Source organism: Ramlibacter sp. (assembly GCF_036383835.1).
In the GTDB taxonomy this organism is placed as follows: domain Bacteria; phylum Pseudomonadota; class Gammaproteobacteria; order Burkholderiales; family Burkholderiaceae_C; genus Ramlibacter.
Map to the genome: position 1 here is coordinate 1 of NZ_DASVNN010000131.1, position 57,671 is coordinate 57,671.

Annotated in this window: 48 protein-coding genes (1 of these 48 running past the window's edge); 28 read left to right on the top strand and 20 right to left on the bottom strand. The window is 68.0% G+C overall.

What is annotated here, in order from left to right; genetic code table 11:
- The 11 genes from VF522_RS20525 to VF522_RS20575 all read left to right on the top strand — a co-directional run.
- The coding region (locus tag VF522_RS20525; protein WP_330910173.1) for a tripartite tricarboxylate transporter substrate binding protein at positions 1-797 on the top strand (797 nt) is incomplete at its 5' end.
- A gap of 124 nt (positions 798-921) precedes the next feature.
- Positions 922-1,131, top strand: coding sequence for a hypothetical protein (locus VF522_RS20530; RefSeq protein WP_330910174.1), 210 nt, complete (start codon positions 922-924; stop codon positions 1,129-1,131).
- 228 nt (positions 1,132-1,359) lie between these two features.
- Entirely contained in the window at positions 1,360-2,238 is an 879-nt protein-coding gene (locus VF522_RS20535) for an amidohydrolase family protein (protein ID WP_330910175.1), read from the top strand.
- Between the two features lie 21 nt (positions 2,239-2,259).
- Entirely contained in the window at positions 2,260-3,630 is a 1,371-nt protein-coding gene (locus tag VF522_RS20540) for an NAD-dependent succinate-semialdehyde dehydrogenase (RefSeq protein ID WP_330910176.1), read from the top strand.
- A 14-nt stretch (positions 3,631-3,644) separates the two neighbouring features.
- Positions 3,645-4,067, top strand: a complete 423-nt coding sequence (locus VF522_RS20545; RefSeq protein ID WP_330910177.1) for a cupin domain-containing protein — start codon at positions 3,645-3,647, stop codon at positions 4,065-4,067.
- A 14-nt stretch (positions 4,068-4,081) separates the two neighbouring features.
- Positions 4,082-5,152: an isocitrate/isopropylmalate dehydrogenase family protein gene (locus tag VF522_RS20550; protein WP_330910178.1), complete on the top strand. Its 1,071-nt coding sequence runs from the start codon at positions 4,082-4,084 to the stop codon at positions 5,150-5,152.
- Between the two features lie 11 nt (positions 5,153-5,163).
- A complete protein-coding gene (locus VF522_RS20555; RefSeq protein WP_330910179.1) occupies positions 5,164-6,138 on the top strand; it encodes a tripartite tricarboxylate transporter substrate binding protein in 975 nt (324 codons plus the stop codon).
- A 22-nt stretch (positions 6,139-6,160) separates the two neighbouring features.
- Entirely contained in the window at positions 6,161-7,156 is a 996-nt protein-coding gene (locus VF522_RS20560; RefSeq protein WP_330910180.1) for a tripartite tricarboxylate transporter substrate binding protein, read from the top strand.
- A gap of 1 nt (position 7,157) precedes the next feature.
- Positions 7,158-7,457: an antibiotic biosynthesis monooxygenase gene (locus tag VF522_RS20565; RefSeq protein ID WP_330910181.1), complete on the top strand. Its 300-nt coding sequence runs from the start codon at positions 7,158-7,160 to the stop codon at positions 7,455-7,457.
- 5 nt (positions 7,458-7,462) lie between these two features.
- Positions 7,463-8,374 carry a GntR family transcriptional regulator gene (locus tag VF522_RS20570; protein ID WP_330910182.1) on the top strand — a complete coding sequence of 304 codons (912 nt, stop codon included), beginning with the start codon at positions 7,463-7,465 and terminating at the stop codon, positions 8,372-8,374.
- Positions 8,375-8,506: 132 nt separating this feature from the next.
- A complete protein-coding gene (locus VF522_RS20575; protein WP_330910183.1) occupies positions 8,507-9,334 on the top strand; it encodes a 5'-3' exonuclease in 828 nt (275 codons plus the stop codon).
- A 9-nt stretch (positions 9,335-9,343) separates the two neighbouring features.
- On the opposite strand, the gene VF522_RS20580 is transcribed toward VF522_RS20575, so the two are convergent.
- Genes VF522_RS20580 through VF522_RS20590 form a run of 3 tightly spaced genes read right to left on the bottom strand, consistent with a single transcriptional unit; the run spans position 9,344 to position 12,073 of the window.
- Entirely contained in the window at positions 9,344-10,330 is a 987-nt protein-coding gene (locus VF522_RS20580) for a tripartite tricarboxylate transporter substrate binding protein (RefSeq protein ID WP_330910184.1), read from the bottom strand.
- 34 nt (positions 10,331-10,364) lie between these two features.
- Positions 10,365-11,396 (bottom strand): hydroxyacid dehydrogenase, encoded by a 1,032-nt coding sequence (locus tag VF522_RS20585; RefSeq protein WP_330910185.1) that lies wholly within the window; start codon positions 11,394-11,396, stop codon positions 10,365-10,367.
- On the bottom strand, positions 11,396-12,073 hold the full coding sequence (locus VF522_RS20590; protein ID WP_330910186.1) for an RraA family protein: 678 nt from the start codon (positions 12,071-12,073) through the stop codon (positions 11,396-11,398). The genes VF522_RS20585 and VF522_RS20590 overlap by 1 nt, the downstream gene beginning before the upstream one ends.
- A 149-nt stretch (positions 12,074-12,222) precedes the next feature.
- Here VF522_RS20590 and VF522_RS20595 point away from each other — a divergent pair, with 149 nt between their 5' ends.
- Positions 12,223-12,900, top strand: a complete 678-nt coding sequence (locus VF522_RS20595) for a GntR family transcriptional regulator (protein WP_330910187.1) — start codon at positions 12,223-12,225, stop codon at positions 12,898-12,900.
- Positions 12,897-15,941, top strand: coding sequence for a D-2-hydroxyglutarate dehydrogenase YdiJ (ydiJ, locus tag VF522_RS20600; RefSeq protein WP_330910188.1), 3,045 nt, complete (start codon positions 12,897-12,899; stop codon positions 15,939-15,941). The genes VF522_RS20595 and ydiJ overlap by 4 nt, the downstream gene beginning before the upstream one ends.
- Here the strand turns inward: ydiJ and VF522_RS20605 are convergent.
- Positions 15,847-16,815: a LysR family transcriptional regulator gene (locus tag VF522_RS20605; RefSeq protein ID WP_330910243.1), complete on the bottom strand. Its 969-nt coding sequence runs from the start codon at positions 16,813-16,815 to the stop codon at positions 15,847-15,849. The genes ydiJ and VF522_RS20605 overlap by 95 nt on opposite strands.
- A gap of 132 nt (positions 16,816-16,947) precedes the next feature.
- On the opposite strand from VF522_RS20605, the gene VF522_RS20610 reads away from it, so the two are divergent.
- The 7 genes from VF522_RS20610 to VF522_RS20640 are packed head-to-tail and all read left to right on the top strand — an operon-like array spanning position 16,948 to position 22,699.
- Positions 16,948-17,766 (top strand): ABC transporter substrate-binding protein, encoded by an 819-nt coding sequence (locus VF522_RS20610; RefSeq protein ID WP_330910189.1) that lies wholly within the window; start codon positions 16,948-16,950, stop codon positions 17,764-17,766.
- 28 nt (positions 17,767-17,794) lie between these two features.
- Positions 17,795-18,481, top strand: a complete 687-nt coding sequence (locus tag VF522_RS20615; protein ID WP_330910190.1) for an amino acid ABC transporter permease — start codon at positions 17,795-17,797, stop codon at positions 18,479-18,481.
- A gap of 12 nt (positions 18,482-18,493) precedes the next feature.
- Positions 18,494-19,234, top strand: coding sequence for an amino acid ABC transporter permease (locus VF522_RS20620; protein WP_330910244.1), 741 nt, complete (start codon positions 18,494-18,496; stop codon positions 19,232-19,234).
- A gap of 53 nt (positions 19,235-19,287) precedes the next feature.
- The gene (locus tag VF522_RS20625; RefSeq protein WP_330910245.1) at positions 19,288-20,016 is read left to right on the top strand and encodes an amino acid ABC transporter ATP-binding protein; all 729 of its coding nucleotides are present in this window, start codon (positions 19,288-19,290) and stop codon (positions 20,014-20,016) included.
- 26 nt (positions 20,017-20,042) lie between these two features.
- Positions 20,043-21,017 carry a tripartite tricarboxylate transporter substrate binding protein gene (locus VF522_RS20630; protein WP_330910191.1) on the top strand — a complete coding sequence of 325 codons (975 nt, stop codon included), beginning with the start codon at positions 20,043-20,045 and terminating at the stop codon, positions 21,015-21,017.
- Positions 21,018-21,019: 2 nt separating this feature from the next.
- Complete coding sequence (locus VF522_RS20635) at positions 21,020-22,312, top strand: aminotransferase class V-fold PLP-dependent enzyme (protein WP_330910192.1); 1,293 nt, start codon at positions 21,020-21,022, stop codon at positions 22,310-22,312.
- 48 nt (positions 22,313-22,360) lie between these two features.
- Complete coding sequence (locus VF522_RS20640) at positions 22,361-22,699, top strand: DUF2845 domain-containing protein (protein WP_330910193.1); 339 nt, start codon at positions 22,361-22,363, stop codon at positions 22,697-22,699.
- On the opposite strand, the gene VF522_RS20645 is transcribed toward VF522_RS20640, so the two are convergent.
- From VF522_RS20645 to VF522_RS20660, 4 genes are read right to left on the bottom strand one after another with little or no spacing between them, the layout of a single operon-like run.
- The gene (locus tag VF522_RS20645) at positions 22,696-23,529 is read right to left on the bottom strand and encodes a tetratricopeptide repeat protein (RefSeq protein WP_330910194.1); all 834 of its coding nucleotides are present in this window, start codon (positions 23,527-23,529) and stop codon (positions 22,696-22,698) included. The genes VF522_RS20640 and VF522_RS20645 overlap by 4 nt on opposite strands.
- Before the next feature lie 4 nt (positions 23,530-23,533).
- Positions 23,534-24,451: a Ku protein gene (locus VF522_RS20650; RefSeq protein WP_330910195.1), complete on the bottom strand. Its 918-nt coding sequence runs from the start codon at positions 24,449-24,451 to the stop codon at positions 23,534-23,536.
- A 15-nt stretch (positions 24,452-24,466) separates the two neighbouring features.
- The gene (locus tag VF522_RS20655; protein WP_330910196.1) at positions 24,467-24,787 is read right to left on the bottom strand and encodes a hypothetical protein; all 321 of its coding nucleotides are present in this window, start codon (positions 24,785-24,787) and stop codon (positions 24,467-24,469) included.
- A gap of 30 nt (positions 24,788-24,817) precedes the next feature.
- Entirely contained in the window at positions 24,818-25,201 is a 384-nt protein-coding gene (locus VF522_RS20660; RefSeq protein ID WP_330910246.1) for a VOC family protein, read from the bottom strand.
- A gap of 137 nt (positions 25,202-25,338) precedes the next feature.
- Here VF522_RS20660 and VF522_RS20665 point away from each other — a divergent pair, with 137 nt between their 5' ends.
- Positions 25,339-26,016 carry a hypothetical protein gene (locus VF522_RS20665; RefSeq protein WP_330910197.1) on the top strand — a complete coding sequence of 226 codons (678 nt, stop codon included), beginning with the start codon at positions 25,339-25,341 and terminating at the stop codon, positions 26,014-26,016.
- Positions 25,983-26,231, top strand: a complete 249-nt coding sequence (locus tag VF522_RS20670) for a hypothetical protein (RefSeq protein WP_330910198.1) — start codon at positions 25,983-25,985, stop codon at positions 26,229-26,231. The genes VF522_RS20665 and VF522_RS20670 overlap by 34 nt, the downstream gene beginning before the upstream one ends.
- A gap of 18 nt (positions 26,232-26,249) precedes the next feature.
- Here VF522_RS20670 and VF522_RS20675 read toward each other — a convergent pair whose 3' ends face one another.
- Positions 26,250-27,917 (bottom strand): hypothetical protein, encoded by a 1,668-nt coding sequence (locus tag VF522_RS20675; protein ID WP_330910199.1) that lies wholly within the window; start codon positions 27,915-27,917, stop codon positions 26,250-26,252.
- Between the two features lie 59 nt (positions 27,918-27,976).
- Positions 27,977-29,689, bottom strand: coding sequence for a hypothetical protein (locus VF522_RS20680; protein ID WP_330910200.1), 1,713 nt, complete (start codon positions 29,687-29,689; stop codon positions 27,977-27,979).
- Positions 29,690-29,872: 183 nt separating this feature from the next.
- On the opposite strand from VF522_RS20680, the gene VF522_RS20685 reads away from it, so the two are divergent.
- The 5 genes from VF522_RS20685 (at position 29,873) to VF522_RS20705 (ending at position 46,592) form a co-directional block, all read left to right on the top strand.
- Positions 29,873-31,126 (top strand): glycosyltransferase, encoded by a 1,254-nt coding sequence (locus VF522_RS20685; protein WP_330910201.1) that lies wholly within the window; start codon positions 29,873-29,875, stop codon positions 31,124-31,126.
- Positions 31,127-31,308: 182 nt separating this feature from the next.
- On the top strand, positions 31,309-33,432 hold the full coding sequence (locus VF522_RS20690; protein ID WP_330910202.1) for a peptidase domain-containing ABC transporter: 2,124 nt from the start codon (positions 31,309-31,311) through the stop codon (positions 33,430-33,432).
- Positions 33,429-34,784: an HlyD family type I secretion periplasmic adaptor subunit gene (locus tag VF522_RS20695; RefSeq protein WP_330910203.1), complete on the top strand. Its 1,356-nt coding sequence runs from the start codon at positions 33,429-33,431 to the stop codon at positions 34,782-34,784. The genes VF522_RS20690 and VF522_RS20695 overlap by 4 nt, the downstream gene beginning before the upstream one ends.
- Positions 34,785-35,248: 464 nt before the next feature.
- Positions 35,249-45,865, top strand: a complete 10,617-nt coding sequence (locus VF522_RS20700) for a calcium-binding protein (protein ID WP_330910204.1) — start codon at positions 35,249-35,251, stop codon at positions 45,863-45,865.
- A gap of 4 nt (positions 45,866-45,869) precedes the next feature.
- Positions 45,870-46,592 carry a GNAT family N-acetyltransferase gene (locus VF522_RS20705; RefSeq protein ID WP_330910205.1) on the top strand — a complete coding sequence of 241 codons (723 nt, stop codon included), beginning with the start codon at positions 45,870-45,872 and terminating at the stop codon, positions 46,590-46,592.
- A gap of 43 nt (positions 46,593-46,635) precedes the next feature.
- On the opposite strand, the gene VF522_RS20710 is transcribed toward VF522_RS20705, so the two are convergent.
- The 7 genes from VF522_RS20710 to VF522_RS20740 are packed head-to-tail and all read right to left on the bottom strand — an operon-like array spanning position 46,636 to position 54,107.
- Positions 46,636-47,985: a class II 3-deoxy-7-phosphoheptulonate synthase gene (locus tag VF522_RS20710; RefSeq protein ID WP_330910206.1), complete on the bottom strand. Its 1,350-nt coding sequence runs from the start codon at positions 47,983-47,985 to the stop codon at positions 46,636-46,638.
- A 30-nt stretch (positions 47,986-48,015) separates the two neighbouring features.
- Positions 48,016-49,293: a fumarylacetoacetase gene (gene fahA, locus VF522_RS20715; protein ID WP_330910207.1), complete on the bottom strand. Its 1,278-nt coding sequence runs from the start codon at positions 49,291-49,293 to the stop codon at positions 48,016-48,018.
- Entirely contained in the window at positions 49,290-49,829 is a 540-nt protein-coding gene (locus tag VF522_RS20720; protein WP_330910247.1) for a VOC family protein, read from the bottom strand. Before VF522_RS20720 ends, fahA begins: the two co-directional genes overlap by 4 nt.
- 2 nt (positions 49,830-49,831) lie before the next feature.
- The gene (hppD, locus tag VF522_RS20725) at positions 49,832-50,920 is read right to left on the bottom strand and encodes a 4-hydroxyphenylpyruvate dioxygenase (protein WP_330910208.1); all 1,089 of its coding nucleotides are present in this window, start codon (positions 50,918-50,920) and stop codon (positions 49,832-49,834) included.
- Between the two features lie 35 nt (positions 50,921-50,955).
- A complete protein-coding gene (locus tag VF522_RS20730; RefSeq protein WP_330910209.1) occupies positions 50,956-51,930 on the bottom strand; it encodes a tripartite tricarboxylate transporter substrate binding protein in 975 nt (324 codons plus the stop codon).
- Positions 51,931-51,955: 25 nt separating this feature from the next.
- Entirely contained in the window at positions 51,956-53,107 is a 1,152-nt protein-coding gene (locus tag VF522_RS20735; protein ID WP_330910210.1) for a CaiB/BaiF CoA-transferase family protein, read from the bottom strand.
- Positions 53,108-53,162: 55 nt separating this feature from the next.
- A complete protein-coding gene (locus VF522_RS20740) occupies positions 53,163-54,107 on the bottom strand; it encodes a hydroxymethylglutaryl-CoA lyase (RefSeq protein WP_330910211.1) in 945 nt (314 codons plus the stop codon).
- An 87-nt stretch (positions 54,108-54,194) separates the two neighbouring features.
- On the opposite strand from VF522_RS20740, the gene VF522_RS20745 reads away from it, so the two are divergent.
- Positions 54,195-55,094 carry a LysR family transcriptional regulator gene (locus VF522_RS20745; protein ID WP_330910212.1) on the top strand — a complete coding sequence of 300 codons (900 nt, stop codon included), beginning with the start codon at positions 54,195-54,197 and terminating at the stop codon, positions 55,092-55,094.
- Position 55,095: 1 nt separating this feature from the next.
- Here VF522_RS20745 and VF522_RS20750 read toward each other — a convergent pair whose 3' ends face one another.
- From VF522_RS20750 to VF522_RS20760, 3 genes are all read right to left on the bottom strand, one after another.
- Positions 55,096-56,058 (bottom strand): tripartite tricarboxylate transporter substrate binding protein, encoded by a 963-nt coding sequence (locus VF522_RS20750; protein ID WP_330910213.1) that lies wholly within the window; start codon positions 56,056-56,058, stop codon positions 55,096-55,098.
- 15 nt (positions 56,059-56,073) lie between these two features.
- On the bottom strand, positions 56,074-57,171 hold the full coding sequence (locus VF522_RS20755; RefSeq protein ID WP_330910214.1) for an alkene reductase: 1,098 nt from the start codon (positions 57,169-57,171) through the stop codon (positions 56,074-56,076).
- A 138-nt stretch (positions 57,172-57,309) separates the two neighbouring features.
- Positions 57,310-57,671, bottom strand: partial view of a tripartite tricarboxylate transporter substrate binding protein gene (locus VF522_RS20760; protein ID WP_330910215.1) — the final stretch only. 610 nt of this gene lie beyond the right edge of the window; the window shows 362 of its 972 coding nt (coding positions 611-972); the start codon falls outside the window, past its right edge; its stop codon occupies positions 57,310-57,312.

Here is a 57,671-nt window from a genome sequence, read left to right on the forward strand (position 1 = left end):
GCCAGACCTTCGTGGTGGAGAACCGCCCGGGTGCGACCGGCGCGATCGGCGCGACCCAGGTCAAGCGTTCGGCGGCCGACGGCTACACGCTGATGGTGTCCTCGCTGGGCACCTACGTGATCGCGCCGCACCTGCAGAAGAACCTCGGCTACGACGCGACGCGCGACTTCGACTACATCACCATCCCGGTGCAGGCGCCCAACGTGCTGGTGGCGGGCCCGCACAAAAAAGCGCGCACGGTGGCGGAGGTGATCGCGGAGCTGAAGGCCAACCCGCGCAAGGTCTCGTTCGCGAGCTCGGGCAACGGCGCCTCGGACCATCTCTCGGCCGAGATCTTCTGGCAGCAGAGCGGCACCGAAGGCCTGCACGTGCCGTACAAGGGCGGCGCGCCGGCCATCAACGACCTGCTGGGCGGCCAGGTGGACTATTCCTTCCAGAACGTCAACGCGGTGCTGCAGCACATCCGCGCCGGCAAGCTGCACGCGATCGCGGTGACGGGTGCCAGGCGTTCACCGGTGTTACCCAATGTGCCCACCCTGGCCGAGGCCGGCGTGCAGGGCGCGGAGGTCTATTCGTGGCAGGGCCTCGCGGCGCCCAAGGGCCTGCCGCAGGCGGTCAAGGACAAGCTCGCCGCCGCTGCCGTCGCCGCAGTGCGCGATCCCGCGGTCGCCAGGCAGTTCACGGACCAGGGCATGGAGATCGTGGGCAATACGCCGGCGGAGTTCGCGGCATTCCAGGCGAGCGAGTACCTGCGCTGGAAGACCCTGATCGAGACGCGGAAGATCACCGCGGACTGAGGAGCCTCCTGCCCGTCCGGATGGACGCGGATGTCAGCGCGCTTCACGTTGGAGACGCCTGAAAGACGTCCGCGTCCTACCGCGCCGTCCGTGGGGCCACGCACTACACTGCACTCGTGGCGCCATGCATGACGAGGACCCCATGACGCAGACGGGCAAAGGCAAACCACCCAAGGAAGACTGGGGCGAATCCATCATGCCCGGCGAGCGCTCGGGCGAGGGTTCCGCCGAACTCTTCCGGCACATCCAGAAGGATGAGCGCCGCAAGGCGGGCATCACACCCAAACCTCCCGAGCCCGACACGCCGCCGCCCGATGAAGGCGACAAGCGCTGATCGCGCTCCGTAGCGCAGCGCGCTCCTGATCTCGCGCGCGGCGAACATGCCGCCGCATTCCCTTTCCGATTCCTTTCCGCACGCGCAGCGATGCTGGCCATCGCGTGCGTGACGGGCCACGCTTTACCGGTGTTTCGGAGTCAGGGAAAACCAGAAAAACGGACTGAAGCGTAGGGATATAGCGATTCCTTGGTATTTCTAGATGGTACAGTGGCATCTCAAAATACCATGCGTACCGAGACTCCATCCCTTCCGGCCCACGCCTGCGACTGCCACGCGCACGTGTTCGAGCCGGCGCGCTTCGCTTACGCGACGCAGCGAGCGTATACGCCTCCTGCCGCCGATGCGCGCCAGCTGAAGGAACTGCACCGCGGCCTGGGCGTCGAGCGCGTGGTCCTCGTGCAGCCCAGCGTCTACGGCACCGACAACGCCTGCCTGCTCGATGCACTGAAGGCCTACGGCGCCGACCAGGCGCGGGGTGTCGCCGTCGTGGACCTGGCGGCCATCGCCGACGATGCGCTGCGGGCGCTGCACGAAGGCGGCGTGCGCGGCGCGCGCCTGAACCTGCACGTCAGCGGCGGCGGCCTGGACGCGGCGCGCCAGCAGGTCGAGCGCGCGCGCCGCCTGCGCGCGCTGCCTGGCTGGTCGCTGCAAGTGCACGCCGGCCTCGATCTCGTCGTGGCATTGCTCGACGACTTGCGCGGCCTCGAAGTGCCGGTGGTGCTCGATCACTACGCCGGCGGCCTGCTGCCCGACCCGGCCAGCGAGGACCTGCTGGCCCACCTGCTGGCGGAACTGCGCCGCGGCCACCTGTACGTGAAGCTGTCCGCTCCCTACCGGCTCTGGTCCGGCGCGGGAATGGACCACGCCGCGCGGCTGGCGCGCGAATTCCACGCCGCCGCACCGGACCGCATCCTGTGGGGCTCGGACTGGCCCCACACCGGCGGCTCCGGACATCGCGGCGGCGCCCAGGACGCGATCGAGCCGTTCCGCAGCATCTGCAACGACCAGGTCCTGCGCGAGCTGCTGGCCTGCCTTCCCGACGAGGACGCGTGCCACCGACTGCTGGTGCGCAATCCCGCCGCCCTCTACGGCTTCGACGCCTGACCCTTCCGCACGAGGAATCCCATGATCACTTCCATCAATCCCGCGACCGGTGAAACGATCGCGACCTTCGAGCCGCACGACGAAGCGCGCATCGAAGCGGCGCTGGCCGGCGCGGCGCATGCGCAAAAGTCCTGGCGGCGCACCTCGCTGGCCGAGCGTTCCGCGCTGCTGAAGCGCGTCGCCCAGCAACTGCGCGAGCGCAAGCCGCACTTCGCGCGCCTCATCACGCTGGAGATGGGCAAGCCCATCGTCGAAGCCGAGGCGGAGATCGAGAAGAGCGCCTGGAACTGCGACTTCTACGCAGACAAGGCGCCCGAATACCTGGGCGACGAGATCGTTCCCAGCGGCGCCACCGAGAGCCGCGTCGTGTACGACCCGCTGGGCGTGGTGCTGGCGATCATGCCGTGGAACTATCCGGTGTGGCAGGTGCTGCGCTTCGCGGCTCCCGCACTCGCCGCCGGCAACGGCATCGTCCTGAAGCACGCCAACAACGTGCCGCAATGCGCGCTGGAACTGGAGAAGCTGTTCCGCGCCGCCGGCACGCCCGAGGGCCTGTTCGCGACCGTGCTGGTGGACGCCTCGCGCGTGAAGGGCCTGATCGAGGATCCGCGCATCGCGGCGCTGACGCTCACCGGCTCCACGCCCGTGGGCAAGCTGGTCGCCTCGCAGGCCGGCGCCGTGCTGAAGAAGCAGGTGCTGGAGCTGGGCGGCTCCGATCCCTTCATCGTGCTGGCCGATGCCGACCTGGAAGCGGCCGCGCGCACCGCCGTCAAGGCGCGCTTCATCAACGTCGGCCAGAGCTGCATCAACGGCAAGCGCTTCATCGTCGAAGCGTCGGTGGCCGACCGTTTCACCGACCTGTTCGTGAAGCACACCGAAGCGCTGAAGATCGGCGATCCGCTGGAGCGCGACGTGGCGATCGGCCCGATGGCGCGCGCCAACCTGCGCGACGACCTGCACGCGCAGGTGCGCAAGAGCGTGGAGCAGGGCGCGAAGCTGCTGGTGGGCGGCCGCTTCGTCGACGGTCCCGGCTACTTCTACCAGCCGACGGTGCTCGATCACGTGACGCCCGGCATGGTCGCCGCTTGCGAAGAAACCTTTGGCCCCGCTGCCGCGATCCTGCGCGTCAAGGATGTCGAAGCCGCGCTCGAAGTGGCCAACGGCCTCGACTACGGCCTGGGCGCCGCGCTCTGGACCACCGACCTGCAGCGCGCGCATGCGCTGGCGCGCCGCATCGAGGCGGGCGCCGTGTTCATCAACGGCCTGGTCGCTTCCGATCCGCGCCTGCCCTTCGGCGGCATCAAGCAATCGGGCTACGGCCGCGAGCTCGGCGTGCACGGCGCGCGCGAGTTCACCAACGTCAAGACCGTGTGGGTCGGCCCCGCGCGCTGAACAGGAAACAAGCCATGACCATCCGCACCCCTTCCAACGCGGCGCTCCTGAAGCCTGAAAGCCTGCCCCGACACGAGCGCGGCGGCGGTGCCAGCACCACCCCGCTGGTCACCCGCGCCGTCGGCAGCAGCAGCTTCATCACCGGCTACACCTCCTTCGGGGGCGGCACCGAGATCCCCTTCCACAGCCACAACGTGCAGGAAAGCGTGGTGCTGATGGAAGGCCGCGCCATCCTCGACATCGACGGCCTCGAGTACGAGCTCAAGCCGCACGACGTGACCTTCATCCCGCCCAACGTCCCGCACCGGTTCCGCAATCTCTCGAAGACCGAGCCGATGAAGATCCTCTGGATCTACGCCAACGCCGAGGCCACCCGCACGCTCACCGACACGGGCGTGACCAACTTCGTTTCCGCCGAACACGGCAAGAACGCCTGAACAGAAAGCTCCCCATGAAATTCCTGGTCCTCCCCGGTGACGGCATCGGCCCCGAGATCGTCGCTTCCGCCGTCGAAGTCCTGCAGGCGGCCGACCGCCGCTTCGGCCTCGACATCCACCTCGATTACGAGGACGTCGGCTTCGCCAGCCTGAAGAAGCACGGCACCACCCTGCGCGAGGAAGTGCTGGACAAGGCGCGCGGCTACGACGGCGTCATCCTCGGGACGCAGTCGCACGCCGACTATCCGGCGCCGGAGCAGGGCGGCCGCAACATCTCCGCGGCCTTCCGCGTGCAGCTGGACCTGTACGCCAACGTGCGTCCCGCGCGCACCCGCGAGTTCCTGCGCTCCAACATGGCGCCCGGCAAGACCATGGACCTGGTCATCATGCGCGAGGCCACCGAAGGCTTCTATCCCGACCGCAACATGAGCCGCGGCTGGGGCGAGATGATGCCCAGCCCCGACATGGCGATCTCGGTGCGCAAGATCACGCGCCACTGCAGCGAGCGCATCGCGCGCCGCGCCTTCGAACTGGCCATGACGCGCCGCAAGAAGGTGACGGCCATCCACAAGGCCAACAGTTTCCACATGACCGACGGCCTGTTCCTCGAGTGCGCGCGCAACGTCGCGAAGGACTTCCCGGAAGTCGCCTTCGAAGACCTGCTGGTCGACGCCTCCACCGCCTACCTGGTGCGCAACCCGGAGCGCTTCGACGTGCTCGTGGCCGAGAACTTCTACGGCGACATCCTGTCGGACCTCGCCAGTGAACTCTCCGGCAGCCTGGGCCTCGCGGGTTCGGTCATGGCCGGCGACCAGCTTTGCTGCGCACAGGCGCAGCACGGCTCCGCCCCCGACATCGAGAACCAGGACAAGGCGAATCCCACCTCCATGATCCTGTCGGTCGCGATGCTGGCCGACTGGATCGGCGAGAAGCGCAAGAGCGAGAAATTCCGCGCCGCCGGGCAGGCCATGCACGCCGCCGTGGAGAAGGTGCTCGCCAATCCCGAAACCCGCACCGCCGACATCGGCGGCCGCATCGGCACCAAGGCTTTCAGCCAGGCGGTCGTCGCCGCGCTGGGCCGATAAGGAGAGCTTCCATGAAAGTCTTGCACGCTGCCCTCGCGGCAGCCGGGATCACCCTGTGCGCCTCGCACGCCCTGGCCGCCGGCCCGGGCGGTTACCCGAGCCGGCCCGTGACCATCGTGGTGCCGTTCGCGCCGGGCGGCGGCAGCGACAACATCGCGCGCCTGCTCGCCACGCGCCTGACGGAGCGCACCAAGGGCACCTTCATCATCGAGAACAAGCCCGGCGCCGGCACCAACATCGGCAACGAGCTCGTGAGCCGGGCCACGCCGGACGGCCAGACGCTGCTGTTCGGACAGGTCACGCTGTCGATCAACCCCTACGTCTACAAGGGCCTGCGCTACAGCGTGCAGAAGGACTTTGCGCCCATCGCCCAGTTCGCCAGCTCCCCGACCGTGCTGGTGGTGACGAATGCGATGCCGGCGAAGACGGTGCAGGAATTCATCGGCCACGCGCGCGCCAATCCGGGCAAGGTGAACTACGGATCGGGCGGCGCCGGCACTTCGGTGCACCTGGCCGGCGAACTCTTCGAGTCGCTCACCGCGACGCAGATGGTGCACATCCCCTACAAGGGCAGCGCGCCGGCGGTCACCGACCTGATCGGCGGACAGATCCAGGCGATCTTCGACACCGCGCCGTCCGCGCTGCCGCACATCGCCGGTGGCAAGGTGCGCGCGCTGGCGGTCACGGGATCGCGCCGCCTGCCCGAGCTGCCGAACGTGCCGACCTTCGCCGAAGCCGGCGTGCCCGGCTTCGACGCGCCCGCCTGGTACGGCCTGCTCGCGCCGGCGAAGACGCCCGCGCCCATCGTGCAGTACCTCAACGCGGAGATCCAGGAGATCCTGAAGGAGCCGGCGACGCAGCAGCGCCTCGCGCAGCTGGGCGCGACGCCCGCGCCCGGCACGCCGGAAGCCTTCGGCGCCTTCATCCGTGCCGAGTCGGAGCGCTGGAGCACCGTGGTGCGCAAGGCCAACGTCACCCTCGACTGATTTCAACCACCAAGGAGACAAGATGTCCAAGAGGCAATCCCTGAAACTGATCGCAGGCGCGCTGCTGGCCTCCGTTGGCGCCTGCGCGATCGCGCAGACCGCGGCGGCCCCTTTCCCGTCGAAGACCATCACGATGGTCGTGCCCTACGCGCCGGGTGGCAGCTCCGATACGCGAGCGCGCCAGATCGCGGCCAAGATGGCGACCTTCCTCGGCCAGTCGATGATCGTCGAGAACCGTCCCGGCGCCGCCGGCAACATCGGCACCGACTACATCGCCAAGGCCGCGCCGGACGGCCACGTGATCGGCATCGGCAACCTCGCGCCTCTGACGGTCAACAAGTCGATGATGCCGAAGATGCCCTTCGATCCCGCGACCGACCTCGCGCCGATCGGCCTGATCGAGAAGGGTCCGCTGGTGCTGCTGGTGAGCGCCGACCGCTCGCCGCTCAGGAGCTTCTCCGAGCTGGTGGCCGCCGCCAAGGCCAGGCCCGGCTCGCTGAGCTACGCCTCGGCCGGCAACGGCGGCGCCTTCCACCTCGCCGGCGAACTGCTGGAAGATGCGATCGGCGCGCCGATGGTGCACGTCCCGTATCGCGGCGGCGGCCCGGCCACCACCGACCTGATCGCCGGCACGGTGAACTTCATGTTCGACATGGTGCCCGCGTCGCTGCCGTACACCAAGGCGGCGCCGCCGAAGGCCCGCGCCCTGGCCGTGGCCGCCGACAAGCGCCTGCCGCAGTACCCGGACGTGCCGACCTTCGCCGAACTCGGGGTGAAGAACTTCGAGGTGTCGAACTGGTTCGGCCTGGTGGCGCCGAAGAACACGCCGGCGCCGGTGATCGCCAGGCTGAACGACGCGCTGAACCGGGCGCTCAAGGATCCGGAGATCGCCGAGCGCATCACCTCGCAAGGCAATATCATCGGCGGCGGCACGCCCGAACAGTTCGGGCAGTTCATCGCCGCGGAGCGCGCGCGGTGGAGCAAGATCATCCAGGAAAAGAAGATCCAGGCAGACTGACGTGATCATCGAAATCGCAGACATCAAGGTGCGTCCCGAGGACAAGGACGCCTTCTCCGACGCCATCCGGCGCGCGGCGACCACCGTGCTGGCCAAGGCCGGCGGCTACCGCCGCCACGCCATCCTGGCCTGCCAGGAAACGCCGGGCCGGTTCATCCTGCACGTCGAGTGGGAGTCCCTCGAAGCGCACACGGTGGGCTTCCGGCAGTCGCCGGCGTTCGCCGAATGGCGCGCCATCATCGGGCCCTTCTTCCTGCAGCCGCCGCACGTGGAGCACTTCGACGTGGTGGCGGCCACCTGAGACCCGTGCAGGAAACGCGACGTTCCACCCGCGGCCTCGGCGAGCAGCTCGCCGGCAAGATCGAGTTCATGATCGCCGAGGAGTCCCTGGACCCGGGGACGCCGCTGGTGGAGCGCGCGCTCGCCGAGCGCTTCATGGTGTCGCGCTCCCCCGTGCGCGAAGCGCTGCGCCTGCTGGCGGAGCGCGGCACGGTGGGGCCGCGGCCGGAGGGCGGCTACGTCGTGCTGACGAAGCCCAAGGTGTCGCCGTTCACGGGCGCGTTCGAGACCGAGCCGCCCGAGGAGCGCATCTACCTGCAGATCGGCGAGGACCGCCTTTCGGGCGCGCTGCCCGAGAAGGTCAGCGAGAGCGACCTGATGCGCCGCTACGGCGTGACCAAGGCGCAGCTCGGCGCCATCCTGCGGCGCATCGCCAACGAAGGCTGGATCGAACGGCTGCCGGGACACGGGTGGCAGTTCCTGCCCATCCTCACGTCCGGCGAAACCTACGACCAGGCTTATCGCTTCCGCATCCTGATCGAATCGGCCGCGCTGCACGAGCCCGGCTTCAGGGTGGACGAAGCGGCCCTGCGCAAATGCCTGGCGGAGCAGCAGGCGTTGATCGACGGCGCGGTGGAATGGGCTTCGCCGGCGCAACTGTTCGATGCGAACACGCGCCTGCACGAGACCATCGCCGGCTTTTCCGGCAACGTCTTCATCCTCGAATCGCTGAAACGCATCAACCGGCTGCGCCGGCTGATGGAGTACCGCAAGGCGGTGAACCGCGAAGCGGCGGCACGGCGCTGCCGCGAACACAAGACGCTGATCGAGCTGCTGCTCTCCGGCCAGCGCGAAGCGGCGGCCGACTTCATCCGCCTGCACCTGCGCGATGCGGCGCGGGAGAAGGCGATGAGCAAGAGCTCGACGCTCGACGACTGATCAGTCGGCTTTCGCGCGCCGCCGTCCCGGCTCCAGGTCGCGCGCCATCTTCCACGCCGCGGCGTCGCGGTTCATGCGCGTGCCCTCTTCCGTGGGGATGCCGGGGGAAGGTGTTCCGAGTATCGTCTCTTCGTGATCATCGACCTCATCGACGGCACCTACGAGCTGTTCCGGCACTTCCACGGGCTGCGCCGATTCACGAAAGGCGAGGACCGGCCCTACGGCGCCGTCGTGGGCGTGCTCAACGGCGTGCTGCAACTGCTCGAGAACCGCGCGACGCACGTCGGCGTGGCGACGGACCACGTGATCGAGTCCTTCCGCAACCGGCTGTGGGCCGGCTACAAGACGGGCGAAGGCATCGATCGCGCATTGCGAGCCCAGTTCGAGCCGCTGGAAGAGGGACTCGCCGCGATGGGCGTGGTGGTCTGGCCGATGATCGAGCTCGAGGCCGACGATGCGCTGGCGAGCGCGGCGCATCTCGCCGACCAGGACGGGCGTGTCGAGTGCGTGCTGGTCTGGACGCCCGACAAGGACCTGGCGCAGTGCGTGCGCGGCGACCGCGTGATGCAGGTGGATCGCCGGGGCAACAAGATCCGCGCGGCGCGGGACATCCGCGAGAAGTTCGGCGTCGACCCCGTGCTGATCCCCGACTACCTGGCGCTGGTCGGCGACGCGGCAGACGGCTACCCCGGCATTTCCGGGATCGGCGCCGTCGGCGCCGCACGCCTGTTGAACCAGCACGGGACGATCGAGTCCTTTCCGCCCGGCGTGCTCGGCGATCACCTGGAGGACGCACTGCTGTTCAAGCGTCTCGCGACGCTGCGCACCGACGCCCACCTGTTCGACGACGTCGAGTCCCTGCGCTGGCGAGGACCCACCGATGCGTTCGTCGCGTGGACGGAAAAAAAGGGCACGCCGGCTTTGTTGCAGCGTGCCCTCGATGCGGCGGCGAAGAAGTGATGCGCCGGCTTACTTGTCCGTCCAGGGCATCGTCTGCCACAGCTGCTTGAAGTCGGCCTCGTTCTCTTTCAGCTCGGTCGCGTAGGCGGCGGGCGGCAGGTAGCGCAGCGGCGCGAAGTAGCCGAGGGCCTTGGCCTGGAACTCCGGATCGGCCGCGGCCTTCTGCACCGCGTTCACCAGCTGCTCGCGCACGGCGGGCGGCAGGTTCTTCGGCGCCGCGATGCCGCGCAGCGAGGCCATGATCACGTTGAAGCCCTGCTCCTTGAACGTGGGCACGTTGGGCGCGAGGTTCGAGCGCTTCTCGCTCATCTGCCCCAGGTGGCGCATCGGTGTGCCGCCCTTCTGGTACTGCATGGCCTCGCCGATGTTCATCGCGGCCAGCATGATCTGCTTGCTGGCAATGGCGTTGTGCACTTCGGCGGCGCCCTTGAAGGGCACATGGGTCATCTTGATGCCGGCGGCGCGCTCGAACATCAGCGCGGCGAGGTGGTCGTCCGATCCGATGCCGGTGGTGCCGTAGGTGACCTTGCCCGGGTTCGCCTTGGCGTAGGAGACCAGTTCGGCCAGGCTCTTGACCGGCGTGTCGGCGTGCACCGAGAAGTTGCCCGGGTCGTCGACGATGTTGCCCAGCAGGTCGTAGTTCTGCCAGTGGAAGGTGGCCTTGCGCTCGATCGGGATCGTCAGCACGTTGGGCGTGTTGATGAAGCCGATCGTGTAGCCGTCGGCATGCGCGTTGGCCACTTCGGCGAAGCCGATGCCGCCGCCGGCGCCTGGCCGGTTGACCACCACGATGGAGGCATTGTTGCCCAGGTACTTGGTCATGTACTGGGCCATCAGGCGGGCGATGATGTCGGTGCCGCCGCCGGCGGCGTAGGCGACCACCATCTTGACCGGCTGCTCCGGGTAGGCGGCTTGCGCCACGCCGGGCGCCACGGCCGCGGCGCACAGCGCCAGCGCCGGCAGCAGCCGCTTCAGCAGGGAGGGAATGCGTTGCATGGGAGTGTCTCCTTGGTTTGGATGAATGAGGGGCTCAGCCCAGGATGCGGGCGCGCCGCTGTTCGAAGGCCGGCCAGACTTCCGGGTTGACCAGGCGCGGGGGGCGTTCGCCGCGCAGCACGCCGGCGATCTGCTCGGCGGAGATCGCGGCGACGTTGCTGCGGCACTCGTGCGTGACGCCTGCCACGTGGAAGGTGGCGAACACGTTGTCCTTCGCGAGCAGCGGATGGTCCAGCGGGGGCGGTTCCTGGTCCCACACGTCGAGGCCGGCACCGGCCAGGTGGCCGGAGCGCAGCGCCTGCACCAGGGCCGTCTCGTCGTGGATGCCGCCGCGCGCCGTGGTGATGAAGATGGCTCCCTTCTTCATGCGCGCGAAGGTGTCGGCGTTCATCATCTTCAGCGTGCTGGCGTCGCGCGGGCAGTGCAGCGACACGAAATCGGATTGCGCGAGCAGTTCCTGGAAGGACACGGCCCTGGCGCCGCGGCGCGCGATCTCCTCCGGCGACAGGAAGGGGTCGGTGGCGATCACCTCCATGCCGAAGGCGCGGGCGAGGGCGGCCACGCGCGTACCGATGTGGCCGATGCCGACCAGGCCCACGGTCTTGCCGTGGATCTCGTGGCCCATCACGTCCTCTCGGGAGTAGCCGACCTCGCGGCGCATCCGGCGGTCGCCCTCCAGCATGCGGCGGGACACGCCCAGCATCAGCCCCAGCGTGTGTTCCGCCACCGAGACGGCGTTGCCGCCGGCCTGGTTGACGACGGCGATGCCGGCCGCGGTGCAGGCGGCGACGTCCACCGTGTCGTAGCCGGCGCCGCTGGAGGACACGAGCAGCAGGTCCGGGCAGCGGGCGAGCAGGTCCGCGCGCGCGAACCATTCCTGCGGGAGTTCGTCCTTGGCCGCGGACACGTGATAGACGTGAGCGCTCGAGAGGATGTCCCACGCGGCGGCGGTGTTGCCGCGCACGGGGAACACGCGCAGGGACACGCCCGGCTCGCGCTTCAGGCGCTCGTCGAAGGCATCGGAAATCCAGAGGTCCGTGCGGACCACGCGCTTGTCGCCGGCCATCAGCGCGGCTCCGTGTTGCAGCCGATGCGCTTGAGCGTCGCGTCGATCCAGCTGGTGTCGAGCGTGCCGGCGGCGATGTCCGCCAGCGTCTTCTTCTCGGCTTCCATCTTCTTGTGGGTGGCGGCCAGCACTTCCTCGGCGTCGTCGAAAGGCACGCACAGCAGGCCGTCGAAGTCGCCGACGACCAGGTCGCCGGGGTGGATCACCATGCCGTCGATGGCGATGGGCACGTTGATCTCGCCGGGGCCGTCCTTGTAGGGGCCGCGGTGGGTCACGCCGGCGGCGTAGAGGGGGAAGGTGCCCTGGCCGATCTCTTCCGAGTCGCGTACCGCGCCGTTGAGGACGATGCCCGCGACGCCCTTCTTGACGGCGGTGGCCATCATGATCTCGCCGAACAGCGAATTGGTCAGGTCGCCGCCGGCATCCACCACGATCACGTCGCCGGGCTGGGCCATCGTCAGCGCCTTGTGGATCATGAGGTTGTCGCCGGGACGGCACTTCACCGTCAGCGCCGGGCCGGCGAGGGCGCCGCTCTTGTGCATGGGGCGCAGCCGCGGGCCGGCCGCCGTCATGCGCGTCATGCAGTCGCTGATGTTGGCCACGGGCAGGCCCTTGAAGGCCTGCACGAGTTGCGCCGAAACCTGGCGCGTGCGCTTGAGGATCTGGAGTCCGACCATGCTGAATCTGCTTCCGGTGGGGTGGAGAAGGAACGGGACGCAATGTACAATAAAAAAACAATCCGGTCGACGATTTCCTTCTGGCTCTGCGGTTTTCAGAGGTGAAGGGTCGGCCTCGGGTTTTCCATGAGTACAAATCGGGAACAAACATGTCCGGCGCTTCCGACAAGGCCTACGAACTCCTGAAGCAGCGCCTGGTGGGCGGCGTCTATGCGCCCGGCGCGCAGCTGAAGGAGGAACACCTCGCGCGGGAGCTCGCCATCAGCCGCACGCCGGTGCGCGTGGCGCTCAAGCGCCTGGTGGACGACGGACTGGCGACGGCGGACCGCGGCCGCGGCGTGCGCGTCGCCGAATGGACCGAGGCCGATATCGGGGAGACCTTCGAGCTGCGTGGCTTGCTGGAAGGCCATGCGGCCGAACTGGCGGCGCAGCGCGGCGGCGTCGCGCTGGCCGACCGGCTCGATGCGCTGAACGACGAGATGGACCGCGCGATCCGCAAGGGCGGCCCCGCGCTGCCGGAACGCCTGCAGGAGATCAATTCGGCTTTCCACCGTGCCGTGCTCGAGGCCAGCGGCTCGCCGCGCCTGCGCGGCATGCTGGCCGGCCTGATCGACATGCCCATCGTGATCCGCTCGCACTTCATCAGCACGCTGCAGGACAAGGTGCAGAGCCTGCAGCACCACCGCGACCTCGCGGCGGCGGTGCGCGCCGGCGACGCCGAACTGGCGCGCCAGGTGATGCAGTTGCACCTGCGCGTGGCGGCGCACCGCTTCAAGCGCCAGCGCAGCGAACTCGGCGCCGCGCGCCGCTCCGGAGACGAGGCTTGATCCCGGCGCTGCGTGCCGGCGACGGACCCTCTTCGCTCGCGTCCGACTACCTCGCGGAGCTGCGCCTGCGCGGATTCGAAGGTGACATCGGGCAGGCGCATGCGGACCGCACCGTCTTCGCCACCGACAACTCCATCTACCAGGTGGCGCCGCAAGCCATCCTCTTCCCGCGCCACGAGGTGGACGTCGTGCGCATCGCCAAGCTCGCCCACGAGCCGCGCTTCCAGGCCTTGAAGTTCACGCCGCGCGGCGGCGGCACCGGCACCAACGGGCAGTCGCTCACCGACGGGATCTCGGTCGACCTGTCGCGCCACATGCATGCCATCCTCGAGGTGAACCTGGAGGAGGGGTGGGCGCGTGTGCAGGCCGGCGTGGTGAAGGACCAGCTGAATGCCGCCGTCGCGGCCCACGGCCTGTTCTTCGCCCCCGAGTTGTCGCCGTCGAACCGCGCCACGATCGGCGGCATGATCGCGACCGACGCGTCGGGCCAGGGCTCGGTGCTTTACGGCAAGACGCGCGACCACGTGATGGAGCTGCGCGCCGTGTTCATCGACGGCACCGAGTGGCACTCGCGTCCGCTCACGTCTGAGGAATTGGCGGCGGCGAAGGGACGCGGCGACCGCGTCGGCCACGTGCTGCGCGTGCTCGATCGCATCCGCGAGGAGGACGCCGGCCTGATCGCCGAGCGCTTTCCGAAGCTGAACCGCTGCGTCACCGGCTACGACCTGGTGCACCTGTGCGACTGCCACGGCCGCTTCGACCTGAGTTCCGTGCTCTGTGGCGCGGAAGGCAGCCTGGCCTTCGTCACGGAGGCGAAGGTGAAGCTGACGCCGGTGCCGCGCTGCACCGCCTTGCTGAACATCCGCTATGCGTCCTTCGACGCGGCGCTGCGCGATGCCGGTGCGCTGATGCGACTGGAGGCGGCGTCGAGCGAGACGGTCGATGCGACCGTGCTCGCGCTGGCGCGGCAGGATCCCATCTGGCTGAAAGTGCGCGAGTTCTTCCCCGACGATCCGGAAGGTCCGGCTGAGGGCGTGAACATCGTTGAATTCGTCGCGGGCGACGAGGCGGAGCTGGAAGCGAAGCTCGCGCGGGTGCAGGCGGCACTCGCGGGCGGAGGCGCCGGCCGCCGGGGCTACACGGTGGCGCGCGGCGCCGATGCCTCGGCGGCGATCTGGTCCATGCGCAAGAAGTCCGTCGGCCTGCTCGGGAACATGCAGGGCGAGCGGCGGCCGATGCCCTTCGTCGAGGACACGGTGGTTCCGCCGGAGAACCTGGCCGACTACATCCGCGAGTTCCGCGCCGCACTGGACCGCCGCGGCCTCGTGTACGGCATGTTCGGCCATGTCGACGCCGGTTGCCTGCACGTGCGTCCGGCCCTGGACATGAAGGATCCCGCGCAGGAGAAGCTGGTGCGCGAGATCTCCGACGAGGTCTTCGCGCTGACCCGCAAGTACAAGGGCGTGCTGTGGGGCGAGCATGGCAAGGGCATGCGCTCCGAATACGCGCCCGAGTTCTTCGGCCCGCTGTACCCGCGCATGCAGGAGATCAAGGCCGCCTTCGATCCGCACAACCAGCTCAATCCCGGCAAGATCGCGGCGCCGCCGGGGCAGGATCTCATCCGCCTCGACGCGGCGCCCACGCGCGGCCAGTTCGACCGGCAGATCCCCATCGCCATCCGCCGCGACAACGAGGATTCGCTGCACTGCAACGGCAATGCGGCCTGCTTCAACTACGACCTCGATGATGCGATGTGCCCGTCGTGGAAGGCAACGCGCGACCGCAAGCATTCGCCCAAGGGACGCGCCTCGCTGATGCGCGAGTGGCTGAGGCTGCTCGCCCAGGGCAACGTCGATCCGGCGGCGGCGCCGCGTGCGCGCTGGCGCGACCTGCCGGCGCGTGCCTGGAACACATGGCGCGGTGCCGAGGATTTTTCCCTCGAGGTGAAGGAAGCCATGGACGGCTGCCTGGCCTGCAAGTCCTGCGTGGGGCAGTGCCCGATCAAGGTCGACGTGCCGGCCTTCCGCTCGCGCTTCCTCGAAGCGTTTCACGGGCGCTACCTGCGTCCGGCGCGGGACCACCTGGTGGCGCGGCTGGAAAGTCTCCTGCCCCGGATGGCAAGTTCACCGCGTCTGGTGAACGCGTTGACGCACGGCAGCGTGGGACGCGGCGCCGCACGCGCGCTGGGTCTCGTGGCCCTGCCCGAACTCGACACCCTCGACCTGCGCGCCGCTCTGGAGCGCCGCGGCGTACGGATCGCGACGCCGCATGTGCTCGCGGCCTTGTCCGTTGACGAACGCCGCCGCAACGTGGTCGTGGTGCAGGATGCCTTCACCACGCATTACGACGCAGCGGTCGTCCTCGACCTGTTCGAACTGCTGCAAAGGCTCGGCTACCAGCCCTGGCTGGCGCCGTTCCTTCCCAATGGCAAGCCGCAGCATGTGCTGGGCTTCCTCACTGGCTTCCAGGAGACCGCGCAGCGCAACGCGCGCATGCTGCGCGAACTTGCCGCCACCGGCGTGAGCCTCGTCGGCCTCGATCCGTCGATGACGCTCGCCTACCGTGCCGAGTACGTCAAGGCGCTCGGCCAGGAGGCCGTGCCCACGATCGCGCTGCCGCAGGAATGGCTGGCGCAGCGGCTGGACGAACTGCCGCAACTCGCAGCCGAGGGGACTGCGCCCTGGGCGCTGCTGCCGCATTGCACCGAGCGCACCAATGCGCCGGCGGCGACGGCGGAGTGGGCGAGGGTGGCGCGCCGCCTGGGAGTCGAGTTGCAGGTTCTGGCCAGCGGCTGCTGCGGCATGGCGGGCCTGTATGGACATGAGCAGCGCAACCGCGCGACCTCGGAGAAGATCTACGGCCTCAGCTGGCGATCGTTGCTCGCCGACCCGCGCCATGCCGGCAGGACGGTCGCCACCGGCTATTCCTGCCGCTGCCAGGCGCAGATCATGGACGGCGTGCAGCTGATGCACCCGCTGCAGCTCCTGCTGCGCGCGGTGGGCGCGCCGGCGCCGCCTCGCTCGCCTGGAATGCTTGCGTGAAGTCGCAGCATTCCTGCGCCAGCATGACGATCGAGGCGACCAGCGTGCTGCGCTGCTCGCCCTTGTAGGCCGCGACGTAGCGCACGTCCGGCAGGGTGGGCGTGACTTTCAGCACCGCCAGCATGCCGGCATCCACCATGGGCGCCAGGCAATCGCGCGGCAGGTGGGCGACGCCCAGGCCCGACACCGTCATCCCGATGATCGCCACCAGGTTGCTGCTGACGATGGTGTCGGCCGGCCGCACGCCGACGGTCTTGAACCAGCGCTCGTACACCAGGCCGGTGCCGGAGCGGTCGCCCTGCGTCAGCACCCGCTGGCGGAACAGCTCGTGCACCCGCAGCGACTTGCGCTCGTCGAGCAGGCCCGGCTTGCACATCCACACGTTGCGCACGGCGCCGACGGGCTTCTTGTCCAGGCGGGCGTCCTCGAACATGTCCGGCATGATCACGAGATCCAGTTCGTCGGCCAGCAGCTTCTCGCGCATCGTGACGCTGGCGTCCACGTCGGGCTCGATCACCACGCGCGGGTAGTAGGCCTGCACCATCGCCACCAGCCGAGGCAGCCAGGTCATGGCCGTGAGCTCGGTCACGCCGATGCGCAGGCGCCGCTCGATCACCTCCGGCTGGACGAAGCGCTCCACGGCGAGGTTGCGCTGCTCCAGCAGCGTCCTGGCGATCAGGAACATCTCCTCGCCCTTTTCCGTGAGGCGGGCGGCGCGCAGGCTGCGGTCGAACAGGGGCGTGGCGAACAGCGCCTCCAGTTCCTGCACCCGCTTGGAAACGGCCGACTGCGTGGTGTGCAGCTTTTCGGCCGCCTGCGAGAAGCCGCCCAGCTGCGCGACCCAGTAGATCGCTTCCAGCTGCTTGAACGTCATCATGGTGCGCGGCCTCGGTAATAACCCTTCGAGTATGCCTTTAGGGAATTGGACCGGATAGAAAAATATCGCTTTTTTTGCTTTGACGGTGCTCCCAGAATGCAGGCCAGCCCAACACCGAGGAGCCTTCCCATGTTCAAGCGCACCACTTTCGCCATCGCCATCGCCGCCCTGTCCGTCGTGTCCACCGGCGCGTTCGCGGACCAGCTCGCCGACATCAAGCAGAAGGGCACCCTGGTCTGCGGCACGCTGGGCACCTCCGAGCCTTTCAGTTTCCCCGACCCGCAGACCCGCGAAGTCACGGGCTACGACGTCGACTTCTGCAAGGCACTGGCGAAGTCGCTGGGCGTGAAGCCCGAGTTGAAGCTGATCGCCGTGGCCGCGCGCATCCCCGAACTGCAGCAAGGCCGCGTCGACGTCGTCATCGCCAACCTGGGCTGGACCGCCGAGCGCGCCCAGCAGATCGCCTACAGCCACCAGTACTTCGCGAGCGAGCAGAAGGTCGCGGTCAAGAAGGACAGCGGCATCCGCGGCATCAAGGACCTGGGCGGCAAGCGCGTGTCCGCCACCAAGGGCTCGACGTCCGAGCAGGCCGTGCGCAAGTCGATCCCGACGGCAACCACCGTGACCTTCCAGGATCCCCCGAGCGGCTTCCTGGCCTTGCAGCAGGGCAAGGTGGAAGGCTTCGCGCTGTCCGAGATGTCGCTGGTGAAGTTCGCGCAGCAATCGGAAGCCACCGCGCCGGTCGTCATCCTGGACCAGTCGCTGATCCTCGAGCCCTGGGGTGTCGGCATGCGCAAGGAGGAAGCGGCCCTCATCAAGCACGTGAACGGCACGCTCGAAGCGATGGAAAAGGGCGGCGAAGCGGCGAAGCTCTTCGACAAGTGGATGGGCCCGGCCACGCAGTACAAGATGCGCCGCGGCTTCCACGTCGAAGCCATCAAGGGCTGAGCGCCGGGACCCGGGCGTCATGGCCGGCATGGACCTTTCCGTCCTGCTGCAGGGCGACAACGCGAAGCAGATCGCTTCCGGCGTCGCCACGATGCTGCAGTTGACGGCCTTCGCGTGGCTGCTGGCCGTCGGCGTCGGCATCCTGCTCGCGTTCATTCGCATGAGCGGCAGCAAGTGGGCGCAGGGGTTCGTGGCCGCCTACGTGGAGTACCACCAGAACGTGCCGATGCTGGTGCAGATCTTCCTGTGGTACTTCGGCATCCCGGCCCTGCTGCCGGCCGGCGTGCAGCAATGGATCAACTCCGGCAACAGCGGCTTCTTCTTCGCCTTCGTGGCCGTGGGCCTGGCGATGGCCGCCTACATGTCCGAAGGCCTGCGCGGCGGCATCCGCTCCATCCCGAAGTCGCAACTGGAGGCGGCACGGGCGCTGGGGTTCGGGCACGGGCAGGCCTTCCGGCTGGTCGTGCTGCCGCAGGCCGTGCGCATCGCGCTGCCGACGCTCGTGAGCCACAGCGTGCTTCTGTTCAAGAACACGAGCCTCGCCATGGCGATCGGCGTGGCCGAACTGACCTACGTCACCCGTGAGATCGAAAGCCAGACTTTCCGCACGATGGAGATCTACCTTCTGGCCACCGGCGCCTACCTCGGCATCTCGCTGCTGATCATGTTCGCGGGCGGCCACCTCGAGAACCGGCTGCGCATCCGCACGAGGTGAAACGTGGGCGACATCTTCTCCATCCTGCGCGACTACGGCGTGCTGCTCCTGATCGGGCAGTATCCGCAAGGGCCGCTCGGCGGCCTGGCCGTCACGCTGTTGCTGGCGCTTGGCGGCATCCTGCTCGCCTTCCCGCTGGCGGTGCTGATGGCGCTGGCGACGACGAGCCCTGTCGCGTGGCTGCGCCGCCCCGTGTTCGCGCTGATCTACGTAGCGCGTGGCGTGCCGCTGGTCATGTTCATCTTCTGGGTGTACTTCTTCCTGCCGGTGCTGGTGGGCAGGACCGTCAGCGGGTTCACCACCATGCTCGCCACGCTGGTGATCTACCAGGCGGCCTACATGGCCGAGATCGTGCGCGCCGGCATCGAAGGCCTGCCCAAGGGCCAGATGGAAGCAGGGCGCGCCGTGGGCCTGAGCTACCTGCAGACCATGCGCAGGATCGTCCTGCCGCAGGCTCTGTACAACATGGTGCCTTCCATGGTCAGCCAGTTCGTCTCCACCATCAAGGAGACGTCGCTCGGCTACGTGATCAGCGTCAACGAGCTGACTTTCGCGGCCAACCAGGTCAACACGACGCTGCTGACGAAACCGTTCTCGGTGTTCGTGACCCTGGCCGGCATCTACTTCGTGCTCTGCTTCTCCCTCACGCGGCTGGCCGCGTATCTGGAACGCCGCATCGCGCGCAAGCGCGCCGGAACCCTCGTGGCCGCCTCGCCGTCCCCTGCCATCGGCCGGCCGCTGGCGGTCGAATGAACCTCCCGTTGGAACACAGCACCATGAGCAACGACGTGCAGGCACGGCGGCCGATGATCGCCTTTCGCAACGTGGGCAAGTGGTACGGCGACTACCACGCCTTGCGCGACGTGTCCGCGGAGGTGGGCCGCGGCGAGGTGGTGGTCGTCTGCGGACCCTCCGGGTCCGGCAAGTCGACCCTGATCCGCACGGTCAATCGCCTGGAAGAGATCGGCAAGGGCTCCATCGAATTCGACGGCCAGGACGTGCACTCCGCGCGCCTGGACCTGAACCGCTTCCGCAGCCAGGTCGGCTTCGTGTTCCAGAGCTTCAACCTGTTTCCGCACCTGTCGGTGCTGGAGAACATCGTGCTCGCGCCGGTGACCGTGCTGAAGAAAAAGCCAGGCGAGGCGGCCGAGCGGGCGAAGCATCTCCTGCAGCGGGTCGGCCTCGCAGGCAAGGCGGACGCCTATCCGGGGCAGCTCTCCGGCGGCCAGCAGCAGCGCGTGGCGATCGCGCGGGCTCTGGCCATGGATCCGCCCGCCATGTTGTTCGACGAGCCGACCAGCGCGCTCGATCCCGAAATGGTCGGCGAAGTGCTGCAGGTGATGAAGTCCCTTGCGCGCGACGGCATGACCATGATGTGCGTCACGCACGAGATGAACTTCGCCCGTGAAGTGGCCGATCGCGTCTGGTTCATGGACCACGGCGCCATCGTCGAAACCGGCACGCCCGACAGCTTCTTCAACCATCCGCGCAGCGAGCGCGCCCGCAAGTTCCTTTTGGACCTGCGCTCGCACTGACGCCCGGCCTTCTTTCCTTCCAGATCATGACCCTCACTCTCAAGCCTCTTGCCGCCGCCCTCGTCGCGGTGCTCGCCTTCGCCTCGGGCGCCGCCCAGGCCGACTCCTTCCCCACCAAGCCGGTGCGCATCGTCGTCGGCTTCTCGCCCGGCGGCTCCAACGACATCGTCGCCCGCATGATCGCGCCCAAGCTCGGCGAGCTGCTGGGGCAGCAGGTGGTCGTCGAGAACAAGCCGGGGGCTGGCGGCGCCATCGCGATCTCGTCGGTGCTCGCCGCGCCGGCCGACGGACACACCCTGTCGATGTGCACCACGGGAACGTCCTCGATCCAGCCGCACCTGGGTGCTATGCCCTTCAATTCCGAGACCGACCTGGTCCCGGTCACGCAGATCGCCAATGCGCCTTACGTGCTGATGGTGCATTCCAGCCTGCCCGCGAAGAACGTGAAGGAGTTCGTCGCCTACGCGAAGCAGAACCCCGGCAAGATCAATTTCGCGTCGTCCGGCAATGCCACCGGCGGCCACCTCGCGGGCGAGATGTTCAAGTCGCTGGCCGGCGTGAACCTCGTGCACGTGCCGTACAAGGGCACGAGCCAGGCGATCGCGGACCTGGTCAGCGGCCAGGTGCAGGTGATCTTCGACCAGCCCGTGAGCTCGATGCAATACGCGCGCAGCGGCCAGCTGCGTGCCCTGGGCGTCGCGAGCCTGAAGCGCCTGGGCGCCTATCCGGACCTGCCCACCCTCCACGAAGCCGGCGTGCCCAATCTCGACCCGGTGACCTGGACCGGCATCTGCGCCTCCAAGGGCACGCCGCCCGCCGTGGTCGCACGACTGCAACGCGACATCGCGAAGGTGCTCGCCATGCCGGAGATCTCCCGCAAGCTGGTGCAGGACGGCCTGGAGCCGGTGGGCAGCACGCCCGAGCAGTTCCGTGACTTCCTCGTCGCCGACAAGGCGAAGTGGGGCCGCATCATCAAGCAGGCGAACGTGAAGGCCGAATGACCATGGCACAGACGACCATCGATCGCGGCGAGGCCTTCCCGCCCGAGCTCTCGCTCCAGATCAAGGAGCGCTTCCACCACGTCGACCACGACTTCACCGGCCGCAAGCGCCTGTACTTCGAGAACGCCGGCGGCTCGCTGCGCCTCAAGGCGGTGCTCGAAACGATGGCGAAGGTGGACGCGATCCCGGATTCCGCCGAGCGCATCCACGAGGCCGCTTCCTGGCTGAAGGACGTGCAGACGCAGGGTGTCGACGACGTGCGCCTGCTGCTCAATGCGAAGGGCGGGACCGTGCACGCCTCGCTCACGGCATCGGGCGCCATGTTCGAGATGGTGCGCGCGGTGGCCGAGAACGTGCCCGGCGACAACATCGTGACGACGACGCTGGAACATCCGTCCTCCTACGACTCCGCGGCGCAGTACGCGCAGCGGCTCGGCAAGGAGCTGCGGGTCGCGCGCAGCAACGCGGCCACCGGCGGCATCGACGTCGAGGAAATCGCGCGGCTGGTGGATGAGCGCACCTGCCTGCTGGTGCTGATCTACGCCTCCAACATCTCCGGCGCGAAACTCGATCTCGAGCAGGTGGTGCGGCGCGCCCGCGAGATCAAGCCCGACCTGTACATCCTCGTCGACGCCGTGCAGCACGCGCCGCACGGCCTCGTCGACCTGCAGAAGACGCCGGTGGACGGCATCAACATCGCGCCCTACAAGTTCTTCGGCTGCCGCGGCTCGGGCTTCTCCTGGCTGTCGGAGCGCGCCGCCGCGCTGCCGCACCACAAGCTGGCCGGCAAGCCGGCGGGCTTCTGGGACCTGGGCAGTGCGGCGCCGTGGCAGTTCGCGGCGGTGACGGAGATCGTCAACTACGTCTGCTGGATCGGCGGACAGTTCGGCACCGGGGGCGACCGGCGCGCGCTGTTCGTGCGCGGCATGGAGCGCATCGGCCTGCACGAGCGGGCGCTGCTGGCGCGGCTGCTGGAAGGATCGAACGGCGTGCCCGGCTTGCGCCGCATCCCCGGCGTGACCGTGCTGCTGGACCACGACGACCTGCCCAGGCGCGACCTGATCCTGGCCATCTCCCTGCGGGGCCTGGAATACACGCAGGCGGTGCGCGAATACGAGCAGCGCGGCGTCATCGTGTACGAGCGCGTCGCCTCCAGCATCTACTCCCGGCGCATGCTGGAGTCGTTCGGCCTCGAAGGCGCGGTGCGCATCTCCCCGCTGCACTGCCATACGTACGAGGACGTGGACCGCTTCCTGGAGGTGACGCGGGAGATCTCCGAGGCGGTGGGCGCCTAGCGGATCCCGGGCGCACAATGGCCTGGCCCCGTGATCCGGAGCCAGGCCATGCGAACGCTCATCGGTGCCATCCTCGCCATGCTGACGTGGCTTTCGCATGCGCATGCCGAATCCTTGCGCTGCAACGGGGCCATCGCCACCGAAGGCGATTCCAAGCTTTCGGTGTTCTACAAGTGCGGTCAGCCCAGCCTGTCGGATTCGTATTGCGCCCCGGTGTACACGCCCGGCTCGCTGTATCCGGTTCCGGCCTGGATCGCTGGAGCGTACGTTCCCTGTCGAGTGGTCGAAGAGTGGTTGTATGACCGCGGCGCCGGCAACTTGATGGCGGTCGTCCGCTTCCAGGACGGCAGGGTGCAGGTCATCCGCTACGTTCGACTGCCCGACTAGGGCGCGAGCCGCCGGTAGGCGTTGAGGTGGCGCAGCGCCGCGCGCTGGTCGCCCGCTTCCTCGCGCAGTCGCGCCAGGTTGAAGTGCGCGTCCGCCAAGTCCGGGTCGAGCGCGAGGCTGCGCTCGTAGCTCGCCGCCGCCTCATCCGGCCGTTCCAGGTGATCCAGTGCCACGCCGCGATTGAAGTGCAGCAGCGCGGAGTCGGCGCAGTGGTTCAGCGCCGCGTCGGAGAGGCGCAGCAGTTCGGGGTAGCGGTCGGCGGCCGCCCAGAGCGCGCCCAGGTTCAGCCACGCATCCTCCAGCCGCGGAGCCAGTGCCAGGGCCTGCAGGTACGCGGACTCGGCAGCGCGGACGTCGGTGGCTTCCAGCGACAACGCGTGCTCGAACAACACCTGTGCGTCGTGCTCCGCGTCGCGCCGCGGCCCCGCGCGCTCGAGCAGCGTCACCGTGCCGGCCACCGGTGCGACGTCGAAGTCCAGCAGCAACTGGCCGCTGTCGGACTGCCAGCCGCCGTTGCGGTCCCGCACGGCGATGTCGGCGCCGATGCCGGTGATGCGCAGGCCGCTGAGGGGAAGCTCCGGCGGCAGCGTCGCTTGCAGCCTGGCAAGCGACTGCAGGATGCGCCGCGGCGGGATGTGCTGGGCCTGCAGCGCATGCGCCGTGCGCAGCAGCGCGAGGTCCTGGAAGGTGAAGCGCCGTTCGTTGCGCCTGCCACGCGTAGGCGTGACGAAACCGGCTTCGATGAGCCCGTCGACGATCTGGCGGGACAAGCCGAGCAGCGCCTGGACGCGGCGCAGCGTGAAGGTGGAACCGTCGTCGGCGGCCGTCACCGGGTCACTTGCGGGCGCGCGCTCTTTCGCGCGTGGGAGCCGCCGCTTCCGTGGCCTTGGTCGTGGCAGGCGCGCGCCTGGCGGCCTTGCGTTCCCTGGTGGCGATCGGCGACTGGGTCTCGATCTTCGGCGCCTTCGTGCTCGCCGGCTTGCCGGCCAGGCTTGCGCGCAGCGCTTCCACCAAGTCGATCACCTGCGCCGAGCCCCGCGCCTCGTCCGGCACCGAAGCCACGACCTGCCGCCCGGCGATCTTCTCGTCGATGGCGGCCAGGATGCGCTTCTTCTCTTCGTCCACGTATTGCGCGGGATCGTAGTGGTCCGTCGAGATGTGCTCGATCAGCTGCAGCGCCAGCTGCAACTCGCCCTGCGACACGTCGACCGCTTCGATGGCGAGATCCTTCAGCGAGCGCACTTCCTCCGCATACAGCAGCTGCTGGAGCACGAGGCCATCCTCCGTGGGCCGGACCTGCACGACGTACTGCTTGGCCTTCCACGCCCAGCGGGCCAGCGCGCAGCGGTCGCTGCGGCGCATCGCTTCCGCGAGCAGCGCATAGGGCTTGGCGCCGCGCTTGTCCGGCGCGAGCAGGTAGGCCTTGTCGTAGAAGAGCGGGTCCACCGAGCGCGCGGGGATGAACGACAGGATCTCGATGGCCGGACTGCTGGACTCCTCCAGCGCCTTGAGTTCGTCCTGCGTGAACAGCACGAAGCGGTCCTTCTCGAACTCGTAGCCCTTGACCATCTCCGACCGCTGCACGACGGCCTGGTCCTTCTCGGACACGTACTGCTGGCGCAGGCGCGAGCCGTCCCTGGCCAGCAGGTGGAACCGGACCGTGTTCGACGATTCGGTGGCGGAATACAGCTTGACCGGAATGGAGACGAGCCCGAAGCTCAAGGTCAGCGAGGCGATGGAGCGGGCGGCCATGTCCGGCGCCTCAGTTCACAGGCCGTGCTCGCAATGTCCCGCCGCGGCCTTCCGGAATTCGGTGGCTGTCGGCACGCCGTCATCCATCGGCAGCGATCGCTGCTCGCCCCCCGCCGCCGTCTGCACCATCGGCGTGGCGATGGTGGCCGGAGCGCCCGCCGGTGGAACCTCATTCCTGGCCGTGGGTGAAGGCGTGGGCACCAGCGCGGCCAATGCGATGCCTCCGAAAACCGCGGCCGCCGCGATGCCGGCCCAGCGTGGCCGGAGTCCGGGCCGTTCCGAAGGCACGCTCACGGCCTTGTCGGAGTCCGTTCGGAGGGATGCTTGGCGGATCATGTAGCACATCGCAGGCTCCTGAAAAACGTTTCAGCCCAGTTCTTCGTGCAGGCAGAGGTAATTGCCCTCGGTGTCGCGGAACCAGGCGGCCTTCTCCGAACCCAGCACGCAGACGTGTTCGACGGTCTTGAGTCCGGGCAGGTCGTAGTCCTCGAACACCACGCCGGCCTTTTGCAGCGCGTGGATGCGCTCGTCGATGTCGCGCACCTCGAAGCTGAGGGCGGTGTGTTCCGCCTTGGTCCCCCCGTCGCGCGGGATCAGCGCAAGCGCCAGGCCATCGCTCAGCGCGTATTCATAGCGGCCGTCCGGCTTCGGCCCGTCCGGCCGGAACCCGAGCTTGCCCTCGTAGAAGCCGCGCGCCCGCGTCATGTCGATGACGGGCAGCATGGCGGTGACTTTCGCTTGCGACAGCATCATGGTCATGGGCAGCTCCTTGCGCGGAAGCTTCCACAATAGTCGACGGTGGCGCAGATTCAACTCGCCAGCGGAATCGAGGCGCCGCCGTGGATGAGCAAGCAAACGCCGTGTCGAACGCCAGGCTGCTCCTGTCGATGGCCGTGATCGTCCTGGCCGCGGTGCTCGCGGCGGGGTGCGAACGCCTGTCGACGGAGCAGGGCGGGATGCCGCCCGAGCGGGCTTGCAGCGGCGGCGGCCCTTGCGTGGGCACCATCGCGGGCACGGGCGAGTTCGGCAACACCGACGGGCCGATCGCGACGGCCAGGTTCTTCTTTCCGCACTCGGTGGCCATAGCCCCGGACGCCAGCATCCACGTCGCCGACTACGGCAACCACAACCGGACCCGCGCGATCGCCGCGGGCAGGGTCACGACACCGGTGAAGGACGCGGTCTCATTTCCGTTCCCTCCGGACCGGGCCACCGACAACGCCGGCAACACCTATGTCGCGGATCGATACGAAAACCGCATCCTGAAGATCGCCCCGGACGGGACGCAGTCGGTCCTCGCCGGCACGGGGCTGCCCGGCAGCAACGACGGCGATGCGGCGTCCGCGACCTTCAGCTTTCCCACCGGAGTGGCCTTCGACGGCAAGGACACGCTGTATGTCGCGGACATGGGCAATCGCCGGATCCGCAGGATCCGGTTGAAGAGGGCCGTTCCGAGTGGCTCAGCCTTCGCGGACGAACCCCGCCGCGCGCCATCCGCCGTATCCTGTGACGGACACACCAAGGAACGGCCATGCAGGAAAAGACTTCCGATCCCCATCCGCTGAGCGACCTCGCGTACGACTGGATCACGCTCATCCAGAACAAGGCGCAGGCCCTGAACGCCTACGACCAGTACATCAAGGACGCCGAAGCGGCGAAGTCGCCCGAGTGCGTGGCCTTCTTCCGCAAGGTCCACGACACCGACAAGGCGCAGCTGGTCGAAGCGAAGCAGCACCTGCTGAAGGTGCTGCAGGGGAAGATGGGCTCGTCCTCGCAGTAGCTGCGAAGGGCCGCGCGTTCAGCTCGCCTGCAGCACCCGGATCAGCGCGTCGATCACGTCTTCGCCGTCCGGCGACCTCAGGCGGCTTTCCTTCAGCGTCCGGGTGAGCTCCGTGCGCGCCAGCAGGGAACGGTCGGCGCGGATCAGGATGCGGGCGATCGCCCGCTGCACGTCCACCGACTTGGCGAGCGGGAACTGGCGCGCGATCTCGCGCAGGCTCTCCGCGTCCAGCCGCTGCTGTGCCAGGCTTTCCAGGGCACGCACCTGGGCGTCGGGCGACGTCATGCGGCCGATGCCCGAAGCGACGGCGCGCAGTTCGCCGTCGTTCGCCAATGGCCGGCGGCGCAGGTAGGTCTGCGCAATCGCGATGTCATCCGCGCTCGCGGCGGTAACGGCGCGCACCACCTGCGCATGGGCCTCGGTGCTGCCGAGGCACGCCAGCGCGGCGGCGGCGGCCACCTTGCCGGTCTTCAACGCGGTGGCGGCGAGCGGCGCCAGCGACGACTCGCGTTCGCCCGCGCGTCCACGCGTGCAGGCGAGGTCGACTTCGTCCCGGCCGAGCGTGCCGCGGTTGACGCGCTCGGCGATCATGTCCATGAACTCGGCCTGTTCCTGGGCGGGCGTGAGCCAGCCGACATTCGCGGCCAGCGCCATCATGCGGGTGCGCACCGACGGTTCGTCGGCGTCGCGCGCGAACTCCAGGTAGCGCTTGCGGGCGCCGGTGTCGCCAGCGAGCGCCGCGAAGGCCGCGGCGGTCTTGGGCACGCTGCGCTGCACCGGACCGATCGAGGCCGTGAAGCGTTCCATGTGCCCGAGGAGCATCCGCACTTCGGTCATGTCGCGCTTGAGCATTTCATGCAGCGAGGCGACCTTCTTCTCCGGCGTGAGGCGCTCGTCGAGGAAGCGGCAGGTATCGGCGCGCACGCGTGCCTGCGGCTCGGAGTCCTTCAGGCCGGACGTCACCGTCATCGAGACGGGCGCGAACAGCTCCACCAGCTTGTTGCTGACCTGGCCGCTGCCGATCTGGCCCGCCGGCGCGGTCTGTAGATAGCGATCGAGCAGCGGGCCCGCATAGCGGCCCAGCGGCGCCTTGGACGAGAAGCCGTAGATGACCGGCACGTCCTTGAAGATGTGCCGCATGCGGTCGCGGTTGCTTTCGGCGTGGCGTTCGCCGAGCAGCGTCGATACGCGCGCCGCGTCCGCCGGCGAGAGGCCCGACCGCTGCAGGCTGCGCACGATCTCGTCACCGACCGTCTGCCGTGCTTCAGGCTTGAGCGTGTTGCAGCCGAAGAGGTAGACCTCCTTGAGCTGCGAGAACACGCCCGGGCAGGAGTCGCTGCAGGAAGCGCGCTCCATCTCCTCGACGGTCAGGTACTCGCTGGCATCGAGGCGGTCGGTATAGAACTCCTCGCCGCCGTCGAAATGGCCGGAGATCACCAGCGCATCGCACTGCACGCGCTGCTGGCACGCGGAGGCCAGCCAGTCCTTGCGGCCGCGCTCGACCAGCTCGACGAACTGGTAGTCGCCGGGCGGCAGGTTGCGCCGAAAGGTGTCCTTCTCGTCGGGCGAGTTGACGGTGATGGTGCAGATGGTCCTGGGCGCCGCGGCGGCAGGCCAGGACAGCGCGGCGGCCAGGCATGCGCCGGCGGCCGCGAGACTGCGGAAGAGGGAAGTGGAGAAGGGCATAGACGCGGTACTGCGGCGGCTCTGCGGTGCGAGACCGCGAGTATTCCACAGCACGCGCGTCAGCGGGATCTGTTACGTAGCTCCGCGAGGCTGGCGTCCGGCCGGCGCGCCGAAGAGAGCTGCAGCCGCTGGATCAATGCCTCCACCATGTTGCCGCCGGACGACGACTTCAGGCGATTTTCACGCAACGTGCGCAGCAGGTCGGTCGTGGCGATCGCGTCGGCGTCGGCGCGGATCAGCACGCCCGCGATCGCGTTCTGCACCGACGACGAGCGCGTGCGGGCGAACAGCTGCTGGAGCGTGGACACGATCTCGCGGTCCGAGAGGTAGTGCCGCGCCAGGACGTCGAGCGCGCGCGTCTGCGCTTCGGAGCCGTTCATGGCGGCGATGGCTCGGGTGACCGTGCGCAACTCGCTGGCATCCGCGATCGGGCGGTGGCGCAGGTACACCTGCGCGATCCGCACGTCGGCGTCGTCCGTGCTCACCAGCCCTTCGAGCGTGCGGTCGTGCGCGTCGTCGCCGCCCAGGCAGGCGCGCACGGCGGAGTGGCCGACGTCGTCCTCGCGCCGGCCACCGGCGGCGACGGGCTGCAGCGCCTTGTCGAGGGACCGGTCCTTGTTGACGGCGCAGGCCAGGTCCACCTCGGTCGGCGCGATGGCCTTGCGGGCCAGGAGGTCCTTGAACAGCAGCGCGAGTTCATCGACACGCTGCTCGGGCGACAGCCAGCCGAGCGCGTGGGCGACGTTGACCATGCGGGCGCGCGTGCGCGGCTCGTCGGCGTCGCGGGCAAATGCGAGGTAGCGGTCCTTGGCACTGCCGTCGGCGGCGATGCGCGCGAGCGCCTGCGCCACTTCGGGCTGCTGCCGCTTCGCCTTGTCGAGGCCGGCGGTGTAGCGCTCCACGCGATCCAGCAGCAGGCGGGCCTGCGCGGTCGGCCGCTGCATCAGTTCGTGCAGCGCCTGCAGCCTCTGCGCCTCCGACAGCCTGTCGTCGGCGAACATGCAGACGTCCTTGCGCATGCCCGCGAGCGAGTCGCCGGCCGTCATGCCGCGCGCGGAGGCCAGCCCCTGCGCGGAGAACTGCCGCAGCAAGCCGCCGCTGACGTGGCCCTTGCCGACCTGCGACGCGCCGCCGGACTGGAAGAACTGGTTCAGGCTGGAGGCGGCCACCGGACCGAGAGGTGCGGCCGACGAAAAGCCATAGATCACCGGCACGTCCTTGAACACCAGCCGCATGCGGTCGCGGCTGCTCTCGCCGCGCGCGGCGTGCATCTCGCGTGCCAGCCGCACCGCTTCCGCCGGCGAGCGGCCTTCGCGCACCAGGCTGCGCACGATCTCGGCGGAGGCCGTGCGTTGCGCATTCGGATTGAGCGTGTCGCAACCGAAGAGGTAGACCTCCTTCAGGTTCGCGAACAGGTTCGGGCAGGAGCCGGAACAGGAGACGCGCTCGAGCTCGCCGATCGACAGCGATTCGCGGATCTCCATCACGTCCGAGAAGAACTCGTTGCCTTCGCCGTAGTGGCCGGAGATGACGAGCATGTCGCAGGACACCTTGGCTTCGCAGGCCGAGCCCAGCCAGTCCGGACGGTTGCGCTCCACGAGCTCGACGAAGTCGTACTTGTCGGCCGGGAGGAACTTGCGGAAGGCTTTCTGTTCGTCGGCGGAGTTGATGGTGATGGTGCACACCGTCTGTTTCGCGGCCGTGGCGAGCTGCGGCAGCAGGCAGGCCGAAGCGAGGCAGAGCAGGGAGAGAAAGCGCGGCGGGCGGATCACGGCAGGTCCTCGGTGCGGCGGATGAGGCGGCCATGTTCCGTTGAAGGGTCCGCGCAACCTTGTAGGGAGCGGCGGCGGACCAGTGTCGGCGCGCTTGCCGGGTGCGAGGGGCTGCGCGCCCGTCACGGATGTAGGAAATGGTGGCTCTGCAGTGGCGCCGGGAGTCCCGCACAATCACCGCCCGTGAAGATCCTCTTTGTCCACCAGAACTTCCCGGCCCAGTTCAAGCACGTCGCACCCGCGCTGGCCGCCATGCCAGGCAACACCGTGGTCGCACTCACGATGCGCAAGATCGCGCCCGGCAACTGGCGCGGCGTCCGGGTCGTGCCTTACGCCGCGCGGTCGGAAGCCTCGCGCACCGCGCATGCCTGGGTGGCCGAACTCGAGTCCAAGGTGCTGCGGGGAGAGGCTTGCCTTCATGCGGCCTTGTCGCTGAAGAAGGAAGGCTTCGAGCCCGATGTGGTCGTGGCCCATCCGGCGTGGGGAGAAAGTCTCTTCCTGCAGGACGTCTGGCCGCGCGCCCGGATCGGCATCTACTGCGAGTTCTTCTATCAGTCGAGCGGCGCCGACGTCGGATTCGATCCGGAATTCGACCGGCCCGAGGAACTGCAGGCCAGCCGGTTGCGCATCAAGAACGCCAACTACGTGCTGCATTCCCAGTGTGCTGCCGCTGGAATCGCCCCCACGCAATGGCAGGCCGGCACCTTCCCGGAGCCTTTCCGATCGCGCATCGCGGTGATCCATGACGGCATCGACACCGGGGCGCTGCGCCCCGATCCGTCGGCCCGCGTCGTGCTGCGCTCGCGCGGCAAGGCGATCACCTTGACCCGGGCCGACGAGGTGGTCACTTTCGTCAGCCGCAACCTGGAGCCTTACCGCGGGTTCCACGTGTTCATGCGCTGCCTGCCGGAGCTGCTGGGCGCGCGCCCGCGCGCGCGCATCCTCGTCGTCGGGGGCGAGGAGGCGAGCTACGGGCCGCCGCCGCCCGGTGGCGGCAGCTGGAAGGAAGTTTTCGCGCGCGAGGTGCGGCCGCGGATCAGCGATGCGGACTGGCAGCGCGTGCACTTCCTCGGACAGCTGGAATACGGCAGGTTCGTTGCCTTGCTGCAGGTTTCCACCGTGCACGTCTACCTGACCTATCCGTTCGTGCTGTCCTGGAGCCTGCTCGAGGCCATGAGCTGCGGGTGCGCGGTGGTGGCGAGCGACACGGCGCCCGTGCGTGAAGTGGTGCGGGACGGCGAGACGGGGCGGCTGGTGTCCTTCTTCGACCCGAGTACCCTGGCCCGCACCGTGGGGGCGATGCTGGACGACGCTTGCGAACGTGAGCGCCTCGGCATCGGTGCCCGCAAACTCGTCGCCGGGCGCTACGACCTCGCACGCGTTTGCCTGCCCCGGCAACTCGAGTGGGTCGATGCGCTCGCGGACGCGCGTGCGTGACGCGCGTATGGCATTTCCGGGCTGCGCGCGTCGTCGTCCAAACGGGTGAACCACCCAACACTTGGTTGCAATATTCGCGTGCTCCCTGTCAGAACTGACAGGTGTGCAGGTGAGCAATAGTTCCTAGCATCCCCTCCGAAGTAGCGGGCGCGTCTGCAAGCGCACGAGGAGGGGTGGATTTCATGAGCGAAGCGGGCGCAGGCCATTCGGCCGGGGTCGACGTGACCCTGTTCACCGCGGTCGTCGGCGGGTTGTGCGCCTACCACCGCGTTCCCTTCGATGCGGAACTGCTTCGGCAACATTACCCGGTGCCTCGCGGCGCGGAGGCCGTGCTCGGCGCGCTGCGGCAACTCGGTTTCCATTCCAGGCTCCGGCGTTGCAAGGCGGCCCGCCTGCCGGGGCAGTCCTTCCCCCTCGTCGCGTTCCGCCGCGACGGCAATCCGGTGCTGGTGCTCGCCTGCAAGGGCGACGAGGTCGTGGTCTGGAGCGGATCCGGCGCGCCGCAGCCGCAGGGCGCCGCCGCGTTCGAAGCGGACTACGGCGGCTCCATCGTGCAGGCCCGGGCGCGGCACAAGCCCGCCAACGATGCCGACGGCGGCCACGCGGAGCGGGAATTCGGTTTCCGCTGGTTCGTCCCGGAACTCCTGAAGCACAAGGGCGTGTGGCGCCAGGTGCTGCTGGCGTCGCTGTTCCTGCAGCTGCTGGCACTGGCCTTTCCGCTGATCACGCAGGCGGTGGTCGACAAGGTGGTGGTGCACCGCACGCAGAGCACGCTGGTCGTGCTGGGGGTTGCCATGGCGATCTTCGTCGTCTTCACCGCCATCCTGGGCTGGACGCGCCAGTACCTCGTGCTGCACACGGGCAACCGGGTGGACGCGGTGCTGGGTGCGACGGTGTTCTCGCACCTGTTCAAGCTGCCGGTCGGCTACTTCGAGCGGCGGCCCACCGGCGTGATCGCGGCGCGCATGCGCGGGATCGAGACGATCCGCGAGTTCATCTCCTCCGCGGCCGTGAGCCTCGTGCTGGACATCCCGTTCCTGCTGATCGCCGTGGCGATCATGTTCTTCTATTCCGTGCCGCTCACCCTGGTGGTGCTGGGCATCCTGGCGGTCATCTGCGGCATCTCGCTGGTGATGGCGCCGGTGCTGCAGGCACGCCTGAACCAGCAGTTCCTGCTCGGGGCGCGCAACCAGGCCTTCGTGACCGAGCACGTGGCGGGCCACGAGACGGTGAAGAGCCTGCAGATGGAGCCGCAACTCGACGCGCGCTACGGCGACTACCTCGCCACCTACCTGCAATCGGGCTTCGCCACCAAGCAGATCGGCAACACCTATCACACGGCGGCCAGCGCGCTGGAGCAGCTGATGACGGTGCTGGTGCTGATGATCGGTGCCTGGATCGTCATGAATCCCGCGCCCGGCGGAGCGGCATTCACGATCGGCATGCTGGTCGCCTTCCAGATGTTCGCGAGTCGTCTGAGCCAGCCCCTGCTGCGCATGGTCGGTCTCTGGCAGCAGTTCCAGGAAGCGAGCCTCGCGGTGTTGCGACTGGGCGACCTGATGAACGCGCCCGCTGAGCCGTACTCGCTGGTGCCGGCGCGTCGCGCGGAACGATCGGGACGCATCGAGTTCGCCGGCGTCGGCTTTCGCTACCGCGAGGAACTGCCCTGGCTGTACCGGGGGCTCGACCTGGTGATCGAGCCGGGCCGCAGCATCACCATCATGGGGCCGAGCGGCTCGGGGAAATCCACCCTGGGCAAGCTGCTCCAGGGCTTCTACCGGCCAGGGGAAGGTTCGATCCGCGTCGACGGCGTGGACGTGCGGCACCAGGCTGCAAACGAGTTGCGCAGCTGCTTCGGCGTGGTGCCGCAGGAGACGGTGCTGTTCAGCGGAACGATCTACGACAACCTGCTGGCCGCGAATCCCGCGGCCACTTTCGCAGAAGTCATGGACGCCTGCAGGCGGGCCGAGATCCACGACACCATCGAGGCGCTGCCCCAGGGCTACCAGACCGAGATCGGCGAGCGGGGCACGGGCCTGAGCGGTGGGCAGAAACAGCGGCTCGCGATTGCCCGCGCCCTGCTGAAGAAACCCAGGGTGCTGGTCTTCGACGAAGCCACGTCGGCGCTCGACCCGCAGACGGCGGAAGCCTTCGGTTCGACGGTCAACCAGCTGCGCGGGCAGGTCACGCTGATCTTCATCACGCACGCCTTGCCCCGCACGCTGCACGTCGACGAGGTGTACGTCATCCGCGATGGAGTCCTGCGCAAGGCGATCGCGCGCGTGAAAGAGGAGGCCAAGGCATGAAGCTGGATGCCGAAGCCATCGAGTTCGCTCCCGGCCTGCTGGGCATCCAGGAGAGCCCGCCGCCGAAGCTTCCGCGCGCGGTGATCTACACCGTCGTGTCGCTGTGCGCGGCCATGCTGCTGTGGGCCGTGGTCGGCCGGCTGGACATCGTCGCGGTGGCCGAGGGAAAGCTGGTGCCGCAGACGTACGTGAAGATCGTGCAGCCCGCCGAGGCCGGGATCATCACGGAGATCCTCGTGAAGGAAGGCGACACGGTCGACGCGGGACAGGTGCTCGTGCGGCTGGATCCCACCCTCACCGGGGCCGACCAGCAGACGCTGGCCCACGAACTCGCCATGCGCCGCCTCGCGCTGCGCCGCATCGACGCGGAGCTCACGGGCGGACCGCTGCTTGCGCAGAAGGGCGACGATCCCGTGCTGCTGACACAGGTGCAGCTGCAGGGCGCGCAGCGGCGGCAGGCCTACCAGGACGCGCTCGCCCAGGAGACGGCGCAACGCCGCCGGCTCGAACAGGACCTCTCCGCCGCGCAGGAGACGGTGAAGAAGCTCAAGGCGACGCTCCCGAGCTACGAGCAGTCGGCCACGGCGCACCGCAAGCTGGTGGCCGAAGGTTTCCTGAGCCCGCTCGCGGGCAATGAAAAGGAGCGCGAGGCGATCGAGAAGGAGCAGGACCTGAAGGCGCAGTCCGCGACGGCCGAAGGGCTGGTCGCCGGGATCGCGGCGCAGGACAAGAAGATCGCGGCGCTCACCAGCAACTACCGCAGCCAGCTGCTGACCGAGCGCACGGAGGTGATCGCCAGCCTGGCGAAGCTGGAGCAGGACAGCCGCAAGGCCGGCTTCCGCCAGGCCCTGCTCGAACTGCGCGCACCGCAGGCCGGCGTGGTGAAGGACCTGGCCACCACCAGCCGCGGCGCGGTGGTGCAGCCGGGGATGGTGCTGCTCACGCTGGTGCCCAAGGGCGAGCAGCTGGTGGCCGAGGTGCAGGTCAAGAACGAGGACGTGGGCTTCGTGCAGCCGGGGCAGGAGGTGCAGCTGAAGCTCTCCGCCTACCCGTTCCAGAAGTACGGCCTGCTGCAAGGGACCGTGCAGACGGTCGCGGCCGATGCGCAGGCCATGACGCAGAACAATGCGATGAGCATGCCGCAGGGCGCCGGCAGCCCCGCTGGATACAAGGCGATCGTGAAGCTGAAGACGCAGCAACTCGAGGCGCGCAGCAGCGACGAAGTGGTGCGCTATCCGCTGGAGCCGGGCATGCAGGCGGCGGCGGAAATCAAGCAGGGGCATCGTACGGTGATGGAGTACCTGCTGAGTCCGGTGAGCAAGGCGGTGCATGAGGCGGGGAGGGAGCGGTGAAGGGGGCCGCGGAACCAAGCACGCCCGCTGGGGACATTCCGCACCGTCGGCGTGTGGGTTGGCTTCTCTTCCTGGCGGCCTTGATTTATTGGCTGCTCGCGGACGCCGGTGTGTGCTTTTCCGAAGCACGCCGTCTAAGCGAGGATGAATTGATCGTAGCGGCACTGTCCTCGCGGCCCGTCCAGCGCATGCAGGCGGGAACCGAAGACGCTGCGCTGTTCGCGCGCCAGCACCCCGAATGCTGCCGGCTCAACCGGCAACCTGATTTTCGTGCCTGGTGGGATGTGCTGTTGGGTTTCAACGTTTCCGAAGTCGAGATCCGCTATCCCGTCCGAGCAGGTCGTTCGGGTGGCACGTACTACCAGGAGTTCGTAGCCGTGAGTGCGTGCGGCAGGCCGCTCACGTCTCGGTATGGCACTGACACGGACAGGGCAAGCGTCCATCAACGTTAGACAGGGGAAGTCATGTACACCGCATCGCAAATCGGGATCAAGGAAATTACGAGCCTGTTCTTGTATGGCACGCCCACCAAACCCCAGAACATAGCGACGGACAGCTTGGCAAGGCCGGTCGGCTTAAAAATGGTCATCGACATGGACGCTGTTTCGTTCATGCGCGATGGAGCCGGGCGGTTTGCGAACGGAAGTCAGATCGAGGCCGTCAACGCCTTCATGAAGGGAAGGATCTTCGCTGTACCGAAAGGAACCGCCAAGACTTTCAGCTTGCAGGATGTCATGCAGCAACTCGGGGCGGGGAGCATCCAGTCGCACCTGTTGCAGTCGTCGTACATGGACGGCACCGACGACCATGCAATGCGCACCTATGTGTATCAGTCAGGCTCCTTCCGCATCGCCGATGGGGCTCAGTTTGTGGTCAACGCCGACGGGTCCCGGGAAATCCGGAACTTCGCGATCTTGCCGTTCGATGACAACTTCGATTTCGAGTCATCCTCGACGATTACGCAAATCGGCAACCTCTCCCTTGAGGCCAAAATCGATCCGACGGGCATCGGCCGGAGGGTCAACATCGATTTCGACCCGAGCAGTAAGGCCGCCGTGTTGCGCAGGACGTATGCAGCTCAGGACTACCTCAACGACGTCGCCACGGAGGCTCGTACATATCACCCGGTGGATGGCCTCAGCCGGCTGCCATCCGAGATGCAGAGTGTCATCGATGATCTTTGGAACGTCTCGCCCGGTGTAACGCAGATACTCGACTCGAGCGGCCGCGTCGTCATTCATGGAACCGACCAGGCTGACACTCGGACCAGCGGGCAACTCCTTGCGCGTGCCTTGTACGCTCCGCTTCGCACCGCAGCGGAGCAACAGGGCGTGAACTTGATTGGCGGCCTCGGCAATGACTCGCTGGTCGGCGGCTTCAAGGGCGACGCCCTCACGGGCGGGCGTGATGACGACATCCTGCGCGGTGGGTTGGGAGCCGACGAATACGTCTACGCCACGGGGGACGGCCGCGACGTCGTCATCGACGACGATGGATTTGGTTCCATCATGGTCAGCGGCAATCAGCTGAAAGGCGCAAGCAAGGCCGACTACAAGCTCAGTGGCCGTCTGGGGGTGTGGACGGTCGGCGGCGGGCAATTCGTGTACACGCTGGATGAGGCCCAGAAGCAGCTTGTCATCACCGGCACCGGCTTGGGCGCAGGGACCAACTCGATCACCATCCGGAACTTCCAGATCGATCGTCAAGGCGGCTATGTCGGGATCACCCTCGAACGGCCGCCGCAGACTGCGATCAAGAAAGCGGATGCGGAAAACCCGTTCGCCACGCCGGAACCCACGATTGCAGGGGTCGCCGCGGACATGGCCGAGAAGGGGGCCGCCGCCCTCAAATGGTTCGGCAACTTCGCGGCCTCCGTGGGGGACACCATCACGATCGCCGTGCGCAGCGGCAGCGCAGCCGGCCTGAAACTGGTCACGGGCTCGGATACGGTCGATCTCGCCTCGCCCGTGACTCTGGATCTTCTTGAGGGGCAGACAGAGAGCGCATTCGCAGTCGTCGGGGACGGAACTGCCGGTGACCAGACAGTGGAGATCGTCGTCACCTATACGCACGCCGATCAATCGGTGGAGAGCAACGTGCTGACTCTCACTGTGCGGGACGGCGCGGAGTCGACCAGCACCTTCAACGGCGATTTCGTCAAGAAGGTGCAAGACGACAAATACGTCGTGGGGGACGATGGGAACTACATTCCCGATGGCGATCAGCCTGGAGCGTTGGACCTGATCACAGGCACCTCGGCACCCGACGTGATTCGTGGGCTCGGTGGCGATGATGCACTGCTCGGTCGGGACGGCGATGACACGATCGAGGGCGGCGACGGCACCGATATCCTCATGGGCGGCCTTGGGGCTGACGTCATCGTCGGGGGAGCCGGCGGGGACGTGATCTATGGCTCGAGTTCCGGTGAACTCGCCTACCCGGGCGGCCCGGACTACGCGCTGGGGCCGAATCCCTATCCTTACCTGTTCGGCGAGGGCCTGAGCTGGCGCTCCGGCGCCTATGGGCCGGACTCCGATGGGTTCCTCGAAGGCTACTTGACTCTGACGGTCAGTCGCGACGAGCAGTTCGGCGACGCCGGGAACTCCATCGACGCAGGGGACGGCGATGATTACGTGTATGCGGGCACCGGTTCGGACCATGTCGATGCCGGGGCTGGCATCGACCAGATCATGGGGATGGGCGGTGATGACGTTCTCCTCGGTGGGGCGGATCGCGACCGCATCTATGGCGATGGACCCAGCATTGATGGAACTGTCGTCTACACCCCGGCGGACCAGCATGGCGCCGATTTCCTGGACGGTGGTGAAGGGAATGACCTCCTGCTCGGACAGGGCGGCAACGATGCCGTGTTCGGCGGCGTCGGGGACGATGAACTCTGGGGTGACGATCGAGACGATGTCTATACCCCCGTCGCGGTGCACGGAGCTGATTACCTCGATGGGGAGGATGGGAACGACATCATCTGGGGCGGAGGCGCGGTCGACGAGATCTATGGTGGGCTGGGCGCTGACCGGCTCTATGGCGATGATTTCGCAATCGCCGCCAGCCTGCACGGAAACGACTATCTCGATGGCGAGGAGGGCGACGACCAGCTCGTTGGCAACGGCGGCAAGGACGATCTGTTCGGCGGCAGCGGCAATGACGTGCTGTTTGGCGACGACCTGACGCTCCCGGCGGAAACGCATGGAGCTGATTACCTGGATGGCGAAGACGGCGACGACCAGCTGGTAGGTGATGGCGGCGATGATCAGCTGTTCGGCGGCCTCGGGAACGACATCCTGTTCGGGGACGACGACACTATCGATGTCGCCGTTCACGGGAACGACTACCTCGATGGCGAGGACGGCGACGATGACCTCTATGGCCAGGGCGGCAATGACACGCTCTGGGGAGGAACCGGGATAGATACCCTCCGCGGCGGCGCCGGCAACGATGCCTTGTACGGAGAGGCGGACGGCGACATCCTCGGCGGCATGGAGGGCGACGACATCCTCGACGGCGGCGACGGCAATGATGAACTCCAGGGAGGAGACGGCGAAGATGTCCTGCTCGGTTCCGATGGCGACGATCGCCTGTTCGGCGAGGCGGGGAACGACTACCTGGATGGGGGCCTCGGTGCGGACCTGCTCCTCGGCGAGGACGGCGACGACGAACTGTTCGGGGCAGAAGGAAATGACCTGATCGTCGGGGGAGCGGGCGTTGACTACGCTGATGGCGAGAGCGGAGACGACGAGCTCCAGGGCGGCGACGGCGAAGATGTCCTGTTTGGCAGCGACGGGGCGGATCGGCTCTATGGCGGGGCTGATGCGGACTTTCTTGCCGGCGAAGGCGATGCCGATCAGCTGGTTGGGGACGAAGGGGACGACATCCTGCTGGGGGGCACAGGCAACGACCTTATGCAGGGCGGAAGCGGCGACGACAGTTTGGAAGGCGAAGAGGACAACGACCAGCTCCAGGGTGGCGACGGCAACGATTACCTCAGCGGAGGTGACGGTGCGGATCATCTGTTCGGCGACGCAGGAGCCGATCTGCTGCTCGGCGACGACGGTGACGATCAGCTAGGTGGTGGTGCCGACAGCGATTCCCTCCTGGCGGGGCGAGGCAATGACGCACTCTGGGGCGATGCCGGCAACGATCTCCTGGACGCCGGAGACGGCGACGATTATGTCGAAGGCGGCGACGGTGACGACACGCTGGTCGGCGGCACGGGTTTCGACCGCCTTTATGGCGGCGCCGGCAACGACACCTACGTGTTTGCCGCCGGCGATACGGCCAACGATCCGTCCCTTGCGGAATTCGTCAACGACGTGGAGGGTGTCAACACCCTGCAACTTGACGGCTTCTCGATTGGCACGATGAACCTCACGCCCTACATGGGCTTCGGCGGCAACGACTTCATGCTGGAAACCGGTCAGGGCACCATCTTCATCCGCGGGATGACCACCGGCTCCATCGGCACGGTGAATGTCTCGGGCGTGACCTATACCGCCGGCCAGTTCTTCGGCAAGACCTACGCGTGGTCCGCCGACCAGTCCACCACGACTTCGGGCGCCACGCTGCAGGGCGGCAGGGCGGGTGACACGCTGACCACCACCGGCGGCAGCGGCACCCTCGCAGGCGGCCTCGGCAACGACACCCTCAATGGCAGCGGCGGCAACAACACCTACGTGTACGAGGCCGGCGATGGCTCCGACGTCATCAACGACACCAGCAGTGGGTCTCTGAAAGGCACGCTGCGCTTCGGGGCCGGCATCACCGCCGACCAGCTGAAGCTCTCGTACAGCGGCTCGCGCCTGGTCATCACCTTCGGTCCCGAACTCGCGGGTTCCGTCGAGATCACCGGCTTCGACCCGAACAACGCCGGCACTTCGGGCGGCATCGGGAGCTACCAGTTCAGCGACGGCACGGTGCTCACGCAGGCGCAGCTCGTCGCACGCGGCTTCGACCTCGCGGGATCGTCGTCGAGCGAGACGGTCACGGGCACGAACGTCCAGGACCGCATCACCGGCGGAGCCGGCGACGACACCCTGATCGGCAAGGGCGGCGCCGACACCTACACCTTCAACGCCGGCGACGGCAGCGACACGATCGCCGACGGCGACCCTACCGCGGGCACGGGCGATATCCTGCGCTTCGGCGAAGGCATCACGACGGCGTCGGTCAACGCACTGCGCAACGGCAACGACGTGATCTTCGTGACCGGTTCCGACCAGCTCACGCTGCGCAACTACTTCACCGGCGGCGCCGAAGCGGTGGAGCGCATCCTGTTCGCCGACGGCACGGAGTGGACGCAGGCCGACGTGAATGCCGTCATCACGGCAAGCGCGTCGACCGACTTCAACCTGGTCGGCACCGACGGCAACAATACCCTGCGTGGCCTGGGCGGCAACGACACGCTCGACGGGCGCGGCGGCGACGACACGCTCACCGGCGCTACCGGCAACGACACGCTGATCGGCGGCTCCGGCTACGACACGCTGTTCGGCGGCGCGGGCAGCGACACCTACATCGTGCGTCCGGGCTTCGATGGGGAGACGATCGACGAGAACGGGAGCGGCGACGCGACCGGCGTCGACGTGGTTCGTTTCGAGGGGATCAACCGGCAGGACGCGGTGATCACGCGCTCCGGCGACGCCCTCTACGTGTACGCACGTAGCGGCCCGTACTTCCAGGCGGTCGTCAACGGCCAGTTCGGCACCGAGGATCCCGCCAACCGCGTGGAGCGCATCGAGTTCGCCGACGGCACGGTGCTGACCGCGGAGCAGCTCAAGGCCGAGGTCCTGAAGTCGACCGAGGGGTCTGACTACCTCACGGGCTTCGCCGGCAGCGACGTCATCGACGGCCGCTGGGGCGCGGACCAGATCATGGGGCAGGGCGGAAACGACACGCTGCAGGGCAGCCAGGGCAACGACACGCTCTATGGCGATGCGGGAGATGACGTGCTCGCAGGCGGCGCGGACAATGACTACCTCTTCGGTGGCGACGGCAACGACACCATGGAAGGTGGGGCGGGCCGGGACCACATGGACGGCGGGGCCGGTAACGACACCTACAGCTTCGGAGTGGGACAGGGCATGGAGATCATCCAGGCCGACGCGTCCGGCATCGACCAGGTCCTGCTGAAAGCGGGCATCACGCCGGCCAACGTCACGCTGCATCGCGTGTCGTCGCCGCCGTCCAGCGGCATCACCTTCAGCGGCGACTCGCTCGTGATCCAGCTCAATGGCGGCAACGACCAGCTGTGGATCGAGAACTACTTCGCTACCGGCAGCGCCGGCTACGTCGAAACGATCAAGTTCGCCGATGGCACCACCTGGGACTACGCCTACGTGAGCTCGCCGACGCACCTGGCGACGCTGGGTGGCACGGCGAACACGATGACGGGAACCACGCGGTCGAACACCTTCACCGTGGACCACTGGCAGGACGTCATCACGGACCCGGAACCCAACGATGGGGACCTGATCAGTTCCACGGTGAGCTACGGGATCCCGAACACCGCGGTGTGGGACATGACGCTCACGGGGGGGCTCAACCTCTTCGCCGTCGGCAACACCGGCTCCAATACGATCCGCGGCAACAGCGGGGACAACTGGTTCACCCTGTCGGGAGCGATCTCCTATCCCGACACCCTGTACGGTGGGCGCGGGGACGACACCTACCTGCTGCTCCCGGACGCGTCCAACGTCGATACCGACGCGCCCCTCACGCCATCGGGCTCGATCGTCGAACTGGCGGGCGAGGGCAACGACACGCTGATCACCGGCGTATGGTCGCTGCAACTCCAGGACAACGTCGAAAACCTGATCCTCGGCACGCCGAATTCCTTTTCGGGAACGCTGTACTACAACAGCGGCGCCACCAGCAACTACACGCACCGCTATCTGGGCAACGCAGCCAACAACGTGATCAACACGGTGGACTACGAGGCCCAGGCGGCGGGGCAGGGTTGGGCCCAGTACCGGAACTATCCGGGCTTCGTCGGCATGCTCGACTTCGTGCTGGACGGGGGTCTCGGCGCCGATACGCTGATCGGTGGCAGGTGGAACGACACCTACGTGGTGGACAACGCCGGCGACCTGGTGATCGAGACCGGCTTCTGGAGCGACGGAACGGACAACTCGCCCAATGACACCGTGCAGACGCCGTTCGAGACGTCGCTGCTGACGCAATACGCGTACGTCGAGAACGTGACGCTCACCGGCAGCGCGGCGGTGAACGCCACCGGCAACGCCGGCAATAACCGGCTGGATGGCTCGCAGAACTCGGCAGCCAACGTGCTGACCGGCGGTGACGGCAACGACACGTATGTGGTCGGTGTCGGCGATATCGTCGTGGAAACGGGCACGGGGGTGGACACGTTCATGGCCGGATCGGGGCCGGCGGGTACCACCTTCAGTTTCGCCGGCCTGGCGACGATCGAGAACGGGCGGGTCAACCGCGGCGCGGGCGCCCTGAACCTCGAAGGGAACGGACTGGCGAACGTGCTGAACGGCAACGGCTCCAACAACACGATCTGGGGCGGCGACGGCGACGACACGATCGAGGACCAGTTCCTGCCGGACATCCTGTACACGGGCAAGAACGGTGTCACCGAGACCAAACCCGCGTCCGACTTCGACTTGCTGGTCGGCGGCAGCGGCAACGACACGATCACCAGCCGCGGCGGCAACGACACGATGGACGGTGGCGCCGGGGACGATCGGATGACCGCGGTCTACGCCACCGCGCGCACCATCACCCTGCGCTTCGGCAACGGCTACGGGCACGACGTGTTCGCCGCGGACATGGGGCAGGCGATCGACATCGACATGGGCACCGTCAGCCTGCGCGACGTGACCCTGCAGCGCCAGAACGGGCTGTTCACGGTGCGCACGGCCGACGGCTCGGTGCTGGACATCCCGACGTCGCACTTCATCAACAGCATCCGCTTCGCCGGCGGCATCGTGGTCGGCTCCGGGCAGATCGATGCAGTGATTGCGAGTCCGGACCGCAGCGTGGCCACACAGGGCGCGGACTTCCTGGTCGGCAGTTCCGGCGCAGACACGATCGACGCACTCGGCGGCTTCGATGCGGTCTACGGCCTGGAAGGTGCCGACAGCCTGCTGGGTGGCACGGGCAACGACTCGCTGTTTGGCGGCGTCGGGAACGATACCCTGGACGGCGGGCTGGCCGACGCGTCCGGCAACGGGCAGGACGTGCTTGCCGGCGGCGCCGGCGCCGACGTGTACCGCTTCGGGCGCGGCTACGGAAAGGACGAGGCGGACGACCTGGTCATCAACACGCAGGGCGAAATCGCCGCGGATGACGGTGCATTCGACCTGGTCCAGTTCGATGCCTCGGTCGCCACGACCGACGTGAAGGTGCTGCGCCAGGTGCGCGGCATCACGGCATCGGGCCTCGTCGTGCAGATCGCCCCCACCGGTGATGCGCTCACCATGCAGAACGCCTACGCGACCGGCAATGCCGGCCAGATCGAGGCGGTGCGCTTCAACGACGGCACGCAGTGGGACCTCGCGACCCTCAAGACGAAGATCGCCGGCGAGTCGGGCTACGACAACAGCAACGACACGCTGACGGCGCCGGTGGCATCGTCCTTCCTCGACGGGCGCGGCGGGAACGACACGCTGACCGGCGGCACCGGAGCGGACACGCTGGTCGGCGGCCTCGGCGACGACTCCATGACGGGCGGCGCCGGCAACGATACGTACTACGTGGACAGCGCCGGCGACCAGGTGATCGAATCCGCCAAGAGCGGCAGCGTCGACACGGTGATCTCCAGCTACTACACCTACACGCTGGGCACGCTGGTGGAGAACCTGACGCTGGAGGAAAACACCCCCGCCTTCGAGGCGATCGGGAACACGCTGAACAACGTGCTCACCGGCAATTCGCGTGCGAACACCTTGAGCGGCGGCGGTGGCGTGGACACGTTCGTGGGCGGCCTCGGCGACGACACCTACTACGTCGACAGCACGACGGACGTGGTGACGGAATTCGCAGGCGGCGGCAACGACACCATCGAAACGACGGTGACGCTCGCGTCGCTGGCGAACGAAGTCGAGAACGTGCGCCTCGCCGGCACCAGCAACCTGAACGCCACCGGCAACGCATTGAACAACGTGCTCCAGGGCAACGCGGGCGTCAATTCGCTGGTCGGTGGCCTGGGGAACGACACGTTCCTCGGCGGCGCGGGCGCCGACACGCTGCGCGGCGATGCCGGCGACGATTACTACCAGGTCGATGCCGCCGACGTCGTGGTCGAGACCGCAGGCGGCGGCTTCGATACCGTGGAGGTCGCCTTCAACTACACGCTGGCGGCCGCCGCCGACGTGGAAAGGCTGGTGCTTCAGACCGGCGCGGGCGGACTGACGGTGACCGGCAACGCGATCGGCAACCAGATCGTCAGCAATACCGGCGGCAACGACACGCTCAACGGCGGCGTCGGGGTGGACTGGCTGTTCGGCGGCGCCGGCGCGGACACGCTGCAGGACACGTCGGGGAACACCCTCGCCGATGGCGGCGCGGACGCGGACACCGTCACGCTCGGCACGGGCAACGACTTCGTCGCGGCGGGCCTGGGGAACGACAGCTTCGTGCTGGGCGGCGGCAGCGATGTCATCGGCTTCCAGCGGGGGGACGGCGTCGACGTCGTGCAGATCCCTGTTGCAGGAGCGGGTGCCGGCGAACGGAACGACACGATCTCCGTGGGCAGCGTGATGTTGTCGGAGCTGGCGCTTTCCCGCACCGGCAACGACCTGCAGCTGCGCGTGATCGGAACGACTTCCGAGCTCCGGCTGGCCGGCTGGTATGCGGCGTCGGCGAACCAGACGATCGCGAAGCTGCAGGTGGTGATCGACTCCAGCGCGGACTATGCGCCGGGCAGCGGGGACACGCTGCGCAACAGCCGCATCACCACCCTGAACTTCGACCAGTTGGTGGCGGCCTTCGACGCGGCCTACGCGGCGAACTCCGCGATCGGGACGTGGCAGCTGAGCGACTCCGTGCTCACGAGCGCCTTTGCCGGGTCGAGCAACACCCAGCTCTTGGGCGGCGAGGTCGCCTACCAGTACGCGCACGGGGCGAACCTCTCCGGGCTGTCGTTCGCGTCGGTGCAGCCGCAGGTGAGCTCCACCAGCTTCGGCTCCGCCGCGCAGGACATCCTGAACCCGGTGGCTACGGCATCCATGCAGATGATGTCGTTCTCGTCGATGATGGCACTGAGCGCGGAGCCGATGTCCCTCGACGCGAGCACCACTGCGCTGCTTACGTCCGAGGAGGCGAGCGTCGCCGGGAGGTCCTCCGTGAGTGCAACGGAAACGATCGCGACGCCGGTGAGCTTGCAGCTCACGGCATCGGCCATCGACGCCCAGCCGACCGGCATGGGGGGAATCACACCGGTCGCGTCCCCCGCCGTGCAGCCGGGATTGCCCTCGATCGGACAGGTCACCACAGAGGCGGACGATGCGTTCTTGCCCTCGGACGGTTCGGCCCTGACGTCGGGCGGACAAGCGCCGGTGGCAGGCGCCGGGGCGGCTGCATCGCAAGAGCCGACGCTCGAAGAATTCCTCGCCGCACTGGCCGCCCTGGACGGGCAGGATTCGAGCGCACTGGACACGGCGGGAGCAGCCGTGGCGGAGGTGCCCACGCAGCGGGCGCCGGAGCTCGATCCGGTGAACGTCGACGTCGCGAGCATTCCCGACAGCGCGCCGGTTGCGGAAGCGCCCACGTCGCCTGCGCCCGCCGCTTCCCTGGACGCTGCTGGAAGCGACGCCTTGATTGCCTGGATGCGTGCGGAAGCCGAGGCGGCCACGCCCGCCTCCAGCGACACGCCGCAGGCGCTGCAGCAGCTCTGGGAGCAGGTCGACGCGTGGGCTGCGCTGGAAGAAGCGCTTACCCCGGCGGGCGGCATGACGGAGCTCGGGCTGGCGCCGACGCTGTCACTGTCCGAGCGGCAGCTGGCTTTCGGCGGCACTTCGCGCACGGAAGTCACCGCAGCCCTGGGCTCGGCGTCCCGCCTGGAACAGGTCGCGCAGTTCCAGGTCCCGCCGGCGCTCTGAACGCGTGGCGGCGCCTGCACTGCGCGAAGAACTGCGCGCCTTGCGGCAGGCGCGCCGCCTGGCGGCCGCGCGCGAGCTGATTCGCGCGCAGCCGCAGTTCGCCGACAGCGTGGAGCTGCAGGCGCTGCTGCACGAGCACGAGGACTTCTGGTGGCAGCCGCTGGAAGGGCGGCGGGTGGTCCTGGAGCGGCGCGACGCAGACGACGCGTCCTTCGTGCGCGCGTGCTGGAGTGACCGGCAGTTCATGGGCAACTTCAACCGGTCGGCACGGCCGTTGCCGGAGAGCGATGCGGCATTGCGCCAAGTGCTGGAGCGCGAACGTGCCGCCCTGCTGAGCGAACTGCACGCCCTCCACTGGACGGTCCGCACCGAACAGGGACCGGTCGGATTCGTGAGCGCAACCGACCATTCGGCCGTGCACAGGCGATGCGAGTTCCTGATCGGATTCCCGGCCTTGCAACGTGCCATCGCGGTGCAGGCGGCGCAGCTCGCGATCGGATTCCTGCGCGACAGGATGGGCGTCGAGCGGCTTACCGCGCACTTCTACCCCGAGAACATCCACGCCATTCGTGCGGCCGAGAAATTCGGTTTCGTCCAGGAAGGCGTGTTGAAGGGCTTCCTGCGCAATGCCGACGGCACCCGCGCCGACCTCGTGATCGCGGGACTGCAGTTGACCCAGCCGTACCGCGCCGAGAGCTGGCGCGCGGCGAAACAACGTGCAGGGTGAAAAGCGCCGCGCCGGTCGGTGAGGATTCCCCTCCGCCCCCGCGTCAGCGGCGTGCCGACTTCAGCACATCGGCGATCCGGAACGCCAGCTCGAGGCTCTGCGATCCGTTCAGCCGCGGGTCGCAGGCGCTGCGGTAGCGCTCTTCGAGGCGTTCGTCGGTCAGTGCCTGTGCCCCGCCGCGGCATTCCGTCACGTCCTGCCCCGTCATCTCGAAGTGCAGGCCGCCCGGATACGTGCCTTCCTGCGCGTGCGCGGCGAAGAATCCATTCATCTCCTGCAGGATGCGCTCGAAGTCGCGCGTCTTGTAGCCGTTGGACGCGGTCACCGTGTTGCCGTGCATGGGATCGCAGCACCACACGGGCGTGCGTCCTTCGCGCCGCACGGCACGCAGCAGCGGCGGAAGCCTGTCCGCCACCTTGTCGCTGCCCATGCGCGTGATGAGCACCAGCCGGCCCGGTTGCTGCCCGGGGTCCAGCAGGTCCATCAGGCGCAGCACGTCGTCCGCGCTGGCTGCGGGGCCGATCTTCACGCCGACCGCGTTGCCGATGCCGCGCAGGAATTCCACATGCGCGCCATCGACGTTGCGCGTGCGTTCGCCCAGCCAGAGCAGGTGCGCCGAAGCGGCGTACCACCGCTGCTGGCGTTCGTCGTAACGGGCGAGTGCCTGCTCGTACTGCAGGTGCAGGGCCTCATGCGACGTGTAGAACTCCACGGCATGCAGCTGTGGTGCCCGCGCGGCGTCGAAGCCGCAGGCTTCCATGAATGCCAGGGACTGCGTGATGCGGTCCGCAAGCTCCTCGAAGCGGGCACCCTGCGGGCTGGAGCGGACGAAATCCGCCGTCCAGCGATGCACTTCGCGCAGGTCCGCGAAACCGCCCTGGGCCAGCGCCCGCAGCAGGTTCAGCGTGGCGGCCGAATGCGAGTAGGCCTGCAGCAGGCGGGCCGGATCGGGCTGGCGGGCACTGGCGCTGAAGTCGCTGCCGTTGATGATGTCGCCACGGTAGGACGGCAAGGAGACCCCGTTCACGGTCTCCGTGTCCGAAGACCGGGGCTTCGCGAACTGGCCGGCGATGCGGCCCACCTTCACCACCGGGCAGGCCGCGGCATAGGTGAGGACCACGGCCATCTGCAGGATCACGCGGAACGTGGATTCCACCGGCTCCTGGCCGAACTCGTCGAAGCTCTCGGCGCAATCGCCTCCCTGCAAGAGGAAGGCCTCGCCGCGTGACACGGCCGCGAGACGCTCGCGCAGCTGCGAGATCTCGCCCGGGAAGATCAGCGGCGGCAAGGCGCCCAGGCGCTGCTCGGCCGATGCCAGCGCCGTGGCATCCGGATAGACCGGCATCTGCAGCACGGGTCGCTCGCGCCACGAAGAGGGAGTCCAGGTATCCATCGTGTGATGCTACTGCTGCGGGTCGGCGCATCAGCCCGGGGCGGACAGGACAGTTCCCTTGCACTCGCCGAAGCCGATGCGGCGAAAGCCCGGCCGCTCGCAATAGCCGCGCAGGATGATGGTGTCGCCGTCCTGCAGGTAGGTCCTGCGCTCGCCATTCGACAGCGTCAGCGCCTGCTTGCCGCCGAGGGTGAGCTCGAGGAGCGACCCCGCCTGGTCCGGCCGTGGCCCGGACAGCGTGCCCGATCCGAACAGGTCGCCGGCCTGCAGCGCGCAGCCGTTCACCGTGTGGTGCGCGACGAGCTGCGCGATCGTCCAGTAGGCGGCTTCGGCGAAGTTCGACCGGCTGATCGTGTCTCCCGCATGACCCGCTTTGGCCATCCGCGCGGTCTGGAGCACCACTTCGAGTTGGATATCGAAAGCCCCACGCGCGGCGTTGTCGGCCGAGTCGAGATAGGGCAAGGGCCGCGGATCGCCATCCGGACGGACCAGGGGCTTGCGGAACGGCTCCAGCGCATCGAGCGTCACCATCCACGGCGAGATCGTGCTGGCGAAATTCTTGGACAGGAAGGGGCCCAGCGGCTGGTACTCCCAGCCCTGGATGTCGCGGGCGCTCCAGTCGTTGAAGAGCGTGACGCCGAAGACGTGCTCCTCGGCTTCGCCGATGCGGATCGGCACGCCCATGGCATTGGGCCGGCCGATCACGATGCCGAGTTCCAGCTCGATGTCCAGCCGGGCGCTGGGACCCACTGCCGGCTCCGCGGCATCCGGCGCCCGGGTCTGGCCGACCGGGCGGTGGAAGGCGGTGCCGCTGGCGACGATGGTCGACGCCCGGCCGTGGTAGCCGATCGGCACCCACTTGTAGTTCGGCAGCAGCGGGTTGTCCGGACGGAACTGCTTGCCGATCGCGGTCGCATGGTGGATGCCGACGTAGAAGTCCGTGTAGTCGCGGATGTCGCAGGGCACGCCGAGGGTGACGTCCCGCTGCGGCACGAGCGCGGCTTCGAACTTCGTGCGATGCGGGCTGCCGTGGCGCAGGCCCTCGGAGATGGCCTGTCGCAGCGCCTGCCGCGTCTGCGGCTTGAGCCGGATCAGCCGGTTGATGTCCGCGTTGTCGATCAGGCCCGCCTTGCGCAGGTCCAGCACCTGGTCGCCGATGGCGACGCCGATGCACCAGGCGGCATCGTCCTCGCGGCGGAAGCGGCCGAAGGGCAGGTTCTGGATCGGGAAGTCGCCGGCCGGATCGTTCGCGCTCGCTACCCAGCTCTCCAGGGCCGGGTCGTTGGCGTCGTACGTGTCGGCGCTCATTCCTTGAACTCGCGTTGGTGCAGGAAAGCCGCGTGCTTGGGCGCGCGTTTCGTCTTCGACCATTCCTCCAGCATGTCCCATTTCACCGCGTCCAGGCGCCGGTTCATCGCCTCTTCCTCGGGATCGGGGCAGGCCAGTTCCAGCCGGTGGCCGTTCGGGTCGAAGAAGTAGATGGAGTGGAAGGCGCCGTGGTCGGTGACGCCCAGCACCTCCACCCCGTTGGCTTCCAGCCGCTGCTTGAACTCCAGCAGCGTGGCGCGGTCCTTCACCCGGAAGGCGATGTGCTGTACCCAGGCAGGCGTGTTGGGGTCGCGTCCCATCTCCGGCTGGGTGGGCAGCTCGAAGAAGGCGAGCACGTTGCCCATGCCGGCGTCCAGGAAGATGTGCATGTAGGGATCGGGCGCCTTGGTCGAAGGCACCTGGTCCTCGGCGATCGCCAGCACGAAATCCATGTTCAGGTTCTGCTGGTACCAGAGCACGGTTTCCTTGGCGTCCTTGCAGCGGTAGGCGACGTGGTGGATGCGGTCGACCTTCAGCATCACGCGGCCTCCTTTTCGACCTGCAGCACGCCGCGGCGGATCTGGTCGCGCTCCAGCGATTCGAACAGCGCCTTGAAGTTGCCGTTGCCGAAGCCGTCGTCGCCGGCACGCTGGATGAACTCGAAGAAGACGGGACCCAGCAGCGTCTCGCTGAAAATCTGCAGCAGCAGGCGCTTCTGTCCTCCGGAGGTGTCGCCATCCAGCAGGATGCCGCGCACCTGCAGCTCGCCCACGGGCTGGCCGTGGCCCGGCAGGCGCTCTGCCAGCATCTCGTAGTAGATGTCGTTGGGTGCCGTCATCAGCGGCACGCCGGCCATCTGCAGCTGGTCGACCGTCTCGATCAGGTTGTCGGTCGACAGGGCGACGTGCTGGATGCCTTCGCCGCTGAACTTCATCAGGAACTCCTCGATCTGGCCCGAGGTCTTGCCGGCTTCCTCGTTCAGCGGGATGCGGATCAGGCCGTCCGGCGCCGTCATCGCCTTGGACGTGAGGCCGGTGTACTCGCCCTTGATGTCGAAGTAGCGGATCTCGCGGAAGTTGAACAGGCGCTCGTAGAAGGCGGCCCAGTGCGCCATGCGGCCGCGGTAGACGTTGTGCGTGAGGTGATCCACCACTTTCAGGCCCACGCCCTTGGGGTGCCGCTCCACGCCCGGCAGGAACTCGAAATCGATGTCGTAGATCGACTTGCCGTCCTCGAAGCGGTCGATCAGGTACAGCGGGGCGCCGCCGATGCCCTTGATCGCCGGCAGGCGCAGTTCCATCGGGCCCGTGGGCATCTCGATCGGCTGCGCGCCCAGTTTCAGCGCGCGCTCGTACGCCTGGTGCGCGTCGCGCACGCGGAAGGCGAGGCCGCAAGCCGAGGCGCCGTGCTCCGCGGTGAAGTAGGCCGCCTGGCTTTTGGGCTCGCGGTTGACGATGAAGTTGATGTCGCCCTGGCGGTACAGCACGACCTCCTTGGAACGGTGCTTCGCGACCAGCGTGAAGCCCATCTTCTCGAACAGGGGCTCCAGCACGCCGGGGGTGGGGGAAGCGAACTCGACGAACTCGAAGCCGCACAGCCCCATGGGGTTGTCGAACAGATCAGCCATTGCAGACTCCTGCGAAAGGAATGATGGGAAAAAACTCAGTCCGCCTTGATGTCGGCCTTCTGCACGATGCGGGCGTAGCGGGCCTGCTCGGTCTTGAAGAAGGCGGTCGCGGCTTCCGGCGTGCCCGGATGGATGATGTTCTCCTGCCTGGCCATCGCTTCCTTCACTTCCGGCGCGTTCCAGGCGTTGACCACGGCGGTGTGGATGCGCTTGACTTCCGCGGCGGGCAGCTTGGCAGGACCGACGGCGGCGAACCAGCCGCCGATCACGACGTCGGCGAAGCCTTGCTCCTTCATTGTCGGCAGCTCCGGCAGGGAGGCGACGCGCTGCGCACCCATCACGCCGACCGCGCGCAGCGCGCCGGATTTCAGGTGGCCCTGCACGGAGGGCACGGCGACCACGCCGAAGTCGACCTGGCCGCCGATGATGTCGGTGAGCATCGGTCCGACGCCCTTGTACGGGATGTGGGCGACCTTGGCGTCGGCCGCGTCGACGAACAGTTCGCTCGCGAGGTGCAGGATGGTGCCGTTGCCGGACGAGGCGTAGTTGAACTTGCCCGGACTGGCCTTCAGCGTCGCCGCGAGTTCCTTGGCATTCCTGACCGGCAGCCGCGACGGATTCACCACCAGCACGAAAGGCGTTTCGCCCACCACCGAGATGGGCGTGATGTCCGTGAGGCTGTCGAAGGGCATCTTCTTGAAGATGCTGGGATTCACCGCGTGGTTGTTGGACACGAAGGCGATGGTGCGGCCGTCGGGCGCGGCCTTCACCAGCTGCGCGGTGCCCGTGATGCCGCCGGCGCCCGGCAGGTTCTCGATCACGACCGGCTGCTTCAGCTCGCGCGCCAGGGCGTTCTGCGCGGCGCGCACGATGGTGTCCACGCCCGAGCCCGCGCCCACGGGCAGGATCACGCGCAGCGGCGCGTCGGCTTGCGCGAAGGCGGGCAGGGCGGCGGCGGCGACGACCGCGGCGGCAACGGTGCCGAACAGGCGGCGGGTGGTTTGCATCATCTTTTGATCTCCTCGGATGCGGGGGTCAGGCGGTCGCGTGGCCGGGCAGCCGCGCGAGGATTTCCTCGGTGTGCTCGCCGACCTTCGGCAGCGCATGCCGCACGCCGGGGCGGCGGCCGTTCATCAGCAGCGGCAGCAGCACCACCTGGGTGGTTTCGCCGTCGTCGGTTTCCATGGGCACCAGGCCGCCGGATTCGACCAGGTGGCGGTCGTGCACCAGCTGCTCGGGGCGCACGATCGGCGCGTAGGGGATGCCGGCAGCCTCCAGCCTGGGCTGCAGTTCTTCGGTGCGGTGCAGGCGCAGCGTCTCGCCCAGCTTCTCCAGCAGCGCCGGGCGCACCTCCACGCGTTGCGCGTTGGTCGCGAGCGCGGGATCGCTGGCCAGGTCCGGCCGCGCTATTACCTTGCACAGGATCTGGAACTGCTTGTCGTTCACCGCGCCGATGAACAGCTGCTCGTCGTCGGCCAGGGTGAATACGTCGTACACGCTCCAGGCCGACACGCGCGAAGGCATGGGCGGCGGCGCTTCGCCCGTCATCAGGTACTGCTGCATGTGCTGCGCCGCGAGCAGCGTGCAGTTCTCGAACAGCGCGCTCTGGATCTCCTGGCCGCGGCCGGTGCGATTCCGCTCCTGCAGTGCCGCCAGGATGCCGATGGCGCCGAACATGCCGCCCATGATGTCGTTCACGGACGAACCCGCGCGCAGCGGGCGGCCCTTGGGACCGGTCATGTAGGTCAGGCCGGCCATGTTCTGCACCACCTCGTCGAGGGCGAGGCGGTTCTCGTACGGACCGGGCAGGAAGCCCTTGTGCGAAGCGTAGATGAGGTGCGGGAAGCGCGCGGCCAGCGTCTCGTAGTCGAGGCCGAACTTCTTCATCAGGCCGGGGCGGAAGTTCTCCAGCACCACGTCGCACTCGCCGACCAGTTCGGCCGCGGTCTCCTGGCCCTCCGGCGTGGCGATGTCGATCACCACGCTCTTCTTGTTGCGGTTGAAGCTGCGGAAGAAGCCGATGCCCAGGCCGGGAAGGTTGCGGGTCTTGTCGCCGCCGGGCGGCTCGATCTTGATCACCTCGGCGCCGAGGTCGGCCAGGATCATGCCGCAGGTGGGGCCCATCACCATGTGGGTGAATTCGACGACGCGGATGCCTTCGAGGGGAAGGCCGGTGTTTTCGCTCATGTTGGATCCGTTGGGTTGTCATCCCGGGCTTGACCCGGGATCCATGGATTGCGGCTCAAGGCCGCAATGACGAGGGCTGGAAATTCTTCGGAAGCCCGGCGCGCCAGAGCGTGCCGTGCGTGGGCTCGCCTTGCAGCCAATCCGCGACCTTCGCGCGCAGCGCCAGCAGCTGCGGCAGGTCGATGCCGGTGCCCACGCCCATCGAGGCGAGCATGAAGGCGAGGTCTTCGGTGGACGCATTGCCGCTGGCGCCGGGCGCGTGCGGGCAGCCGCCGATGCCCGCCAGCGAGGCGTCGAAGCGTTCCACGCCCAGTTCCAGCGAAGCGTAGATGTTGGCCAGCGCCAGACCGCGCGTGTCGTGGAAGTGGCCGCAGCAGAAGCGGTCGCCGGCGATCTTCAGCGCCTTCTCGAACAGGCGCGAAACCGCGGCGGGATTGGCGTAGCCCACCGTGTCGGCCAGGCTCACGCGGTCGGCGCCGGCATCGAGCAGGGCTTGCAGCAGGCGCAGCACTTCGGACTCCTGCACGTCGCCCTGGATCGTGCAGCCGAAGGCGGTGCCGACGCCGCCTTCGATCAGCGTCCTGCTGCCGGCGGCGTCGCGCGCGGCGCGGATCTTCGCGAGTTCGGCGACCACGTCGTCGGGGGTCTTGCGCAGGTTGGCCAGGCTGTGTGCGTGCGAGGCGGACAGCGGCAGGATCATCAGGTCGGCGCCTTCGGCGATGGCGCGCTCGGCGCCGCGCAGGTTGGGCACCAGCACCGAGGCGAACAGGCCCGGCAGCGTCTTCGCGTACGCCAGCACCTCGGCGGTGTCGGCCAGCTGCGGCAGCAGCTTCGGGGGCACGAAGGAGCCGACTTCGATCTCGCGCTGGCCGGCGGCGTAGGCGTCGCGCACCCATTCCTTCTTGCGTTCGGTCGGCAGGATCTTCTGGATGCTCTGCAGTCCGTCGCGCAGGCCGACTTCGCGAATGGTCGCTCGGGTGGGAAGGTTGGTGGCGGGCATGCGGGGAAGTCTAGGCATTCCCGTTTTTCCAGAAAGTGGTATTTCGGAACGTCCGGTTTTCCTGAAGCTCACAGCACAATGGAGGCCATGAAAGACCTGGACCTGACCTCGCTGCGCTACTTCGTCGCGGTTTGCGAGAACGGCAACATCACGCGCGCCGCGGAGCAGGAGCACGTGGTGCCGTCGGCGATCAGCAAGCGGCTGGCCCAGCTCGAACACGACCTGCGCGTGCCGCTGTTCGATCGCCAGCGACGCGGCGTGGCGCCGACGGCGGCCGGCGAGATGCTGCTGGAGCACTCGCGCAACATCCTGTCGAGCGCGAGCCGCATCGCCCAGGACATGGCGAGCTTCGGCTCCGGCGTGCGCGGCCACGTGCGGCTGCTCGGCACGGTCTCCTCGATCGCGGAGTCGCTGCCGGACGACGTGGCGGCTTTCATGAAGAAGCCGGACCACCGCGAGATCCATGTCGACATCGAGGAACAGCTGAGCCGCGACATCGTCCGCCGCGTGAAGGAGGGCAGCGCCTCCGTGGGTGTGCTGTGGGATGCCACCAACCTGGAAGGACTGAAGACGGTGGCCTATCGCTCCGACCACCTGGCGGCGGTGGTGTACCCGACGCATCCGCTGGCGGCGCGCAAGCGCTGCGCCTTCGAGGACACGCTCGATCACGAACACGTGGGACTGGAGGCATCGGGCGCGGTGAACGTGATGCTGGCGCGCGCGGCTGCCTTGGCGGGCAAGCGCCTGGTCTACCGCTCCACGGTCTCCAACTTCGAGGCGGCGATCCGGGTGGTGGATGCCGAACTGGGCATCTCGATCATCCCCAAGGAAGTCGTCGCGGCCCGCGCCGAGATGCTGGGACTCAAGGTGATCCCTCTCTCGGACGCGTGGGCCAAGCGGCGCTTCGTGATCTGCTACCGCGACAAGGACAAGCTCACGAAAGCCGCGGCCCTGCTGGTCGACTTCCTGTCCGCCGCCAGGCGGTAGCTCACTCCGCCCGGATGCCGGTGTCGACGATGATGCGTTCGCGCTCCGCGCGCGCCTGCTTCATGCGCTGCGCGTAGTCCGCTGGCGAGCCACCCAGGCCCACCATGCCGTTGGTGAGGATCACATGGCGCACGTCGCGATCCACGAGGGCCGCGCGCACGGCATCGTTCAATTTCCGCACGATGTCGGGGGAAGTCCCCTTGGGCGTCATCAGGCCCATGTCCACCGTGGAGATGGACACGTTGCGCAGCGTCTCGGCCACGGTGGGCACCGTGGGCAGCAGGGGAAAGCGCGAAGGCGAGGTGACGGCGATGATCCGGGCCTTGCCCGCGGTGACCAGCGGCTGCACGCTCGCGGGCATGCCGAACAGCAGGTCGACCTGCCCGCCGACCAGGTCGGTCATCGCATTGGAAGTGCCCTTGTACGGCACGTGCGTGAGCGGCTGCTTCAGTGCCCGCGCCAGCATTTCGGCGGCGAGCTGGTGCGGTGTGCCGACACCGGGCGAGGCGTACGACAGCGGCGCGCCCTTCTTCTGCGCCGCCGCGGCGAAGTCCTGCAGGCCCTGGATGGGCGACGAGGCGCTGACCGCGACGACGACCGGCGCGCCCACGATGTTGGCGATGGGCTCCAGCCCACCGAGCGATTCCTGGGCCGCCTTGCCGAACAGCACCGGGTTGATGGAGTACATGTTGTCGGTGGAGAGCAGCAGGGTGTAGCCGTCGGGGGTGGCCCTGGAGACCGCCGCTGCGGCGATCTGGCCCGAGGCGCCCGGTTTGTTGTCGACGACGACGGGTTGCTTCAGCTGCTCGGTCAGGCTCTTGCCGAGTGCGCGCGCGATCACGTCGGCGCCGCCGCCCGCGGAGTAGGGCACGACCAGCGTGATGGGTTTGGCGGGATACGGGTCCGCGACGGCGCCGGCTGCCGCGAGCAGGCCGCAGACGGTGAGGGTCAGTCGTTTCAGCATCGCGTTGGTCTCCTTCTAGGAATGGGTCTTGCGGCCGTCGCCGTCGAGGCTGGGGTAGTCGGTGTAGCCGCGGTGGTCGCTGGTGTAGATCGTGTCCTGCACGAGCGGGTTCAGCGGCGCGCCGTCGGCGAATCGCCGCACCAGGTCGGGGTTGGCGATGAACAGCCGCCCGAAGGCGACCATGTCGGCGCGCCCGCTGGCGATGGCCTCTTCGCCGCTCTCGCGCGTGAAGGCGTTGTTGGCGATGTAGACACCGCTGAAGTGGCGGCGCAGCGCGTCCCAGTCCAGGTCGTGGGTGGGCGGCATCGCGTTGGACGAGCCTTCCACCATGTCGACGAAGGCCACGCGCAATTTCGACAGGCCCTGCAGCGCCACCGCGTAGAGGGCGGCCGGTTCCGAATCGGAGAGCCGGTAGTTGGAAGGACTGGTGGGCGACAGCCGCACGCCCATGCGATCGGCGCCCCAGGTTTCGGCAACCGCCTGCACCACCTCGAACAGCAGCCGGCAGCGGCGTTCGGGCGAGCCGCCGTAGTCATCGCGCCGCAGGTTGGCCGAATCGCGCAGGAACTGGTCCAGCAGGTAGCCGTTGGCGGCGTGCACCTCGACGCCGTCGAAGCCCGCCTCTTGCGCCATGCGCGCGGCATGCCGGTATTCGTCCAGCAGCTCCGAGATGTCGCGTGTGTCCATCTCGCGCGGCACGTGCAGCGGCAGCCTGCCTTCGCGGGTGCGCACCGTGCCGGTCGGCTGGACCGCCGAAGGACCGAGCGGCACCTGTCCACCCGGCTGGGTGAGCGGGTGGGAGTTGCGGCCGCAGTGCCAGAGCTGCACGTAGATCCGGCCGCCGCGGGCATGCACCGCCTGCGTCACCTTCTGCCAGCCGCGCACCTGGTCCGCGGACCAGATGCCCGGCGTCTCCGTCCAGCCGAGGCCGCGCGGCGAGATCGCGGTGGACTCGGTCATGACCAGGCCCGCCCCGGCGCGCTGCGCGTAGTACAGGGCGTTGAGATCGTTGGGGACTTCGCCCGGCGAACGATTTCGCGTCATGGGCGAGAGCACCACCCGGTTGGGCAGCAGGTAGGGACCCAGCTGGATGGGTTGGAGAAGCTTCAGCATCTGCAGGATCGGCGCGGTCGCGGCAACGGGGTGAAGCCGCTAGTGTCATCGCGCCCCCGGGGCGGCAGGACTGGTATTTGGTGCTGCCTGCGTTTCCGAAGTGGAACAGGAGCGACGCTGCGAGCGCCGCTCGCGGGTTCACTCGGCCTTCAGCTTCGCCGCCTGGATCAGGTTGCGCGAGGCCGCGTATTCGTCCTGGATCATCCGGCCCATGGCCGCCGGCGAGCCGCCCACCGGGTCGGTGCCGAGCGTCTCCAGCGTCTTGCGCAGATCGGGGTCCTTCAGCATCTTGTCCATCTCGGCGTTGAGCCTGGCGACGATCGGTTCAGGCGTGCCCTTGGGCGCGAGGACGCCGAGCCAGGTCAGGTGGGTGAACTTGCTGCCGGTGACTTCGGCGACGGTGGGCACGTCCGGCAGGCTGGGCCAGCGCTGCGCCGACGTCACCGCGAGCGCCTTGACCTTGCCGGCCTTGATGTGCGGCATCGCCGCCGCGAGCGTTG

Bases quoted from the DNA above. Each gene is read 5' to 3' on its own strand.
- VF522_RS20650 (WP_330910195.1), bottom strand. From the start codon at position 24,451: ATGGCCGCCCGCTCCATCGCCTCGCTGACCTTGAGCTTCGGGCTCGTC.
- VF522_RS20700 (WP_330910204.1), top strand. From the start codon at position 35,249: ATGTACACCGCATCGCAAATCGGGATCAAGGAAATTACGAGCCTGTTC.
- VF522_RS20755 (WP_330910214.1), bottom strand. From the start codon at position 57,171: ATGCTGAAGCTTCTCCAACCCATCCAGCTGGGTCCCTACCTGCTGCCC.
- VF522_RS20545 (WP_330910177.1), top strand. From the start codon at position 3,645: ATGACCATCCGCACCCCTTCCAACGCGGCGCTCCTGAAGCCTGAAAGC.
- VF522_RS20585 (WP_330910185.1), bottom strand. From the start codon at position 11,396: ATGGCCGGCGACAAGCGCGTGGTCCGCACGGACCTCTGGATTTCCGAT.
- VF522_RS20560 (WP_330910180.1), top strand. From the start codon at position 6,161: ATGTCCAAGAGGCAATCCCTGAAACTGATCGCAGGCGCGCTGCTGGCC.
- VF522_RS20630 (WP_330910191.1), top strand. From the start codon at position 20,043: ATGACCCTCACTCTCAAGCCTCTTGCCGCCGCCCTCGTCGCGGTGCTC.
- hppD (WP_330910208.1), bottom strand. From the start codon at position 50,920: ATGGCTGATCTGTTCGACAACCCCATGGGGCTGTGCGGCTTCGAGTTC.
- VF522_RS20660 (WP_330910246.1), bottom strand. From the start codon at position 25,201: ATGCTGTCGCAAGCGAAAGTCACCGCCATGCTGCCCGTCATCGACATG.
- VF522_RS20615 (WP_330910190.1), top strand. From the start codon at position 17,795: ATGGACCTTTCCGTCCTGCTGCAGGGCGACAACGCGAAGCAGATCGCT.
- VF522_RS20735 (WP_330910210.1), bottom strand. From the start codon at position 53,107: ATGAGCGAAAACACCGGCCTTCCCCTCGAAGGCATCCGCGTCGTCGAA.
- VF522_RS20750 (WP_330910213.1), bottom strand. From the start codon at position 56,058: ATGCTGAAACGACTGACCCTCACCGTCTGCGGCCTGCTCGCGGCAGCC.
- VF522_RS20530 (WP_330910174.1), top strand. From the start codon at position 922: ATGCATGACGAGGACCCCATGACGCAGACGGGCAAAGGCAAACCACCC.
- VF522_RS20550 (WP_330910178.1), top strand. From the start codon at position 4,082: ATGAAATTCCTGGTCCTCCCCGGTGACGGCATCGGCCCCGAGATCGTC.
- VF522_RS20590 (WP_330910186.1), bottom strand. From the start codon at position 12,073: ATGGTCGGACTCCAGATCCTCAAGCGCACGCGCCAGGTTTCGGCGCAA.
- VF522_RS20690 (WP_330910202.1), top strand. From the start codon at position 31,309: ATGAGCGAAGCGGGCGCAGGCCATTCGGCCGGGGTCGACGTGACCCTG.
- VF522_RS20740 (WP_330910211.1), bottom strand. From the start codon at position 54,107: ATGCCCGCCACCAACCTTCCCACCCGAGCGACCATTCGCGAAGTCGGC.
- VF522_RS20555 (WP_330910179.1), top strand. From the start codon at position 5,164: ATGAAAGTCTTGCACGCTGCCCTCGCGGCAGCCGGGATCACCCTGTGC.
- VF522_RS20695 (WP_330910203.1), top strand. From the start codon at position 33,429: ATGAAGCTGGATGCCGAAGCCATCGAGTTCGCTCCCGGCCTGCTGGGC.
- VF522_RS20595 (WP_330910187.1), top strand. From the start codon at position 12,223: ATGTCCGGCGCTTCCGACAAGGCCTACGAACTCCTGAAGCAGCGCCTG.
- VF522_RS20640 (WP_330910193.1), top strand. From the start codon at position 22,361: ATGCGAACGCTCATCGGTGCCATCCTCGCCATGCTGACGTGGCTTTCG.
- VF522_RS20730 (WP_330910209.1), bottom strand. From the start codon at position 51,930: ATGATGCAAACCACCCGCCGCCTGTTCGGCACCGTTGCCGCCGCGGTC.
- VF522_RS20610 (WP_330910189.1), top strand. From the start codon at position 16,948: ATGTTCAAGCGCACCACTTTCGCCATCGCCATCGCCGCCCTGTCCGTC.
- VF522_RS20605 (WP_330910243.1), bottom strand. From the start codon at position 16,815: ATGACGTTCAAGCAGCTGGAAGCGATCTACTGGGTCGCGCAGCTGGGC.
- VF522_RS20625 (WP_330910245.1), top strand. From the start codon at position 19,288: ATGATCGCCTTTCGCAACGTGGGCAAGTGGTACGGCGACTACCACGCC.
- VF522_RS20655 (WP_330910196.1), bottom strand. From the start codon at position 24,787: ATGATCCGCCAAGCATCCCTCCGAACGGACTCCGACAAGGCCGTGAGC.
- VF522_RS20665 (WP_330910197.1), top strand. From the start codon at position 25,339: ATGGCCGTGATCGTCCTGGCCGCGGTGCTCGCGGCGGGGTGCGAACGC.
- VF522_RS20535 (WP_330910175.1), top strand. From the start codon at position 1,360: ATGCGTACCGAGACTCCATCCCTTCCGGCCCACGCCTGCGACTGCCAC.
- VF522_RS20580 (WP_330910184.1), bottom strand. From the start codon at position 10,330: ATGCAACGCATTCCCTCCCTGCTGAAGCGGCTGCTGCCGGCGCTGGCG.
- VF522_RS20635 (WP_330910192.1), top strand. From the start codon at position 21,020: ATGGCACAGACGACCATCGATCGCGGCGAGGCCTTCCCGCCCGAGCTC.
- fahA (WP_330910207.1), bottom strand. From the start codon at position 49,293: ATGAGCGCCGACACGTACGACGCCAACGACCCGGCCCTGGAGAGCTGG.
- VF522_RS20540 (WP_330910176.1), top strand. From the start codon at position 2,260: ATGATCACTTCCATCAATCCCGCGACCGGTGAAACGATCGCGACCTTC.
- VF522_RS20675 (WP_330910199.1), bottom strand. From the start codon at position 27,917: ATGCCCTTCTCCACTTCCCTCTTCCGCAGTCTCGCGGCCGCCGGCGCA.
- VF522_RS20670 (WP_330910198.1), top strand. From the start codon at position 25,983: ATGCAGGAAAAGACTTCCGATCCCCATCCGCTGAGCGACCTCGCGTAC.
- VF522_RS20745 (WP_330910212.1), top strand. From the start codon at position 54,195: ATGAAAGACCTGGACCTGACCTCGCTGCGCTACTTCGTCGCGGTTTGC.
- VF522_RS20710 (WP_330910206.1), bottom strand. From the start codon at position 47,985: ATGGATACCTGGACTCCCTCTTCGTGGCGCGAGCGACCCGTGCTGCAG.